The following is a 55,828-nucleotide window of genomic DNA, read 5'->3' on the forward strand; positions in this document are numbered from 1 at the left end:
CTCCATCTGTTTGTAGGTGTCCGGTTTCAGGTCTATTTCACTCCCCTCGTCGGGGTGCTTTTCACCTTTCCCTCACGGTACTGGTTCACTATCGGTCGCTGAGGAGTACTTAGGCTTGGAGGGTGGTCCCCCCGCGTTCAGACAGGATTTCACGTGTCCCGCCTTACTCGTGGATACATCATCGCATTACTCGTACGGGGCTATCACCCTCTAAGGCCCGGCTTTCCTGACCGGTTCCGATTGTCTTTGATGTATCACTGGCCTGGTCCGCGTTCGCTCGCCACTACTAACGGAGTCTCTGTTGATGTCCTTTCCTCCAGGTACTTAGATGTTTCAGTTCCCTGGGTTTGCTTGAAACCTCCTATGTATTCAGAAGTCTCATACCTTCTCTTGATAACCGGAAATCCAAAACCTCTTCGATCGAAATCTAAAGGCCTAGGCATCTCTCATTTCTGATCGAACCCCACACCAATGTCTTTCGACAAAGGTCTTGGAGTTCCGGCTATCGAAGGTGGGTTTCCCCATTCGGAAATCCATGGATCAAAGCTTCTTCGCAGCTCCCCACGGCTTATCGCAGCGTAGCACGTCCTTCATCGCCTCTCAGCGCCAAGGCATCCACCGAACACCCTTAAGGCACTTGATTGCTCTCATTATCAATGTCCACACACTCGGCAGAATGTTGTCTGCAGAATTACCTTGCGGCACGCGCCCTCGATGAACGCTATCTGCAGCCGGACAATGATTAGAAAGACCAGCTTGCTTCGTAAGATCGTTCCGATAGCGAGGCGGTCAAGCTTCGCTAAAAGGATCATTTACAACTCGCATTCCTCTCAGACGCAGCCTTGTGAGCTACATTGAAAGGCGCACGAGCGCCGAAATGATCCGGAGATAATGAAGTATCGCGCAACAATTGCTTGTTGCCCGATCCAACTCGGATCGATCTCCTCTTTACGATGTCAGAAATCACGCAGCTTACTGTCCATCCGGACTAGTAAGTGCGAAGTGATGTTTCGCGGACGATTTAGGTGCACGATCAGTCGATGATCAAACCATCTGGTGGAGCCAGACGGGATCGAACCGACGACCTCATGCTTGCAAAGCACGCGCTCTCCCAGCTGAGCTATGGCCCCGTAACCAGAAGACGAATGCTCACTCGATGAGTGTGGTGGGCCTGGGAAGACTTGAACTTCCGACCTCACGCTTATCAAGCGCGCGCTCTAACCAACTGAGCTACAAGCCCCTAACGCATATCCAGTCAAGGACCAGGGATTCTGCAAGCTTGCAGCCCCAGCGCGTGTTCGTCCGCGAAGAAAGAGAAACGAAGACGGCGAAATCCCGCCAATGCAGCTCAACAATCCTGACGATCGTTGGCCACTGATGTTTCTAAAACGGTTCGATAGAAGCAAGCTTCTGAAGAACCATCCTTAGAAAGGAGGTGATCCAGCCGCAGGTTCCCCTACGGCTACCTTGTTACGACTTCACCCCAGTCGCTGACCCTACCGTGGCCGGCTGCCTCCCTTGCGGGTTAGCGCACCGTCTTCAGGTAAAACCAACTCCCATGGTGTGACGGGCGGTGTGTACAAGGCCCGGGAACGTATTCACCGTGGCGTGCTGATCCACGATTACTAGCGATTCCAACTTCATGGGCTCGAGTTGCAGAGCCCAATCCGAACTGAGACGGCTTTTTGAGATTTGCGAAGGGTTGCCCCTTAGCGTCCCATTGTCACCGCCATTGTAGCACGTGTGTAGCCCAGCCCGTAAGGGCCATGAGGACTTGACGTCATCCCCACCTTCCTCGCGGCTTATCACCGGCAGTCTCCTTAGAGTGCTCAACTAAATGGTAGCAACTAAGGACGGGGGTTGCGCTCGTTGCGGGACTTAACCCAACATCTCACGACACGAGCTGACGACAGCCATGCAGCACCTGTGTTCCAGGCTCCGAAGAGAAGGTCACATCTCTGCGACCGGTCCTGGACATGTCAAGGGCTGGTAAGGTTCTGCGCGTTGCGTCGAATTAAACCACATGCTCCACCGCTTGTGCGGGCCCCCGTCAATTCCTTTGAGTTTTAATCTTGCGACCGTACTCCCCAGGCGGAATGCTTAAAGCGTTAGCTGCGCCACTAGTGAGTAAACCCACTAACGGCTGGCATTCATCGTTTACGGCGTGGACTACCAGGGTATCTAATCCTGTTTGCTCCCCACGCTTTCGTGCCTCAGCGTCAGTATCGGGCCAGTGAGCCGCCTTCGCCACTGGTGTTCTTGCGAATATCTACGAATTTCACCTCTACACTCGCAGTTCCACTCACCTCTCCCGAACTCAAGATCTTCAGTATCAAAGGCAGTTCTGGAGTTGAGCTCCAGGATTTCACCCCTGACTTAAAGACCCGCCTACGCACCCTTTACGCCCAGTGATTCCGAGCAACGCTAGCCCCCTTCGTATTACCGCGGCTGCTGGCACGAAGTTAGCCGGGGCTTATTCTTGCGGTACCGTCATTATCTTCCCGCACAAAAGAGCTTTACAACCCTAGGGCCTTCATCACTCACGCGGCATGGCTGGATCAGGGTTGCCCCCATTGTCCAATATTCCCCACTGCTGCCTCCCGTAGGAGTTTGGGCCGTGTCTCAGTCCCAATGTGGCTGATCATCCTCTCAGACCAGCTACTGATCGTCGCCTTGGTGAGCCATTACCTCACCAACTAGCTAATCAGACGCGGGCCGATCTTTCGGCGATAAATCTTTCCCCGTAAGGGCTTATCCGGTATTAGCACAAGTTTCCCTGTGTTGTTCCGAACCAAAAGGTACGTTCCCACGCGTTACTCACCCGTCTGCCGCTGACGTATTGCTACGCCCGCTCGACTTGCATGTGTTAAGCCTGCCGCCAGCGTTCGCTCTGAGCCAGGATCAAACTCTCAAGTTGGACTTGAACTTTGAACCGGCTGATCACAACGTTTGACGAGGTCCCACCATTATTTCGACAACCGAAGTCGTCGAGCTGCCCGCGATTCACATCGCTGGCAGCGATGGTGTTTCCTTTAAAACGTGTACCGCCGAAGTCTTTCGTCCCCTCTCAGAACTCAAAAGCCGAAGCTCTTCAGTGTCCGAGAGGCGCAAGGACTCCGCCGTCCACGTTTCTCTTTCTTCATCTTCACTTGTCAAACAGCCCGGGACCAGGTGGCCCCTACCTTCCAGAGTGGAAGGGTTCCCGACACCCTCACCGACGATGAATGAACTCCAATCGACTTACGTCGACTGTTGTGTCACTCAACAAGGTGAGGAGCATCAGTGGCGCGTTCGCTCGCCTTGGTCAGTGACCCGGCGGCGCCGCGCTCAGTGGTCGGGTTATAGGCCCCCCCGCCCGGGATTGTCAACGCCCATTGTCAACAAATCGTCGCACGGTGGATCATCGAAAAAAATCCAGCGATTCCAGCCAATTAGAAAGGCCGCTAACGGCCGGATCGAATTTGCACCGCAAAAGATCTCAAAAAAAATTTGCCCGCCGGCGGGCTCCGGAAGCCCTGGCAGGCGGAGGCCCATCCAGGCCGGACCGAGCCCTCGTTCACGGCAGACGAGCCCCATCCAAGGCCGGACCGAGCTCCAGCCAAGGCCAGACCTGGTCCCCCGGCGCCTGCCAGACGGGCTTCTTGCGCCCGGCCGTTCAGGAAACTTTTCCATATTAGGCGCCGTACTAGAGCCACAATCCCGCGGCGTTCTGGTACAGACAAGCTTGAATCGCGGGATGCCAGTGGGGGCTGCCGGCGATTTTCATTGGGTCAGAGGAAGGCGATCTTGCAGATGACGCAGCCTTCCTCCGACATTCGAGAGACATCGAGAGACCTTTACCCGTCCAGCTGTTCGTAATTTCGGCCGGCCCCATCGAGGGCTTTCTGAGCGCGGGCGCCTGTGCGGCTTGCCTTTTCCGGCGATCCCCCTTCAAGAGGGCGGCCAGGAGAGGTTCGAAATCAGGCATCTTGGGTCGTTGATTGGGGGACTTGGTTTGAACCACAGGACGTCGCGCGGCGCTTACGGGCGTGAGACCGGGATCATCGATCTCGGCCACGAACCGCCGCTGTCCGTCGATGGTTCCGAGGCCGCCGTCATCGATCGCCGACGCGTTTCCGTGCAATGGTTCAGCGGGACAATTCTGACCGGACTCTGCGGCGCAGCCCTGATCGGCGGCGCCGTTTTCGCTTCTCTCGACGGTGAGATGACCTTCGCCAAGGTGCCTGAGCGCGTCGAAGGCGCGCTGCGCGGCGCATTCGGCGCGGCCGATCGCGCCGCCACGCTGCACAAGAGCGACCGCCTGCCGCCGCCGAACGAATCCACGGCCTCGCGCAACATCGTCCGCGTCTCCACCGTCGCCCGCGTCGGCAACCGCGACGTGATGCGGGTGCGCCCGTTCGTCCGGATCGCCGGCAATCTGTCGATGACGACGAGCGATCTGTCGGCGAAAATCCCGCCGTTCAACGCCCAGCGCCTGCTCACCGATGTCGGCTCCGATCCGAAGACCGCGGCGGAAGATCCGAACAATCCCGAAGCCGTCGAGCCCGATGCCGAAGTCTCCTTCGTCACCAAGGACCTGTCGCCGGTGCTGCCGAAGGCCAAGATTTCCGCCGTGGTGGCGCTCGACGACATCCTGATGCGGGTGCGCGACGCCGCCAACTGGCGCGGCAATGGCGGGGTGCGCTACGCCTCGCTCGCCAATGCCACCGCCGACGTCTCCGGCGCGACCGGCCCCTCCGACATGAAGATGGCCTACGCCACCGAAGCGTCGGCGTCCGATCCCTATGCCGGCTTCGAGACGCGCGTGGTGCCGGAAAACGTCACGCTGCTGCCGAAGACCAAGGAGCAGATCACCGGCGGCAATCCCAATGGCGAGCGCGTCCACGTGGTCAAGAAGGGCGACAGCGTCGGCTCCGTCCTGCGCGATCTCGGCGCGACGGCCGAGGAGATCAAGGCGATCACCGCGACGCTCGGCCCGCGCGGCCGCGACGGCGGCCTGAAGGAAGGCGAAAAGCTCCGCATCCTGATGGCGCCCGCAAGCCCCGGCGCCCGCCTCCAACCCTATCGCGTCGTGGTTGCAAACGACACCATGGTCGAGGCGATCGCGGCGCTGTCCGATCTCGGCAAATACGTCGCGGTCGACGTCTCCAGCATGAACACCGTCGCCGATGCCGCGGCCAACGCCAACAGCGACGACGATGACGACGATGACGGCACCGGCGTGCGGCTCTACCAGAGCATCTACGAGACCGCGATGCGCAACAAAGTCCCGATGCCGGTCATCGAGGACATGATCAAGATCTACTCCTACGACGTCGATTTCCAGCGCAAGGTCGCGCCGGGCGATTCATTCGACGTGTTCTACGCCGGCGAAGAAGAGGGCACGACGTCGAACGAAAAGAACGACGTGCTGTTCGCCTCCCTCACGGTCGGCGGCGAGACCAAGAAATACTACCGCTACCAGAGCCCCGACGACGGCGTCGTCGACTACTATGACGAGACCGGCAAGAGCGCGAAAAAATTCCTGGTCAGGAAGCCCGTCAACAACGCGATCATGCGCTCCGGCTTCGGCGGCCGCCGCCACCCGATCCTGGGCTATGTGAAGATGCACACCGGCGTCGACTGGGCCACCTCCTACGGCACTCCGATCTTTGCTTCCGGCAACGGCGTGCTCGAGAAGGTCGGCCCCGAAGGCGGCTACGGCAAATATATCCGCATCAAGCACTCCAACGGCTACGAGACCGCCTACGGCCATATGTCGGCTTTCGCCAAGGGCATGGAGATCGGCAAGAAGGTGCGGCAGGGCCAGGTGATCGGCTTCGTCGGTTCAACCGGCCAGTCGACCGGCCCTCACGTCCACTACGAAATCCTGGTCAACGGCCGCTTCGTCGATCCGCTGCGCGTAAAATTGCCGCGCGGCCGTTCGCTGGAAGGCACGGTGCTGGCGGGCTTCGAGAAGGAACGCGACCGGCTCGACGCCATGATGAGCGGCCGCAACGGCGCCATCGCCCGCATTTCGGACGCAACCGGCGGCCCGTTGCAGGTCACCAACCGCTGATCCTTTAGACCGGCCGAAATCGACCGGACATCTCTGGAAAACATGATCAGGAGGCGACGTCGTCAAGCGACGTCGTTTCACTGCGCCACAACGTCAAGTTTTGTTTGCCAAAGCGGCATCAAGGCATCGCGCGCGGGAGCGACGGCAGACTGATCGTGGCGGAAGTGGGCGCCAGGCGACTGATCGAGATCGCGCCGGACGGCGGCAAGGTCACCGAGATCGCTGGCAATCTTCCGATCGGGCTGATGGGCGCACCCGGGAGCCTGCCCAGCAACATCCCGACCGGCGTCGCCATCGGCGCCTCCGGCGTCATCTACTTCTCCTCTGATATCGAGAACGCGATCTACAAGGTCACCAGGAAGTAGCGCGGAGGAAACCAGCCCGGTGGAACCGGCACGCGAGTTTGCCGGTTAAATGCTGACGGAAGCCGACCAACAGGAGGATCCCCATGCGGCGCCTCTCACGCGACGATGTCGTCAAGACAGTGGATCGGGCCGACGAATTCACCATCGCCCAGATCATCGGAACCGGCGCGACGGTCGAGGAACTCGCCGAAGCCCAGGCCTGGCTCGCCAATGACGAGCCGATGATCAATGATTTGCGCCCGCTGGCGCACGGACGCGTGCGCGAGCTTGTCGACATCCTGTCGGAGCTCGAAGAGGACAGCGACGAGCAAGGTCCAGCCGAACCCGGCTCAACATCCGCAGTCAGCTAGAGCGAACCTCGTCAAAGCAATTCGCCCCGGAGAGTTGGCCTCTCCGGGGCGATTTTTCGTTTTGCAGTGAGCGCGACGATCAGTTCAGCTTCCGCTTCGACACCGGCGCGTCGAACTGGGTGATTTCCGCGGTCTGCGGCGCCTTGCCGTTGAAGGTCAGGACGTTGCCTTCGGACGAGATCGCAACGTTGTCCCCGTCCTTGACGTCTCCAGCCAGGATCATCTCGGCAAGCGGATCCTGGAGGTAGCGCTGGACCACGCGCTTCAGCGGCCTTGCGCCGTAGGCGGGATCCCAGCCTTTCGCAGCAAGCCAGTCGCGGCCCGCGGCATCGAGCGTCAGCACGATCTTGCGATCGGTCAACAGCTTCTGCAGCCGGGCGAACTGGATCTCGACGATCCGGCCCATCTCGCTCCTCTGCAGGCGGTGGAACAGGATGATCTCGTCGACACGGTTCAGGAACTCGGGCCGGAAATGCCCACGCACCATTCCCATCACCTGTTCACGCACCGCTGAGGTGTCTTCGCCCTCCGGTTGATTCACCAAATACTCCGAACCGAGGTTCGAGGTCATGATGATCAGCGTGTTGCGGAAATCGACGGTGCGACCCTGGCCATCGGTCAGGCGGCCGTCGTCGAGCACCTGCAACAGGACGTTGAAGACGTCAGGATGCGCCTTCTCGATCTCGTCGAACAGCACCACCTGATAGGGCCGGCGCCGCACCGCTTCGGTGAGCGCGCCGCCCTCGTCATAGCCGACATAGCCGGGAGGCGCACCGATCAGCCGCGAGACCGAGTGCTTCTCCATGTACTCGGACATATCGAGGCGGACCATCGCGGTCTCGTCGTTGAACAGGTACTCCGCCAGCGCCTTGGTCAGCTCGGTCTTGCCGACGCCGGTGGGCCCCAGGAACATGAACGAGCCGGTCGGCCGGTTCGGATCCTGCAGGCCTGCGCGCGAACGGCGCACGGCGGTTGCGACCGCACGCACGGCCTCGGCCTGGCCGACGACGCGCTGTCCGAGCTGCTCCTCCATCTTCAGGAGCTTCTCCTTCTCGCCTTCCAGCATCTTGTCGACGGGCACGCCGGTCCAGCGCGAGACCACCTGCGCGATGTGGTTGGCGGTGACCGCCTCCTCCATCATATCGCCAGAGCCTTCACGCGCCTCGATATCGGCGAGCTGCTTCTCAAGCTGCGGGATCCGGCCATAGGCCAGCTCGCCGGCTTTCTGGAATTCGCCGCGCCGCTGTGCGTCGGCGAGATCGACGCGCAGCGCGTCCAGCTCTGACTTCAGCTTCTGGGCGTTGGAGAGCTTGTTCTTCTCTGCGCTCCAGCGCGACGTCAGGGCCGCGGATTTCTCTTCGAGTTCGATGAGCTCCTTCTGAAGCCCCTCGAGACGGGTCTTGGAGCCGAGATCGCTCTCCTTCTTGAGAGCTTCCTGCTCGATCTTGAGCCGGATGATCTCGCGGTCGAGCGAATCCAGCTCTTCCGGCTTGGAATCGACCTGCATCTTCAGCCGCGCAGCGGCCTCGTCCATGAGATCGATCGCCTTGTCCGGCAGGAAGCGGTCGGTGATGTAGCGGTTGGACAGCGTCGTCGCCGCCACGAGCGCGGAATCGGTGATCCGCACGCCGTGATGCTGCTCGTACTTGTCTTTCAACCCACGGAGGATCGAGATCGTGTCCTCGACGGAGGGCTCGCTCACGAAGATGGGCTGGAAGCGCCGCGCCAGTGCCGCATCTTTCTCGACGTGCTTCCGGTACTCGTCGAGCGTGGTGGCGCCGATGCAGTGCAGCTCGCCGCGCGCGAGCGCGGGCTTGAGCAGGTTGGACGCGTCCATCGCGCCGTCGCCCTTGCCGGCGCCGATCAGCGTATGCATCTCGTCGATGAACAGGATGAAATTGCCCTCGCTCGCGGTGACTTCCTGGAGCACGGCCTTCAGCCGCTCCTCGAACTCGCCGCGATATTTCGCACCCGCAATCAGCGCGCCGAGATCAAGCGAGAGCAGCTTCTTGTCCTGGAGGGTCTCGGGCACGTCGCCGTTGACGATGCGCAGCGCGAGGCCCTCGGCGATGGCGGTCTTGCCGACGCCGGGCTCACCGATCAGGACGGGATTGTTCTTGGTCCGGCGCGAGAGCACCTGGATGGTGCGGCGGATCTCCTCATCGCGGCCGATGACCGGATCGAGCTTGCCGTCGCGCGCAGCCTGGGTCAGGTCGCGGGCATATTTCTTCAACGCGTCATAGGCATTCTCGGCGGTCGCGGAGTCCGCCGTGCGGCCCTTGCGCAGCGCCTCGATCGCGGCATTGAGGTTTTGCGGGGTGACGCCGCCCTTGGCCAGGATCGCGCCGGCCTCGCTGGTCTTTTCCAGCGCGAGGCCGAGCAGCAGCCGCTCGACGGTGACAAAACTGTCGCCAGCCTTCTCGCCGGCCTTTTCGGCGGCGTCGAAAGTGCGGGCGAGCTCGGGCGCCAGATAGATCTGGCCGGCGCCGCCGCCGGAGACCTTCGGCACCTTGTTGAGGGCATCCTCGGTCGCCTTCAGGATGGCGCGGGAATTGCCGCCGGCGCGGTCGATCAGACCAGCAGCGAGGCCCTCATTGTCGTCCAGCAGAACTTTCAGGACGTGCAGCGTCGAAAACTGCTGATGCCCCTCGCGCACCGCAAGCGATTGCGCGGACTGAACGAAGCCCCTGGAGCGTTCGGTATATTTGTCGATGTTCATGTCTTTTCTTTCCCTCGGCCTGCCCCTGGAGCCCTCTAAGGCACTCCAAACGGCATCTTCATTGGGTTTCCGCTGGACGCGTTGACGTTCCTCAACCGGCAGCGGTCGTTAGCAGCCGGCGCTGGCGCCGGCCTGACCCAGATGTGGGAAGCTTGGCCTCGGATCGGAAGAGGCGCGTTCACAATTTCGTGCACGGGTCCGCCTGCTTGGCGCCAGCAGGTCGAATCCCTTAAGTAGCGACATGACAGCCAGCCAGACTGCCGAAATCACAGGCCTTTACCGTTACCCGATCAAGGGCCTGACGCCGGAATCCCTGCCCCGGGTCCCCTTGCGGATCGGCCAGACCCTGCCCGCCGACCGCCGCTACGCCATCGAGAACGGACCCAGCGGCTTCGATCCGGAGGCGCCGGCCTGGAAGCCGAAAATCCAGTTCCTGATGCTGGCGCGTAATGAGCGGCTGGCGTCCCTCGACAGCCGGTTCGAGGACGCGACCAACCGCCTGACCATCCGCAAGGACGGCCAGATCGTCGCCAGCGGGGACATCGAGACCACTGCCGGGCGCGCCGCCATCGAGGATTATTTCACGGAGAATTTTCAGCCGGAGCTGAAGGGCCCGCCAAAAGTTCTGTCCGGCCGCGACCACAGCTTTTCCGACGTCGCCCGCAAGGTCGTATCGATCATCAATCTCGACAGCGTCCGGGCGATCGAGACCATGCTCGGCGGCGCCGCAGTCAATCCACTGCGCTTCCGCGCCAATCTCTACGTGAAGGGCTGGCCGGCCTGGTCCGAGCTCGACCTCGTCGGCGAGACACTGGCGATCGGCGAGGCCCGGCTCAAGGTGGTCAAGCGCATCGTCCGCTGCCCGGCGGTCAACGTCGATCCCAAGACCGCGCAGCGCGATCTCGAGATACCGCCGACGCTCTCGCGCAATCTCGGCCACATGGATTGCGGCATCTATGCCGAGGTCATCGCCGACGGCGAGATCGGCGTCGGTGACGCGATCGCGGTGGAAGCGCCGAAGCTGGTGTGAGCCGTCCGACGCTGCCGTAGGGTGGGCAAAGCGAAAGCGTGCCCACCACTCCGGTCCATCGAACTCCGCTGCACCGCCGGTGGGCACGGCGCTTGCGCGCCTTTGCCCACCCTACGGCTCCGTCGTCAGTTCGGCATCACATACGCATAGATCCGGCCGCGAGAGACCGGCGCCTCGCGAACACGATTGCCGTTGTTGCCGGAGATCATGATCGGATTGCCCTGCGCGTCCACGCCGGTGATGATGCCGACATGGCCGCCCCGGCGACCGCGCGACATGACCGCGATGGCGCCGACCTGCGGACCGGAGACGCGCGTGCCGTAGCGCGCGAACGAGCTCGCCATGTCGGAGCCGGTGCCCTGATGGCCGGTATGCTGCAGCACCATGTTCATGAAGCGCGCGCACCACAGGCTGCCGCGCCCGGTCGGATTGCCGCCGATATAACGGCGCGCCTCGGACACGAGGCCCGATCCGCCGCCGAAGCCGCCACCGCTATTGGCCATTCCAGGATTGGTCATTCCGTTGTTGGCCATGCCGCCGACATTGGCGTTCGGATTGTAGCTCGCCTGGGTGTCGGCGAAGCCGCTCGCCTGCAACTGCGCCGCGCCGCGCTCGAAGCGCGAGCTGCGGGCATGGTGGCGATAATGACGGTAATGATGATGTCTGGCGTGGTGCACGTAAGCGTGCCGCTCTGCGCTATGACGATGATGCGGCCGCGCTGAGGCCGGAGAAACGAACGCGGCAACCGCCGCGAAGAAAATCGCCAGCGCGACAACACAACGCGACAGGCGAGACGCAAACAACTCCAACATACTTCATCCTTCTTGACACCCCACTTCCCCAATCGGCCCGTGCGATGGCCGGCATCCGTCTGGCCGTTAAGCCGCCGGATGTGGCGAGAAAAAGACGCCACGCCCGCGAATAGCTGCGATGATTTTGTGCCGGTGCTGGCTTGAGGCTGCCGCATTGCGGACAACAACGTTAACTGCAATTCTCCAAAGGCGGCTTGAAGAGAGGGAAACAGTTAATGCCCCACGCCACGACCAGGGACGACGTCCGCATCTATTTCGAAGAAGCGGGTCAGGGAACGCCGATTATTTTTCTGCATGAGTTCGCGGCCGACTACACCAATTGGGAGCCGCAGATGCGCTACTTCTCGCGCGGCCATCGCTGCATCACCTATTCCGCGCGCGGCTACACGCCGTCGGACGTACCTGATGGCGAGGTCTACACCTACAAGCATTTCTACACCGACGCGCTCGCGGTGCTCGATCATCTCAAGATCGAGCGCGCGCATCTCGTCGGCCTGTCGATGGGCGCCTATTCGTCACTCCAGATCGGGTTGAACTCGCCGCAGCGCGCGCTGTCGATGACGCTGGCCGGCGTGGGCTCAGGATCGGAGATCGAGAATCTAGACAACTGGCGCAAGCAGTGCCGCGCCAATGCCGAGCAGTTCGAGACGCTCGGCTCCGCCGAGGTCGCAAAGGTCACGCGCGAGGCGCCGAGCCGGATTCCGTTCCTGGTGAAGGACCCGCGCGGCCACGCCGATTTCTACGCCGCGCTGGCGCGCCACGATGCCAAGGGCTCCGCGAACACGATGCGCGGCTTCCAGGGCGGCAGGCCATCGATTTACACGATGCCGGATGCCATTCGAGGTGTGGCAACGCCCGCGCTGATCATCTGCGGCGACGAAGACGATCCCTGCGTCGAGGCAAGCCTGTTCTTGAAGAAGCACCTGCCCGCGGCGGGCCTCGCGATGTTTCCGAAATCAGGCCACGTGCTCAATCTCGAAGAACCCGCGCTGTTCAACGAGAGCGTGGAGCGGTTCGTGACGCTGGTGGAAGCCGGGCGCTGGCCGGTGCGCGATCCGCGGTCGCTGGCGGCGCATTAGACTGCCAGTCGCTGTCATTCCGGGATGCGCCGACAGGCACAGGCCCGGAATGACGGAAACTACTTCCCCTGCCCGCGCGTGAGCAAGAACACGCCCTGCTCGCCGAACATGTTCCACACCCACCACGGCAATCGCAGCCGCAACGGACGGCCGTAGAGATCCAGCGCCTCGGCGCGCTCCATCTTGACGTGGATCGCGTCGCAGAGCTCGACGAAATCCTTGATGGTGCAGAAATGGATGTTGGCGGTGTCGTACCAGGTCGCCGGCAGATTCTCGGTGCGCGGCATGTGGCCGCCGACCAGGAGCTGGAGTCGCATCTTCCAGAAGCCGAAATTCGGGAACGACACGATGGCGCGGCGGCCGATGCGCAGCAGATTCTCCAGCACGACCCGCGGCTGCCGCGTCGCCTGCAGCGTCTGCGACAGGATGACGTAATCGAAGGCGTCGTCGGGATAGTTGACGAGATCGGTGTCGGCATCGCCCTGCACCACCGCGAGGCCCTTGGCGACGCAGCGATTGACGCCCTCGCGCGACAGCTCGATGCCGCGCCCGTCGATGCCGCGGGTCTCCAGAAGCTGGAGCAAATCGCCCTCGCCGCAGCCGACGTCGAGCACTTTCGAGCCGGGCTTGACCATCTCGGCGACCAGCAGATGATCGGCGCGAAACTGGCCGGACTGCTCCGTCGCAACGCCGCCCAGCGGCAGCACTTCCTGCACAGACATCGCTAGCCGTCCTTGTCAGTCAATCCTGGCGGTGAGCCCGCGCGCCTTCCCTGCCGATTGCAGAAAGGCACGGGCGATATCGAAGAATTCGGGCACGTCGAGCAGGAAGGCGTCATGGCCGCGATCGGTCTCGATCTCGGCGAACGACACCCGCGCGCTCGACGCGTTCAGTGCATGCACCAGCGCGCGCGATTCCGAAGTCGGGAACAGCCAGTCGCTGGTGAAGGAGACCACGCAGAAGCGCGTCTCGATGCCCGCGAACGCTTTCGCCAGCACGCCGCCGTGGTCGCCGGCGATGTCGAAATAATCCATCGCACGGGTCAGATAGAGATAGGAGTTGGCGTCGAACCGCTCGACGAAGGACGAGCCCTGGTAGCGCAGATAGCTCTCGACCTGGAAATCGGCGTCGAACGAGAAGGTCGGCAGCTCGCGGTCCTGCATGCGGCGGCCGAACTTGCGATGCAGCGCGGCGTCGGAGAGATAGGTGATGTGCGCGGCCATCCGTGCCACCGCAAGTCCGCGATGCGGATGGATGCCCTGATCCGTGTAGCGGCCGTTGTGCCAGTCGGGATCGGCCATCACCGCCTGGCGACCGAGCTCGTGGAAAGCGATGTTCTGCGCCGAGTGCCGCGTCGCGCAGGCAATCGCCAGCGCGGAGTACACGCGCTTGGGATAGGCCGCGGTCCATTGCAGCACCTGCATGCCGCCCATCGAGCCGCCGACCACCGCGAACAACGTGTCGATGCCGAGCCGGTCGATCAGCATCGCCTGCGCGCGCACCATGTCGGGAATGGTGATGACAGGGAAATCCAGGCCCCACACCTTGCCGGTGGCGGGATTGATCGAGGCCGGCCCGGTCGAGCCCATGCAGCCGCCGATCACGTTGGCGCAAATGATGAAGTAGTGCTGAGGATCAAGAGGTCGGCCGGGACCGACCAGCGTCTCCCACCAGCCCGACTTGCCGGTGACGGGATGCACGTTGGCGACATGCTGATCTCCCGTCAGCGCATGGCAGATCAGCACCGCGTTGGAGCGATCGGCGTTGAGCTCGCCATAGGTCTGGTAGGCGATCTGGAACGGGGTGAGATCGATGCCGCAATCGAGCCGCAGCGGTTGCTCGGCGCCGAACTGCGCGACCTGCGAATTCGGATGATCCGCCTCATGCGACCGGTCGTCGGCACTGATCGCGGGACTCGGCACGGGCTTCACGCCAACCATCATCGACCTCGTTTGCGGCACCCGTCAGGCTGCCGCTGGAATCAGGCCATGAAAAACCCGGCCTGAACGATAGGTTCGGCCGGGATCGGAAGCGTCCCCGGCCTGTTTAGCGAGTTTTTTAACGTGGCTGCAAGCCGGCCGGCTCAAATGACCACGGAACGGGCAAAAGCTACTGTCTTGGGCGGTTTTCGTCAAGTCACGGTCCGGATTAGCCAAATTCATCCCTGAAAGGCCGGCCGAAAAGGCCCGGTTTCCCTTTGCATTTCTCTTTGCTTTCGCCGCGCCGACTGCCTAATCAGGACGTCGATCGCAGCGGATCCGGCCTTGCCGATGGGCCTTGGCCGACCCGCATTGGAACGCCTCTCACCAGCATCTCGCAGATATGTCCCAACGTCCGCCCGCGCCACCATCGCTCCAGGAATTGCGCAAGGAGATCGACGCGATCGACGAGGGCATGCATCGTCTCCTGATGCAGCGCGGCGACATCATCGACCGCCTGATCCAGGTGAAGCAGACCCAGGAGGTCGGCTCGGCGTTCCGCCCGGCGCGCGAGGCCGCCATGATGCGTGACATCGTCCAGCGTCATCGCGGCATCCTGCCGCTCGACACGGTCGAGAGCATCTGGCGCGTCATCATCTCGACGTTCACTTACGTCCAAGCGCCGTTCTCCGTGCATGCCGACATCTCGGTGAGCGAGCCGGCGATGCGCGATTCCGTGCGCTTCCATTTCGGCTTCACGGTACCTTACGTCGCGCATTTCAGCGCGCAGGCCGCGGTCGAAGCGGTGGCGAAGTCCAAAGGCGACCTGGCGCTGGTCTCGGCGACCTCGAGCCGCACGCCATGGTGGCTGGAGCTGGAAGCAGACGGCGCGCCGAAGATTATCGCGCGGATGCCCTTCGTCGAGCGCGCCGACCATCCGGCCGCGCTGCCGGTGTTCGCGATCTCCCGCGTCGCCGACAGCGCCGTGGTGACGGAGGTCGAGACCTTCAGCGTGCGCGTGTCCGGGTGGAACGCCGAGGTCGCGCGCGCCCTGTCGCCGCTCGCCGAGATCGTGGCAGTGCCCGATACCGCCTTCGACGGCGCAGCGCTGCTGGTCTCGGTCACGAGCGCGACCAGCATCGACAAGATCAAGGCTGCCCTGATCGAAGCGGGGGCCTCGGTGCGCTCCACGGCCCTCGTCGGCAGCCACGCAACGCGCTATACGGTGCCCTCGACCGGGTCGAAATCGTAGATCGCGAACCGCCTAAAGCTACTTCCGGAGTTGAAGATGTCCCGCCCCGTGCCGAATCCCGGCATTCTCGATATTGCGCCCTACACGCCCGGCAAGAGCCCGGTGGCTGAGCCGGGCCGCAAGGTGTTCAAGCTCTCGGCCAACGAGACGCCGTTCGGGCCCTCGCCCAAGGCGATCGAGGCGTTCAGGAACGTGGCGGCGCATCTGGAAGACTATCCGGAAGGAACCTCGCGCGTGCTGCGCGAAGCGATCGGGCGCTCTTTCGGGCTCGACCCCAACCGCATCATCTGCGGCGCCGGCTCGGACGAGATCCTCAATCTGCTCGCCCACACCTATCTCAGCCACGGCGACGAGGCGATCTCGACCACGCACGGCTTCCTGGTCTACCCGATCGCGACTATGGCGGTCGGCGCCAAGAACGTGGTCGCGCAGGAGACCAACCTCACCTGCAATGTCGACGCCATCCTCAAGGCGGTGACGCCGAAGACAAAGCTGGTCTGGCTCGCCAATCCCAACAATCCGACCGGCACCTATGTGCCGTTCGACGAGGTCAAGCGGCTGCGCGCCGGCCTGCCGTCGCACGTGCTGCTGGTGCTCGATGCCGCCTATTCCGATTACGTCTCGCGCAACGACTACGAGATGGGGATCGAGCTCGTCGCCACCACCGAGAACACCGTGGTGACGCACACCTTCTCCAAGATCCACGGCCTCGCCGCGCTGCGCGTCGGCTGGATGTTCGGTCCGGAGCACATCATCGACGCGGTCAACCGCATCCGCGGTCCCTTCAACGTGTCGACGCCGGCGATGTATGCCGCGGTCGCGGCGATCGAGGACACTGCGCACCAGGCGATGTCGAAGCAGTTCACCGAGACCTGGCGCAACTGGCTCTCCGAGGAGATCGGCAAGCTCGGACTGAAGGTGACGCCGGGCGTCGCCAATTTCGTACTGATCCACTTCCCGGAAAATGGCAAGACCGCGGACGAGGCCGACGCATATCTTACCAAGCGCGGGCTGGTGTTGCGCGCGCTGAAGAACTACCGCCTGCCGCATTCGCTGCGCATGACCATCGGCACCGAGGAGGCCAACCGCCTCGTCGTCGAGGGCCTGCGCGACTTCATGGCCGGCAAATGAGCACCACACCGCACTTCCAGCGCGTTGCGCTGATCGGCTTCGGCCTGATCGGCGGCTCGATCGCGCGCGCTGCGAAGCTCCAGGGCTTGGCCTCCGAGATCGTCACCACCGCGCGCTCGGAGAAGACGCGCGCGCGGGTGCTGGAGCTCGGCATCGTCGACCAGGTCGTGGCGACCAATGCGGAAGCGGTGAAGGATGCCGATCTCGTCATCCTCTGCATTCCCGTCGGTGCCTGCGGGCCGGTGGCGCAGGAGATCGCGGCGCATCTCAAGCCGGGCGCGATCGTCTCCGACGTCGGCTCGGTCAAGGGCGCGATCGTCAGGGACATGGCGCCGCATCTGCCGAAGACCATTCATTTCGTGCCGGCGCATCCCGTCGCGGGCACCGAGCATTCGGGTCCCGATTCCGGTTTCGCCGAGCTCTTCATCAACCGCTGGTGCATCCTGACGCCGCCGGAAGGCGTCGATGCGGCGGCCACCGATCGTCTGCGCGCGTTCTGGGCGGCGATGGGCGCCAAGGTCGAGATCATGACGCCGGATCATCATGATCTCGTGCTCGCGATCACCAGCCATCTGCCGCATCTGATCGCCTACACCATCGTCGGCACCGCCGACGAGCTGGCGCAGGTGACGGAGTCCGAGGTGATTAAGTTCTCGGCCGGCGGCTTCCGCGATTTCACCCGCATCGCCGCGTCCGACCCGACGATGTGGCGCGACGTCTTCCTCGCCAACAAGGAGGCCGTGCTGGAGATGCTCGGCACCTTCACCGAGGATCTCGCCAAGCTTACCCGCGCGATCCGCCGCGGCGACGGCGAGGCGCTGTTCGACCACTTCACCCGCACCCGCGCCATCCGCCGCGGCATCGTCGAGATCGGCCAGGATTCGGCAGCGCCGGATTTCGGCCGGCCGCATGCGCAGCTCGGCAAGAAGCCGTAACGTTCAAGTAGCCCGGATGGAGCGCAAGCGTAATCCGGGATCTCTTTCAGCGCGGCGCGACCTGCCCCGGATTGCGCTTCGCTCCATCCGGGCTACGGGAGACACCTAATAAAGCGGTGGAATCTGCCCGACCTTGACCGGGCCGAGCAGCACGGCGCCGTCGACGAACTTCAGCGGGAAGCTGCGGGCCTTCTTGCCTTCGAGCGTGCTCTCGGTGCCGATCGAATTGATGCCGGCCGCAACGCCGGCATTGGCGTTCTGCTTGATGACCTTGCCGAGGCCGGGAACGGCGCGGTCGAGGGCGCCGAACAGATTGTTGAGGTCCTGCGACTTCACGCCCGGCGCAACGCGGTCGAGGGTTGCCTGCGGCACCCCCTCCTCCAGCATCTTGTCGATGCCGAGCGCCGGGATCACGCGCTCGAGGCCGGTCACGGTCATCTGCAATTCGCCGTCGAGTCGGCCATTGGCCGAGAGGCCGAGCGTGCCGGCCGCAACCGCGATCATCTCGCCCTGCTGGACGCGCGACTGCACGATCTCGATGTGACCGCCGGCGGCCTGGATCTCGCGGAAGCGTTGCGGCCACGGCTTTGGGGTGAGGTCGGAGAGGCCCGTGATCTTCGCACGCGTGTCCGCCTCGAACGGCTCGGCGAGCAAGGGATGAACGCCCTGGATGCTGCCCTGCGCGACGTGCAGCACGGTCTCGATCACAGGATGATCCGACCGCGACCCGTCTGCGAGGCGACCGTGCAGCTCGACCTGCTTGGCGCGCGCGAGCGGCACCTGCACGCTGCCGTCGAGACGATTGATGACGGGATCGTCGAACACGATGGAGGCGCGATCCGGCACCGCCGGCAGGCCGAACACGCTGCTGCGGCCCTTGCTCCAATTCACCACGAAGGTGTTTTGCGTGACGCCGTCGGTGAGCGTCGCCGGCGCGGAGAATTCGGCGATGACGCGCTTGGGATCGTAGACTTGGGCGACGACCAGGATGTTGTCGAGCTTCGCCGTGAACGGCGTCTTGCTGGCGTTCTGCGACACCAGGGCGACGCTGGCGCCGGAGCACTGGACCTCGAAGCGGAACGGGAAGCCGGCGATCGAGCGCTTGGCGCAATCGTAGATGCGGCCGGACTTGGCCTCCTGCGCCCGCCAGGCGTCTGCGGCGATTTCGGCCTGCGAGGCCGCATAGAACCAGAAACAGCTCCACGCGACGGCGAGGATCAGGAGGATAATGGGGGCGATGAAAAGGCCCCAGCGGGGGCGGCGGCCTGTGGCAACGGTCATATCTGACATGCGGCGACCCTTTGACCCCAGATTTTGTCAAATGTAAGCGGGGTTCGGCCGCGCCGAAAGGCCGAGAATTCACTTCGCTTGGGGGCGTCGTTCTGGTAGCCGTGCCCGAAATGTCGGAAATCACCCTCCCCTCCGTCACCACAGCCAAGGGCGACCTCTGGGTGTTCGGCTATGGCTCGCTGATGTGGCGGCCGGGCTTCGAATTCAGGGAACGCGTCCCGGCGCGGCTGGTCGGCGAGCACCGCGCGCTCTGCGTCTACTCCTTCGTGCATCGCGGCACGCCGGAGCAGCCGGGCCTGGTGCTCGGGCTCGACCGCGGCGGCGCCTGCCGCGGCATTGCTTTTCGCGTCGCCGAGAAGGACCGCGCCGACGTCGTCGCCTATCTGCGGGCGCGCGAGCAGGTCACGTCCGTCTATCGCGAGGTGATGCGCTCGGTGTGGCTTGAGAACGATGCGCGACAGCGCGTCTCCGCGCTCGCCTATGTCGTCGACCGCGGCCACGTCCAATATGCCGGCCGACTCTCGTTCGCCGACCAGCATCGCCATGTCGTCCAGGGCCATGGCCAGTCCGGCGCCAACCGCGACTACGTGACGGCAACGGTGAAGGCGATCGAGGCCGAAGGTTTTCGCGACACGCAATTGCATAAGCTCGCGACCATGCTGCATGGTGATGCGCATTCCCTGCACGCGCCGGCTCCCGCCGAAGATCGAGAGAACCGCTAGCTCTGCGACGGAGCGTAGCTCGGCGACGAGCCGATCAACTGCTCCTGCTCTTTCCGGCCCGCTTCGACGAGGCGAGCGGTCGCGTCTTCGATGGCGGTTTGCACGCGCGAGAGAAACTCGTCTTTCGGCAGGCCTGATGGCAGCGGATCGAGGAACTCGACCACCAGCGTGCCGGGATAGCGCATGAAGGTGCGGCGCGGCCAGAACAGGCCGGAATTGAGCGCGATCGGCAGGCACCGCACGCCGCAGGACGAATAGATCTGCGCAAAGCCGGTCTTGTAATCGGGCGCGGCGCCGGGCGCCCGGCGTGTGCCTTCCGGAAAGATCACGAGCTGCCCGCCTGCGCGCACCGCGTCGCGCGCCCGCCGCGTCATGTCCAGCAGCGCCTTCACGCCGGCCTTGCGGTCGATCGCGATCATTCCGGTCTTGACCAGGAACTGGCCGAACACCGGGATCTGCATGAGCTGACGCTTGAGAATGAAGATCGGACGGTTGAAGAAGCCCGGCAGCACGAAGGTCTCCCAGAACGACTGATGCTTCGCCGCGATCACCAGCGGCCCTGCCGGGATCTTCTCCTGCCCGCGGAATTCGACCTTGATGTTGCAGATCACGCGCATCAGGAACAGCGTCGCCTTCGCCCACCATTGCGCGACCGTCAGCATGGCGCGCGGCGGCAATGCGAAGGTCGGCAGCGCCACGATCGCGAGGCATACGAGCACAGCATAGAACAGCACGTTGAAGAGGAGCGAGCGCAGGAAAATCAAAAACATCGATGGTCCGATCAATTGGCCTGTGCCGTGGCGGGCCGCTTCGGCGCCACGCCAGCAGGCTGCTCCGACATCTCGGGCGAAAGGTCAATCCCGAAATCCTCCAGCCGCACCCTCAGCTCGGCGGCGATGTATTTGACGTATTCGGACAGGAGCAGCCGCAAGGTGGAGGCCGAGGTCCACCACGGCTCCTCACGCCATTTTTCGCCGACCACTGCGAACGGGATCAGTGTGGTTTCCGGCATCGCATGCGAGAACTCCACCAGCGCGCGCGGCATGTGATAGTTCGAGGTGACGACGATCAGCGATCTGAAGCCGCGCCCCTCGGCCCAGCGCCGCGCTTCCGCCGCGTTGCCGCGGGTCGAGACCGCGGTGCGGTCGAGATCGACACAGCAATGCATGAAGGACTGGTTCTCCGGCAGCGTCCGGGAGATGTCGCTCGCCGTCGAGGTCGGGTGCACGCCAGAGATCAGGAGCCGCTTGCCGTAGCCGGCCGCCAGGAGCTCCATCGCATCCGACACCCGCGAGGAGCCGCCGGTCAGGACCACGATGCCGTCCGCCTTGCGGTCCGGCGCGATCTCAGCGCCGCGCAATTGCGCCAGGAAGGCGATGAAGCCCGCCGCCGCGCCGACGAAGACGAACGCGATCGTCGATACCAATGCCGCGCGCAGCCAGCCGCGCGGCAATTTCGGCGATCGATCGTCGGTCGGCGAGGTCATATGATGTCGGTGATCCCTTCCCCGGATGATTTTAGGACGTTTTGAGGCGAAGTGGAGTCCGGTTTATCGGGCTCAATCGACATCATTCAGCGTCGCGAACAGCGTCTGGCGCGAGGCAACCGCGGTGATGGCGCCGATCAGCACCGCCTGCACGGCGAGCACGATGTAGCCCGACGGCCGCAGCGAGAAGGTGCCGAGCAGGGCTGCGAACTGGTCGCCGACGGGGGTCCCGGAAAACCAGCCGGCGATCGACTCGGAGAAGCCGAACACCAGCATGGCGGCGCCGCCGCCGATCACGCCGCCCTCCAGGCCCAGCCTGAGGAAGTGACGCAGAAAGCGGTTGGCGATGTACCGGTCGCCGGCACCGACGAAATGCAGGACCTCGACGATCGGTTGGTTCGCCGCCATGGCGCCGCGGGTCGCGAACGAGACCGAGATGATGGTCGCGATGATGACGAGGGCGAGGATGCCGATGCCGGCGAGGACGGTGGCGTTGGTCATCGAGCGCATCCGCTCGATCCAGGCGCGGTGATCGTCGACGCTGGCGCTTGGTGCGGCCTGGGTCACGCGCGCGCGCAAGGCGCCGAGATCGAGCGGCGTGCCGGGCTGCACGCGCGCGATGATCATGCGCGGCACCGGCAAATCATCCATCGACAGGCCGGTGCCGAGCCAGGGCTCGAGCAGCTTGCCGCTCTCGTCCTTGGTGAACGGCTTGACCTCGATGATGCCGGCCTGCGCGCGGATGGCCTCTGTCACTGCCGCGGTGTCGCGATCGAGATCGCGGCCGGTCTGCGGGCGGACCTGGATGGTGATTTCGCTTGCAACGTCCGACTGCCATTCCGCGGCGGAGGCACTGACGAGCAGCACCGTGCCCGTGGTCATCGAGGCGAGGAAGGTCATGATGGCGACGACAGCAACCAGCGCGCGGCCGTGGATCGAGGCGCGCGGCACGATCGGCGACATGTTGCGCGCCTTGGGCGGAAGCTGCGGACGCTCCTGTCCGAGATCTACCAGCACGCCGCGGTCGTCGGGCCTACTCATAGACGTGCAGCCGCCCCTGGTGCAGCACGAAGCGTCGCGCCTCGTACTGGTCCATCAGGCCGATGTCGTGGGTGGCGATGATGACGGCGGTGCCCGATTTGTTGAGCTCGATGAACAGCCGCAGCAGCCGGCGGCCAAGCGTCGGATCGACGCTGCCGGTCGGCTCGTCGGCGAGCAGGAGCTGCGGCCGCGAGATCACGGCGCGCGCGATCGCCGCGCGCTGCTTCTCGCCGCCGGACAGGATCGGCGGCAGCGCGTCCATGCGGTCACCAAGGCCGACCCAGCGCAACAGGTCGATCACCTCCTTGCGATAGCTCGACTCGCTGCGGCCCATGACGCGGAATGGCAAGGCGACGTTCTCATAGGTCGTCATGTGGTCGAGCAGGCGGAAGTCCTGGAGCACGATGCCGATGCGCTTGCGCAGATCCGCGATCTCGTCCTTGCCGAGCTGCGAGATGTCGTGGCCGAACAGGTTGACGAGGCCGCGCGTCGGCCGGTGCGACAGGAACAACAGACGCAGCAGCGAGGTCTTGCCGGCGCCGGACGGGCCGGTGAGAAACTGGAAGGAATGCGCCGGAATCTCGAAACTGAGGTCGCGCAGAATCTCCGGCCCCAGTCCGTAACGCAATCCGACATTTTCGAACCGAACCAAGCTCAGCTCCGTTCGAGAGGGGGCGCGGGCCGCGCTGCTGCGCTCCGCCACACGCGATCAACGGGTTTTGCGACCGTTATGGTTTCCGGTTCGTTAACGGTCGCTCTGTAGCATCTGGGATGCCCGGTTCTCCGCGACCGAAGCATCGTCAAGACCAGTCCGTGCATCAAGGCTCGTGTCCATGCATATCGTCTGCCCCCATTGTACGACATCCTACGCCATCAAGCCCGCGAGCCTGGGGGCGAACGGACGAACGGTCCGCTGCTCCCGCTGCAAGGAGACCTGGGTCGCCTATGCCGAGGATGCCATCGAGGAGGCGTCCGTCCCGGCCATGGCGGCCGCCAGCCAGGCCGACGACCAGTCCGACCTCGCCGAGCAGTGGAACTCCTACGCCAGGGACGTCGGCGCCGCTGACACGCCTGTCGTCGACAGCCCCTCGATCGCCAGCGACTGGCCGGCCGAGGACGCCCAGGCGACCGAGGACGAATGGTCAGCGGCGGCCCGTGCCGCCGAGGATGACGTCGTCGGCGCGCAGCACCAGTCTTGGTTCCGCAGCCTGTTCAGCCGCCGCGGGGCGCGGGTGAGGCGCCAGGCCCCCACCGAGGCTCCGCGAAAATCCCATTTCGGTCTGCCGACCGCCTGCGCCGCCATGGGCGCGCTGGTGCTGGCGCTGGTCATCTGGCGCGGCGACATGGTCCGGCTGCTGCCGCAGACGGCGGCGTTCTACAAGATGGTCGGACTCGAAGTTAATTTGCGCGGGCTGGCGTTCAAGGACGTCAAGCTCTCCAGCGAGACCGTGGACGGTAAGCAGGTGCTGGTGATCGAGGGCGTGATCGTCGGTCAAAGCAAGAAGCCGCTCGATATCCCGCGGCTGCGCTTTGCGGTGCGCGACGCGCAGGGAGCGGAAATCTACGCCTGGAACACCGTGCTGGAGCAGACCGTGCTGCAGCCGGGTGAGCGCGCCTTCTTCCGCTCGCGCCTGGCCTCGCCGCCGCCGGAGGGCCGCAATATCGACGTCCGCTTCTTCAACCGGCGCGACATTGCCGGCGGCAGCGTATAATCGATTTTGCATATCCCGCACGGGAGGCTGGTCTCAAGGTTGGTCTCATGCCGAAAATCCTGATCGCCGACGACGAGGACTCGATGCGCCAATTGGTGGCGCGCGCCATCGCCATGGACGGCCACGAGACCGTCACTGCACAGGACGGCGCCGAGGCGCTGGAAATCCTGACCCGCGAGAACGGCGCGTTCGATCTCCTGCTCACCGACATCCAGATGCCGGTGATGGACGGCATCGCGCTGGCGCTCTCCGCCGCGCGCGATTTCCCCGACCTGACCATTTTGCTGATGACCGGCTTTGCCGACCAGCGCGAGCGCGCCTCGAATTTGAATGCGCTGGTGCATGACGTCGTGACCAAGCCGTTCTCGGTGGCCGACATCCGTACGGCGGTCGCGGACGCGCTGGCAGCGAAGAAAGCGTAGGGGCGCGGCGTATTCCGCTGTCAGGCCCCGGCCTTGACCGGGGCACCCAGTACGCCGCGGCCTCTCGGTTCAATCACAACCGTCTCTGGAATACTGGATCGCCCGCCTGCGCGGGCGATGACACCGAGTGTGACGTCAAAAATCCTTCAGCAGACGCTCGAGGTAATCGAGCTCGATCTGCGGACGCGCGGGATCGCTCAGGCGGCGGCGGAGCTCTTCGAGGATGCGGCGCGCGCGCTGGGCATCGATCTCGCCGGGAATCTTGACCGTGTAGTCGTCGCTGTATTCCTTGCCGCGCAGCGGCCGGCCCAGCGGGTCGGTCCGTTCGCCGCCGCTCTGCTGGCGGCCGACAGCCTGACCGGGGCCGTCACCGTCGCCCGGATCCTGGCCTTCGCCGTTCTGCTGCCCGCCGAGCGCGTCGGCGAGATCCTGCATGCCCTTGCGCAGGGCGTCGATGGCCTTGCCCTGCGATGTCGTCGCACCGTCGGCATCGCCCTCGCCGATCTGATTGCCGGCGTCTCCCATGGCGTTCTCGGCGGCGTCGAAGCCGTCATCGCCATCCTGGTCGCCGTCCTGACCCTGACCTTGGCCCTGCTGACCTTGTTGGCCCTGCTGCCCCGGCTGCTTCTGCCCGCGCTGGCCCTTCTGGCCATCCTGCTGCAAGCCCATCTCGGCGAGTTTCTTCTTGAGGGCCTCCAGCCGCTTCTTCAATTGCTCCTGCCGGCCCTGCGTATCCTGCGACCCTTCGCGCGACGCCGAGGGATCGTTCGGATCGGGATAGAGATATTTCTCCATGTCCCGGATCGCCCGGGACTGCTGGCCAATGCTCTCGTCCGAGTTCTTGTCCTTCAGGTTGTCGGCGGATTGCTTCATCGACCGCTCGGCGCTGTCGAGCAGTGCATCCAGACTCTTTTGGTCGGCGCGCGACGACTGGGCGAGACCAATCGAAGCCGTGGAACAGGACAGCATAAGCACGAGACAAGCCGTGGCGAGCCTTCCGCGCGTGACCTTGCCGTTCTGCCAGATTGAGGTGTGTTTCATGAGCTATCTCGCTCCCTGGGATTCACGCCAGGTCCTGAGCTCTTCGCGCAAGGCATCCTGCTGCCTTGCCAGGTCCTCCAGCTGATCGCTGGTCGCGCCGCGCGTCTTCTGCCGCAGCTCTCTCGATTTACGCAGGATCTCCGCGACCTTGGGCGGCAGAGGCTTGGTGCGTTGGCCGCGTTTGGAGTCCTTGCTCTGCCGGTCGGTTTCGTCGCGAAGCGCGTTCTGCTCCCGGAGCAGATCGTTCAGCTCGCGCGCAATCTCGTCCATCTCTTTTTGCTCGGCGCTGGGCGGCCCCGGAGGATTTTCCAGCGCGCGGGCCAGGCGGTCCAGCTCGCGCGCCGCCGCTTCGCGGTTGCCGCGCTGGATCAGCCGCTCGATGCGCTTCATCTGGTCGTCGAGGCCGATGGCCGGCCGCGCCAGCGGATTGCTGCGCATCTGCTGCGCGTACTGGCGCATATAATTGTCCAGCGCGGTCCGCAGATTGTCCATGAGCTTCTTGAGCTCTTCGTCGCTGGCGCCGCGCTGAAGCGCCTGCTTGAGCGCGTCCTGCGCCGCGCGCAACGCCTTGGCGACGTCGCTGATGTTGCCGTCCTCGATCGTCACCGCAAGCGCCCACAGGCTCGCCACGACCTCACGCAGGGAATCGTCGGTGCGCGCCGCCTCGAGCTGGCGTGCGACGCTATGCAGGCCGAGATACTGCCCGGCTTCCGGCGTGAACATCTCGGGCGCGATCATCAGCGCATCGAGCGCGGCGTAGACGTCGGAATTCTTGTTGGCGTCGAGCGCGAGGATGCGGCGCTGCTCGATCAGCGCGCGGGCGAGCGGCTTGGTGAACAGCCGGCCCGGCAAGCGCATGTTGAAGGGCTCGCTCTTCGCCTCGTTGCCGGCCTCGTCCTTGGCAGTGAGCGTCAGCGTCACGTCCGCGCCGGAATAGGGATCCTCGCTGAGGTCCTTCACCGTCTGGCCGACGCCGTTGCGGGTCCGCGCATTGGGCAGGGTCAGCGCGAATTGCGGCGGCTGGAACAGCGGCCGCGCGGCCTTGCCGTCCGCGTCCTTGGTTCCGTCCTTGTCTTCGGTTGCGCGCGGAACGAATTGCGCGGCGGCGCCCGTGACGCCGTAATCGTCCTCGATCTTGTAGGAGAGCTGCAACGCGCCGTAGGCCTGACGCTCGGGATCCTTGGCGAGCGCGATCGTCGGCGGGCGGTCGGGCGTCGCCGCGAACGCCCATTGCGGCTGGCCGGAGGGCGCGCGGACATGCGCGGTGCCGTCGCCGGTGATGGTAAAATGCTTCTCGTTGGTGCCCTTCGGCGCGGCCTCGGTGGGCGCGACCTCCTTGAGGCCACCGGAGATGACGACATCGAGGCTGCTGCCGGAGGAGCGCACGATCAGGGTCGAGCCGGCCGGAACTGCGAGCGGGCCGCTGGCAGGCAGCGCCGCGGCCTCCTTGTTGGCGGCCGACAGGATGACCGGCGGCTTGCCGGTGTAGAGCGGCGGCGTGATCCAGGCATCGACGCGGACGTTGGTCGGCGCCAGCACGCCGTTCCAGTCGAACGCGGCACCTAACCGCATCGCGCGCTCGTCGCCGGCGGCGAAGAAGGTCGCGACCAGCATCACCATGACCAGCGCGCGCAGCGCCCAGGGATCGTGCAGGGCGAGGCGCGGATGTGGCAAGCCGGCACGGATGCGCTTGAGCGAAGCCAGCGTGCGCTCGCGCTGCGCCTGCCACAACGCCAGCGCGACCGGGTCTTTCGAGCTCAGCGTGTCCGTCAGCGTCGTCGCCGGGCGGTGACGGATACCGGAGCCACGGTCGAGCCGGCTCAGAGCCTCGTCGCGGCCCGGCCAGCGGAAACGAATCAGGGGGACCAGAGCGGCGATTGCGATGCCGGCAAAAGCCACGAGACCGATGGCACGGACGACGGACGGCAGCACCAGCCAGAGGCCGGCCCACGACACCACCAGGAACAGGCCGACGACAGTCAGCACCCGCGCCAGATGTGGCCAGGCACGTTCCCACGCGATGGCATAAATGGCCCGATCGAGGGCCTGCGCCAGCTTCAGCCGCGACAGAGCGTCGCCATCGCGGATCGGGTCTGACGGGTCGGGGGTGACGCCGTTCAATCAATTCTCCAGGTTGCCCGGTAGAGAAGCGTATCACAACGGCAGCACTGAGGCATCCGTTCCGGTACGGGAGAGACCCCTTTTCCCGCATAACACGAGGACGTGACTGGCCGGGCGCAACACCGTAATTTCCACGCGCCATTCCGAGGAAAACGCAAGGAAATAGAGGGAACGCCATGGACAAGAAGATGCACGACAAGGGCCTGGAAGTCCGCAAAGCGGTGCTGGGCGAGGCCTATGTCAACAATGCCCTGAAGAACGTCGACGATTTCAACCGTCCGTTCCAGGAGATGCTCAACGAATATTGCTGGGGCACCGTGTGGGGCCGCGAGGAACTGCCGCGCAAGACCCGCAGCATGCTCAACATCGCCATGATCGCGATCCTCAACCGCCAGCACGAGTTTCGCGCGCATCTGAAGGGCGCGCTGACCAATGGCGTCTCCCGCGACGAGATCCGCGAGATCCTGATGCTGGTCGCGATCTATGGCGGCATGCCGGCCGCAGTCGACAGCTTTCGCATCGCGCGCGAGGTGTTCGCGGAGATCGACGGCAAGGCGTGAGGCCGCCTCTGTTCGCCGCCTCACATCCAACGAACAACGAAGAAGAAAGAAGGAAACACCATGCACATCGGATTCATCGGCCTCGGAAACATGGGTCTCCCGATGGCGCGGCGGCTGATCGAGGCCGGGCACAAGCTCGTCGTGTTCGACACCCGCAAGGAGGCCGTCGACAAGCTCGTGGCGCGCGGCGCCACCGCTGCAACCTCGCCGAAGGACGTCGCCGATCAGGTCGAGACGGTCATGGCGAGCCTGCCCTCGCTGCAGGCGTCGCTCGAGGTCGCGACGGGTGCGAACGGCGTGATCGAAGGGAGCCGCGCCAAGCGCTTCATCGATCTCTCCACCGTCGGCTCGACGATGGCGGCGAAGATCCACGGCCTGCTGGCAAAACGCGACATCGTGCAGATCGACTGCCCCGTCTCCGGCGGCGTCGGCGGCGCCGAGAAGGGCACCCTGGCGGTGATGGTCTCAGGGCCCAAAGCCGAGTTCGAGCTGCTCAAGCCCGCGCTCGACGTGATCGGAAAAGTGTTCTTCATCGGCGAGAAGCCGGGCGCGGCGCAGACCATGAAGCTCGCCAACAATTTCCTGTCGGCGACCGCGATCGTGGCGACCTCGGAAGCGGTGGTGATGGGCGTCAAGGCGGGGCTCGATCCCGCGGTGATGATCGACGTCATCAATGCCGGCTCCGGCATGAACACCGCGAGCCGCGACAAGTTTCCGCGCTCGGTGCTGCCGCGGACGTTCGACTTCGGCTTCGCCACGGGGCTGATGGTGAAGGACGTGCGGCTGGCGCTGGAGGAGATGAAGCAGCTCGGCCTGTCGATGGAGGTCGCCGACGCGGTCGGACGGCTATGGGAGACCGTGATCAGCGCGGAAGGCGCCGAGTCCGACTTCACCGCGGCGATCAAGCCGATCGAAAAGAAGGCGGGAGTTGTGGTCGGCGGAACGAAGGGTGGATTGGCGGGGAAGTAGCCGCCCCGCACGCTCGTCGTCCCGGGGCGTGCGAGGCGCGAGCCCGGGACCCATAACCACAGGCGGATGTGGTTACGGGGACTCGGAGTTACAGCTCAGCCAAACAACCACTTCTTGTGGTTATGGGTCCCCGCCCCTCGTGCGCAATTGCGCACTAGGCGGGGACGACAGCGAGGATGAGGCGCGGCCTTACCGCCCCTCAATCCCTCACAGCCACGGCGCCGGCGTGTCCATCGCGATCAGCTGCTCGACCTCGATGCGCGGGCGCACGACGGCGTATTGATCGCCCTTTACCAGCACTTCCGGAACCAGCGGCCGCGTGTTGTAGGTGCCGGCCTGCACCGCGCCATAGGCGCCCGCGGTCATGATGGCGATGAGATCGCCAGGCTTCGGCGTCGGCAGCGTGCGATCCAGTGCGAGATAGTCGCCGGTCTCGCAGACCGGGCCGACGACGTCGGCCATGATCGTGGCGGCGCCCGCGGCCGGCTGCGTCACCGGCAGAATGTCGTGATGCGCCTCGTACAGCGTCGGGCGGATCAAATCGTTCATGGCGGCGTCGATGATGACGAAATTCTTGCCGTCGCCGTGCTTCACGTAGATCACCCTGGCGACCAGGATGCCGGCATTGCCGACGATCATGCGGCCCGGCTCGAACATCAGCGTGCAGCCGAGATTGTGGCTGACGCGCTTGACCATGGCGGCATAGGCGTCGGGCGCCGGCGGCGCCTCGCGGTCCATGTAATAGGGAATGCCGAGGCCGCCGCCGAAATCGACGTGGCTGATGTTGTGACCGTCGCTGCGCAGCGTCTGCACGAATTCGGAGAGGATGCGGAACGCAGTCTCCATCTTGGAGAGATCGGTGATCTGGCTGCCGATATGCACGTCGGTGCCGGTGACCTGGATACCCGGCAGCTTTGCGGCGCGCGCATAGACCTCGCGGGCATAGGCGATCGGAATGCCGAACTTGTTCTCGGACTTGCCGGTCGAGATCTTGGCGTGCGTGCCAGCATCGACGTCCGGATTGACGCGCACGGAGATGCGCGCGGTCTTGCCCATCTCGGTCGCAAGCCGCGACAACAGCTCGAGCTCGGGCTCGGATTCGACGTTGAGGCAGAGGATGTCGGCGGCCAGCGCGGCACGTAATTCGGTTTCGGTCTTGCCGACGCCGGAGAACAGGATCTTGCTGGCGGGAATGCCGGCGGCCAGCGCACGCTTCAATTCGCCGCCGGAGACGACGTCGGCGCCGGCCCCGAGCTTGGCCAGCGTGCGCAGCACCGACTGGTTGGAATTCGCCTTCATGGCGTAGCAGACCAGCACCTTCTCGCCGGCGAAGGCGTCGGCGAAGACGCGGTAGTGCCGCTCGAGCGTCGCGGTCGAATAGCAATAGAACGGCGTACCGACGGTTGCGGCCAGCTCGGACAGGTTCACGGCCTCGGCGTGCAGCACGCCGTTGCGATAGTCGAAATGGTTCATGGCGTCAGCTCAGCTATCCCGGCTCATTTTTTGCCGGGAGGTTCGTCCAGGAGCGGGTCGAGGATAAACGATTTCTTCTTGCCCTTGGCGGCGGCAGGCGCCGCGTCCGCACCGTACCCGGGATTGAACACGCTCGGCGTCCTCTGGGCTTCCGTCTCGGTGTCGGTTGGAGCTGCGACATTGGCCGTGGATGCACTGGAGGCGGTCGGCGGCAGATCCAGCGGGCCCTTGCGGCCGCAGCCGGCAAGCGCGAGCGCCGTCAGGCTCAAGACAATGATGGCCCACCCCGAGCCGGCCGGGCGAAACTTTGACGTCACGACGAAATCCCCACTACGCGGGCCGCACCATACAGAGATTGGCACGCTCTGGCGAGAGCCGGATGACCATGAAACATAAGCGAAATTTTGCCCTCAGCCCAATTTTCGCTCTTTTTCCAGCCGCTTCGCCCAGGCCTTGGCCTGCGACGCCACGTTCTTCGGCGCGGTGCCGCCGAAGCTGGTCCGGCTCTTCACCGACGATTCGACCGAGAGCACGCCGAGCACGTCCTTGGTAATCTTGGGCTCGATCGCCTGCATCTCCTTCAGCGGCAGCTCGTGCAGCGCCACCCCGCCCTCGGCGGCTTTCGCCACGATACGGCCGGTGACGTGGTGGGCGTCGCGGAATGGCATCTTCAGCGTCCGCACCAGCCAGTCGGCAAGGTCGGTCGCGGTGGCATAGCCCTCGCCCGCCGCCGCCTTCATCTTCGCTTCGTCGGGCATGAGATCGCGGACCATGCCGGTCATGGCGCGGATCGCGAGCGACAGGGCGGCAAAGCCCTCCATCGCGCCCTGCTTGTCCTCCTGCATATCCTTTTGATAGGCGAGCGGCAGGCCCTTCATCACGATCAGGAGGCCGTTGAGCGCGCCGATGACGCGGCCGGTCTTGGCGCGCACGAGCTCGGCGGCATCCGGATTGCGCTTCTGCGGCATGATCGAGGATCCCGTGGTGAACTTGTCGCTGAGGCGGATGAGACCGACCAGCGGCGAGGTCCAGATCACGATCTCCTCGGCAAAGCGCGACATGTGCACGGCGCAGATCGAGGCCGCCGACAGCGTCTCCAGCACGAAGTCGCGATCGGAGACCGCATCGAGCGAGTTCGCCATCGGGCGGTCGAAACCGAGCGCTTTCGCGGTGGCGTGGCGGTCGATCGGGAACGAGGTGCCGGCGAGCGCGGCGGCGCCGAGCGGCGATTCATTGAGCCGCTTGCGGGCGTCCTGGAAACGGCCGCGGTCACGCGCCGCCATCTCGACATAGGCGAGCAGATGATGGCCGAAGGTCACGGGCTGCGCGGTCTGCAGATGCGTGAAGCCGGGCATCACAGTCGCGGCATGTTCGAGCGCGCGATTGACGAGCGCGGCCTGGAACGCGGCGAGCGCCGCATCGGTCTCGTCGAGAACGTCGCGGACATAGAGACGGAAATCGGTCGCAACCTGGTCGTTGCGCGAGCGCGCGGTGTGCAGCCGGCCGGCGGCGGGGCCGATCAGCTCGGACAGGCGGCTCTCGACGTTCATATGGATATCTTCGAGGGCACGCTTGAATGTGAAGCCGCCCTTGCCGATCTCTGACAAAATCGTGTCTAGACCCTTGCCGATATTTTTCGCATCAGAGCCCGTGATGATGCCCTGCGCGGCAAGCATCGCGGCGTGCGCCTTGGATGCGGCAATGTCCTGGGCAAAGAGGTGACGATCGACGTCGATGGAGACGTTGATCTCTTCCATGATCTCATCGGGGCGCTCCGAGAACCGGCCGCCCCACATCTTGTTGCTCATGATCCCCTGCTCACGCCTTGCTTGCCGCTGCTGCCGCACGTTTGCTGGCCGGAGCCAGCCGTATTAAGAGGCCCCTGATAGCCATATCTGCGACCGGATGACAAACGATATGCTCGACAAGACGCCCTCCGCCACGCGCCGGATCCCCCTCGTCATCGCCACTGTGGCGATCGGGGGGCTGGCCGGCTTCGCCGCGCTGTACGGGCTGGGCCTGAACCGGGCGCCCTCAGGCGATCCGGCCTGCCGGGCCGCGGTGGCAACGGCGCAAAAAATCGCTCCCCTCGCCCATGGCGAACTGGCCGCCCTGACCGTGGCGAGCGCGCCGCTAATACTGCCCGACCTGGTCTTCGAGGACGCTGACGGCAAGCCGAAGAAGCTGTCCGATTTCCGCGGCAAGACGCTGCTGGTCAACCTCTGGGCCACCTGGTGCGTGCCCTGCCGCAAGGAAATGCCGGCGCTGGACGAGCTCCAGGGCAAGCTTTCGGGCCCGAATTTCGAGGTGGTGGCGATCAACATCGACACCCGCGACGCCGAGAAGCCCAAGACGTTCCTGAAAGAGGCCAACCTGACCCGGCTCGGCTATTTTAGCGATCAGAAAGCCAAGGTTTTCCAGGACCTTAAAGCCATAGGCCGGGCCCTGGGCATGCCGACCTCGGTGCTGGTCGACCCACAGGGCTGCGAGATCGCGACGATCGCGGGGCCGGCGGAATGGGCGAGCGAGGACGCGCTCAAGCTGATCCGGGCTGCGACGGGCAAGGCCGCCGCGTCGCTCTAGGCGGTGTGTACTAAGCCGTGACGTTTAGGTTGCCGCCGACGCCGGCGCCGACATTGGCGAGCGAAGGCTGACCGGCGCCGAGCAGCGTCAGGACGGTGGATTTCTCCATATCCGCGTTCTGCTTCATCAGCGTCGCCGAGATATTCGACTGTAGCGCGCCTTGCTGAGCGGCCAGCATGGTGCTGACCATCGCCATCATGTCCATTACGCAAACCCTCTTACCGGGCGCAGCCTAGGGGCGATGGGTTAATGCGACATGAATTGTCACGGTGCGGATGCACGGCCGGAGGGCGATAGCGCCGTAGGGTGGGCAAAGCGGCTTGTCCGCCGTAGCTCGAAGAGCGAAGGCGGAAGCGTGCCCACCAATTTCCACCGCATCATTGGAGAGATGGTGGGCACGGCGCCTTGCGCCTTTGCCCACCCTACGGCACCGGAAATTGGATCAGCGCGTCGGAACCGGCTTGGCGCCCCGGTAGTCGTAGAAGCCACGCTGGGTCTTGCGGCCGAGCCAGCCGGCCTCGACGTATTTCACCAGCAGCGGGCACGGGCGATATTTGGAGTCGGCGAGGCCCTCGTGCAGCACCTGCATGATCGACAGGCAGGTATCGAGGCCGATGAAATCGGCGAGCTCGAGCGGGCCCATCGGATGATGCGCGCCAAGCTTCATCGCCGCGTCGATGGCCTCGACATTGCCGACGCCTTCATACAGCGTGTAGATCGCCTCGTTGATCATCGGCAGCAGGATACGATTGACGATGAAGGCCGGGAAATCCTCGGAGACCGCGACCTGCTTGCCGAGCTTGGAGACGAATTCCTTGGACGCCTCGAAGGTCTGGTCGTCGGTGGCGATGCCGCGGATCAGCTCGACCAGCTCCATCAGCGGTACCGGATTCATGAAGTGAATGCCGATGAAGCGCTCGGGCCGGTCGGTGGCGGCGGCTAGCCGCGTGATCGAGATCGAGGAGGTATCGGAGGCGACGATCGCCTCCGGCTTCAGCACCGCGCAGAGCTCGTGGAAGATCTTGCGCTTGACCTCTTCCTTCTCGACCGCGGTCTCGATCACGAGGTCGCAATCGGCGAGGTCGTCGAGCTTCTCGGCGAGCTTGATGCGCGCCATCGCCTTGGTCTTGTCGTCCTCGCTGACGGCCTTCTTGGAGACCTGGCGCGCCAGATTGCCATTGATGGTGGCCATGCCCGACTTGAGCCGGTCGGCCGAGACGTCGTTGAGCACCACGTCGAAACCGGCCAGCGCCGCGACATGCGCGATGCCATTGCCCATCTGACCCGCGCCGATCACGCCGACCTTCTTGATCACTGCCGCCATAATGTCATCCACCGGAACGGCGCGCAGATCGCGCCTGCCTCATCCCCCGAGCCGGGAGGTCCGATTTAATCAGAAACTCGATTAGATCAGAATCCTGGCTCGAAACCTAGATTGGATCGCTTCCCCGGCGTGCCCCACGCCAAAGAAAACGCCTTGAAAAAGAAAAACCGGCCGGAGTGTACCACTCCGGCCGGTGTTTTTAGCGCGTTTTTACTTGCCGAGCTTGGCGAGCGCTTCGGTGAGCTCAGGAACCGCCTGGTAGAGGTCGGCGACCAGGCCGTAATCGGCGACCTGGAAGATCGGCGCGTCCTCGTCCTTGTTGATCGCGACGATCACCTTGGAGTCCTTCATGCCGGCCAGATGCTGGATCGCGCCGGAAATGCCCACCGCGACATAGAGCTCGGGGGCCACCACCTTGCCGGTCTGGCCGACCTGCCAGTCGTTCGGCGCATAGCCGGCATCCACCGCCGCGCGCGAGGCACCGACGCCGGCACCGAGCTTGTCGGCGAGCGGTTCGATGTACTTGGCGAAGTTCTCGCGGCTCTGCATGGCACGGCCACCGGAGACGATGATCTTGGCCGAGGTCAGCTCGGGGCGGTCGCTCTTGGCGACTTCCTCGCCGACGAAGGACGACAGGCCCGGATCGGCCGCCGCAGCGACGTTCTCGACCGCGGCGCTGCCGCCTTCACCCGCCGCCGCAAAGGTCGAGGTGCGCACCGTGATGACCTTCTTGGCGTCCTTCGACTTCACCGTCTGGATGGCGTTGCCGGCATAGATCGGGCGCTCATAGGTGTCGGGGGCGACCACCTTGGTGATCTCGGAGACCTGCATGACGTCGAGCAGGGCTGCGACACGCGGCATCACGTTCTTGAAGCGCGAGGTCGCGGGCGCGACGATCGCGTCATAGCCGGAAGCCAGCGAGACGATCAGCGCGGCCAGCGGCTCGGCGAGATCGTGGGCGTAGGTCTCGCCCTCGGCAAGCAGCACCTTCTTCACGCCGGCAAGCTTGGCGGCGGCATCCGCCGCAGCCTTGGCGTTCTGGCCGGCCACCAGCACGTCGACATCCGCGCCGAGTGCGGCAGCCGCGGTCAGGGCCTTGTTGGTCGCGTCCTTCAGCGACGCATTGTCGTGTTCGGCAATCAGAAGCGTCGTCATCAGAGCACCCCGGCTTCGTTCTTGAGTTTCGACACCAGCTCGGCGACGTCCTTGACCTTGACGCCCGCCTTGCGGCCCGCCGGCTCCGTCGTCTTGAGAACCTCGAGACGCGCGGCGACGTCGACGCCGTAATCGGCGACGGTCTTCTCCGCGATCGGCTTCTTCTTGGCCTTCATGATGTTGGGCAGCGAGGCATAGCGCGGCTCGTTGAGACGGAGATCCGTGGTGACGATCGCCGGTCCCTTCAGCTTGACGGTCTGCAGACCGCCGTCGACTTCGCGGGTGACCTTGAAGTCAGAACCTTCGACCTCGAGCTTCGAAGCAAACGTCGCCTGCGACCAGCCGAGCAGCGCGGCCAGCATCTGACCGGTCTGGTTGCTGTCGTCGTCGATCGCCTGCTTGCCGAGGATAATCAGGCCGGGCTGCTCTTCGTCGGCGATCTTCTTCAGAATCTTCGCGACCGCGAGCGGCTCGACGGTGCCCTCGACCTTCACCAAGATGCCGCGGTCGGCGCCCATGGCGAGACCGGTGCGGATCGTCTCCGAGGCCTGCGCCGGTCCAATGGAAACCACGACGACCTCGGTGGCCTTGCCGCCTTCCTTCAGGCGCAACGCTTCCTCGACCGCGATTTCGTCGAACGGGTTCATCGACATCTTCACGTTGGCGAGTTCAACGCCCGATCCATCGCCCTTGACGCGGACCTTGACGTTGTAATCAACCACCCGCTTTACCGGCACCAAGACCTTCATCGATCCTCTTTCACTCAATTTGGGAGGGGGGTTATCAACTGGCGCGGAACCTAAAGGCCTGATCCGGCCCGGTCAACGCGCGACAGGGCCAAATTTTAGACCTTAGAAATATCGACCTCAATGGGTCAGCGATTCTGGCCCGGAACCCAGAGCACGTCGCCGGCGCCGTTATGGTTGGCGGCACGGCTGGCGACGAACAGGAAGTCGGACAGGCGGTTCATATACTGGATGCCAGCGGCGCCCACGGGCTCGCCGGGCCGGGCCGCCAGTTCCACCATCACGCGTTCCGCCCTGCGGCAAATCGTACGGGCAACGTGGAGGTAGGCGGCGGCCGGCGTGCCGCCCGGCAGCACGAAGGAGGTGAGCGGCGCCAGCTTGTCGTTGAGCGCGTCGATGTCGCGCTCGAGCCGCTCGACCTGGCTTGCCACCACCCGCAGCCGCTCGGCCTTGCCTTCACGCTCGGGCACCGCGAGGTCCGCGCCGAGGTCGAACAGATCGTTCTGGATGCGGCCGAGCATCGCGTCGAACTCGGACATGTCATGGGTGTGGAGCCTGACAACGCCGATCGCGGCATTGGTCTCGTCCACGGTGCCATAGGCTTCGATGCGCAGATCGTATTTCGGACGGCGCTCGCCCGTTCCGAGCGCCGTCGTGCCGTCGTCACCGGTCTTCGTATAGATGCGATTCAGCGTGACCATTTTTAACGCCCCATCGCCCAGACCGCGAGCATGGCAATCACGATCGCCACAAACTGAAGCAGCACGCGCCAGCGCATCAGCTTCTGCGAGGTGTTGGGCGAGCCGCCGCGCATCATGTTGACGAGACCGAGCAGCAGCACCACCGCCACGGCGCCGGCCGCTACCGGCAGGATGAAAGTACTCAGGAGAGATGCCATTTGGGGTAGATAACACCGTGCTTGCGGATGCGCCATGGTGCCGCGGCAGCCGCCGCCGTCATTCCGGGGCGATGCGAAGCATCGAGCCCGGAATGACGACGGGGGCGCTTCGCGATCTGGCTTTTAGGTCAATAATATCAGATGGTAGTGCGATGATTTCTGGTCTGCGCCAATTGCCCGGCTTTTTCGCCTCTCCCCGCGCACGGGGCGAGCGAGCGGCATCTGTCGTGTAGGTGGGCGCGTGAGGGCAATCCGCACCATCTACGTCGTCGTGGAAGATGCCTTCTACACCTTCCTCGCCGACGACGGCTGGGCGATCGCGAGCCATATCGCGCTGTCGACGCTGATGGCACTGTTCCCGTTCCTGATCGTGCTGACCTCGCTCGCCGGCTTCTTCGGCTCCAAGGAACTTGCCGATCAGGCCGCAAGCCTGATGCTTCAGGTCTGGCCCAAGCAGGTCGCCGATTCGATCTCGGGAGAAGTCCACGACGTTTTGACCACGACCCGCACCGGCGTGCTGACGATCGGCGCAGCGCTGTCGGTGTATTTCGCCTCCAACGGCGTCGAGGCGCTCCGCGTCGCGCTGAACCGCGCCTATGCGGTGGTGGAGATGCGGCGCTGGTACTGGCTGCGCCTTGAATCGATCGGCTACACGCTGGTCGCGGCCTTCACCGCGCTCGCGATGGCGTTCCTGATCGTGCTCGGGCCGCTCTTCATCGAGGCGGCGCGGCGCCATATCCCGCTGTTCGTCGAGTCCAACGAGAGCATCCTCACCTGGCTGCGCTACGGCATCACCGTGGGTGCGCTGGTGGTGGCGCTGATCATCCTGCATGCCTGGCTGCCGGCGGGACGGCGCGCCTTCCTCCAGATCCTGCCCGGCATCGTCTTCACCATCGTGGCGTCGCTGATCTCGGGCATCGTGTTCGGCCAATATCTGGCGCGCTTCGCCAACAACTACGTGACGATGTATGCGGGGCTCGCCTCGGTGATCATCGCGCTGGTGTTCCTGTATTTCATCGCCGCGATCTTCGTCTACGGCGGCGAGCTCAACGCCGCGATCATCAAGTCGCGGCTTCCTCACGGCGTTTCGCTTCAAGCAGCGCAGTCGCTAAAGCGCGCGGAGAAACAGGCTTGACCAGGAAGGCGTCGGCGCCGGCCTCGCGCGAGGCCGCCTCGTCCTCGCCACGGCCGGACACGCCGATGATGGGTATCTGAGCCAGCGGCGCCGGCATGGTCCGGATCCGCCTGATGGCCTCGACGCCGTCGATGCCAGGCAGCACCATGTCCATCAGCACCGCATCGAACGCGCCCTGCGCGAGCCGGTTCACCGCATCCTCGCCGCGCCCGATGAACTCGGCATGGTGGCCGAGCTCGGTCAGGATGGTGTTGAGCACGACGCGGCCGAACGGATTGTCCTCGACGCTGAGCACGCGCAGCGCGGCCATCGCATCCGCCTCGGCTTCGCCCTTCGACTTGCGGGACTTGCGCGATTCCGTCGCGTCGAGCGACATCGTCAACGTGAAGGTGGCGCCGCCGCCGCGCCGCGGGGCGACCGTGATGTCGCCGCCCATCGCGCGCGCCAGTTGCTTGACCGAGGAAAGGCCCAAGCCGGCGCCGCCGAAGCGCGAGGCGATGGTGACATTTGCCTGGGTGAAGGGGCGGAACAGCCGCTTGATCTCGGCCATGGTCAGGCCGATGCCGCTGTCGGACACCGCGAAGGCGACGCCGACCTTGCCCTTCGCCTTGTCTCTGGCCTTGCCTTTGGCGGGACGCCAAGGCGCGACCGCGAGCGCGACACCGCCCTGCTCGGTAAATTTGACGGCATTGTCGATCAGGTTCTCGAGCGCGGCGCGCAGGCGGACGGAATCGCCGACCACCAGCCCCGGCAGCTTCTCGGAGATATCGACCTGGGCCTGGAGGCCCTTGGCCGCGGCGCGTCCGGCGAGCGAATCGCCGGCGCTGCGGGCGAGCGCGCGCAGATCGAACAAATCCTGCCGCAAGGCACTTCCACCCTTGCCCGCCCCCTTGCCGGTCCTGGCGGCATCGACGAACAGGGTGGCAAGGCTCGCCAGATGCTCGGCACCGGCCTTGATGGTGTCGGCCCAGCGCCGCTCGCGCTCGCCGAGATCGGAAGTGGCGAGCAGGTCGCTGATCGCAAGAATCCCGGTCAGGGGGGTACGGACCTCATGGGCGAAGGCGGCGAGCGCGGCCTGGACCACGTCCGGCGCCACGGCCTTGGCGCTGCGCTTGCGCAACCGGCCGGTCGCCCCGGACCGCTTCCGAGGCGGTCGCCTGGACGTTCGCGTGGTGCGCGCTGAGCGCGTTTTCGCCGCCATGAATCCCTTCGAAGGGTCCCCTTCGATCCCCAGGCTCTCAAGCAAGCATCGCACGGCGGAACCCCTGGAGTCACGGCGGCGTTTTGCTAACCCCCAGAGAAACTTAACCTAATCCCACCAACCGGCGGATGCCGGCGGGCGTGGCGCCGTCAGCGCGCAGCTCGCGCAGGCCGGTCGAGCGGTCCGATTTCGACAACTTCCGGCCCGCCTCGTCCAGAATCAGGGCGTGGTGGCGATAGGCGGGTTCCGGCAGATCGAGCAGGACCTGGAGCAGGCGGTGAACCGAGGTGGCGTGAAACAGGTCCTGCCCCCGCACGACCTCGCTGATGCCCTGAAGCGCGTCGTCGACGACGACGGACAAATGGTAGCTGGTCGGCGTCTCCTTGCGGGCCAGGATGACGTCGCCCCAGGCCTCGGGCCGCGCGGGGACGGTACCATGCTCGCCGTCGGGGCCCACGCCCAGCTCAGTCCACCTCAGGCCGGCAACGCGTCGGCAGGCGGCCGCCATGTCGAGCCGGAGCGCGTAAGGCACGCCAGATGCAATGAGCCGGTCGCGCTCGCCGGCCGACAGCGATCTGGCGTCACCCGGATAAAGCGGCGCGCCATCGGGATCGCGCGGCCATGGCCCGGCGGCCTCGCGCGCGGTCACGAGCCTGGCGATCTCCGCGCGGCTTTCGAACGCGGGATAGACGAGACCAAGTGCAGAGAGTTTTTCGAGCGCGGCGCGATAAACCGCGAGATGCTCCGACTGCCGCCGCACCGGCGTTTCCCAGGCGATGCCGAGCCAGGCGAGGTCGTCGTAGATCGCCGTCTCATATTCCGGCCGGCAGCGCGTCGCGTCGATGTCCTCGATCCGCAGCAACAGCCGCCCGCCGGTCTCGCGCGCGCGGTCGAAATTGAGCAGCGCCGAATAGGCGTGGCCGAGATGCAAGAGGCCATTCGGACTGGGGGCAAAACGGAAAACGGGTGGCGCCATGCGGTGAAACTCGTCATGGCCGGGCATAGCCGTCCGAAGGGACGGCGTCGCTTCCGCTCGCCTATGTCCCGGCCATCCACGTTCTTCGGTGCGATACAGCGATCGTGTCAAGTCGTGGACAGATACGAACACTGTCACCCATGCTAGACATGTCGTGTGGTTAGAGAGACGTGGATGGCCGGGTCAAACCCGGCCATGACGCCGGAGAGAGTTTGCCGACCCAAATGACCATCCACCTCGAAACCCAGTCCGATCTCGAAGACGCCGTCCACGCGCTGATCAAGCGCGACCCGCGCCTCAAGCCCGTGCTCGAGATCGCCGGCATGCCCGCCTTGCGGCGGCGTGAGCCGGGTTTTACGGGGCTCGCCCACATCGTTTGCGGGCAGCAGCTTTCGACCGCGAGCGCCGCAGCGATCTGGGGGCGGCTGTCGGCCGCGTTCGATCCGTTCGACCATGAGGCCGTGAGCCGCGCCCGCACCGACCGGCTGGGACGGCTCGGCCTGTCCGCCGCCAAGATCAAGACGCTGAAACATCTCGCGCGCGAGATCAATGCGCAGCGGCTGAACCTCGATGTGCTTGCCGAGGAAGACGCCGAGGCCGCGCACCATACGCTGATCGCGCTGCCCGGCATCGGGCCATGGACGGCCGACGTCTATCTGCTGTTCTGCCTCGGGCACGGCGATGCCTGGCCGGCCGGCGACATCGCCGTGCAGGAGGGGATCAAAGTTGGCCTGGGCCTTCAGGCGCGGCCGACGGAGAAGCAGATGGCGCCGCTTGCCGAACCCTGGCGTCCCCTGCGCGGAGCAGCCGCGCATCTGTGGTGGAGCTATTATCGCGTGATCAAGAAGCGCGAAGGTGTCATCAGCAACCAGCCCTAGCCTCGCAGCCGTTCGCGATCGGCACGGGCGCATTCGGCCACGAAGTCGACGACGGCGCGCACCGCAGACAACTCGACCAGATCGGGATGGGCGAGCAGCCAGAGATCGGCGACGCTGACCAGTTTTTGCGGCGCGACGCGCACCAAGTCTGGATAGCTCTCCGCGACGAAGCAGGACAGCGCGGAGATTCCGATTCCAGCACGCACCGCCGCCAGCATGTCGCCCTGCGACGAGCAACGCATCACCATGGTGCCTTGCCGGGTGATCGCATCGCTCCAGCGCGCCAGCTGTGCGTTCGAATCCTGGTCGGCGAAGCCGATGACGCTGTGCCCCTTCCACTCGCCGCTCCGCTCCGGCAAGGACCGGCCCGTGGCATAGTCGCGCGAGGCATAGAAGCCGGTGCCGAGACGGCCGATCTTGCGGCCGACCAGATTTTCCTCGCCGCTGTCGACCGGTCGCAGCACGACGTCGGCCTCCCGCCGCCGCACGCTGGCCGGAAACGGATGGGTGATGATCTCGAGCCGAATGTGATCATGTGCGCCGAGAAACGATCGCAGCCGCGGCATCAGCCAGTGCGAGGCCAGCGTCGCGCCGATCGACAGCTTGACCGTGCCACGCGCCTTGCGACCGCCGGCGCCAACGGCGGCTTCGGCGCGGAGCGCGGCAGCGGCCATCGCCTCGGCATGCTCACGCAGCGTACGGCCGTCGGCGGTGAGCACGAAGCCGTCAGCGGCGCGCGCCAGCAGCTTGGTGCCGAGCTGCGCCTCCAGCGCCGCGATCTTGCGGCTGACGGTCGGATGGCTGGCGTGCAGACGCTTTGCCGCCGCAGTGAAGCTGCCGGTGTCGGCGACCGCAACGAAGGTCTTGCAGAGATCCCAATCCACGTCGGCTCCGTACAAATCTGAATATCCGCTTGTTCAATATTGAACGATCCCCGCCCGCCGTCCAACCCTATAGTGGGGTCAAACACGCCAGCGGCGGACACCCCGCCGACGCGACAATCGACATGGAAGCGCTCACCCCGGCCGGCAGGCTGGCGAAGTGCTTTGTCAGGAGGATCGGATGGCACTGCCCGCTCTGCTCAAGAACAATCTGGAGCTGCCCGTCGTCGGCTCGCCCCTCTTCATCGTCTCCGGGCCGGAGCTGGTGATCGCCCAATGCAAGGCCGGTGTCGTCGGCTCGTTTCCGGCGCTCAACGCCCGTCCGGTGGAAAAGCTCGACGAATGGCTGAGCCGCATCGAGGACGAGCTCGGCGAATACAAATCGCGCAATCCCGGCAAGAAGGTCGCGCCCTACGCCGTCAACCAGATCTGCCATGCCTCCAACGACCGCTTGATGAAGGACATGGAAACCTGTGTGAAGCACAGGGCGCCCATCATCATCACCTCACTGCGGCCGCCCGCCGAGATCGTCGAGGCCGCGCACTCCTATGGCGGGCTGGTGTTCCACGACGTCATCAACGTCAAGCATGCGCGCAAGGCCGCGGAGCAAGGCGTCGACGGACTGATCCTGGTGTGCGCCGGCGCCGGCGGACATGCCGGCATGCTGTCGCCGTTCGCGCTGGTGCGCGAGGTCAAGCAATGGTTCGACGGCGCGATCCTGCTGTCGGGCGCGATCAGTGACGGTTTTGGCATCGCCTCCGCGCTGACGCTGGGCGCCGACCTCGCCTATATGGGCACGCGCTTCATCGCGACGAAGGAAGCCAATGCCGACGAAGCCTACAAGTCCGCGCTGACGCAGCACGCCGCGCACGACATCGTCTACACCAACCTATTCACCGGCGTGCACGGCAACTATCTCGGCCCCTCGATCGCCGCCGCCGGGCTCGATCCGGACAATCTCCCGGTTGCCGACAAGACGAAGATGAATTTCGGCTCCGGCGGCAACATGAAATCCAAGGCGTGGCGCGACATCTGGGGCTCGGGCCAGGGCATCGGCCAGATCCTGGATGCGCCTCCGGTCGCCGAGCTGGTCGACCGGATGAAGGGCGAATTCGATCAGGCCCGGCAGGATTTCCTGATGCGCGCCAGCGCCTGACGGCTTGGTCCGACAGGAAAATTGGACTGACAAGACAAACGGGAGGACATCATGAAGCTGACAGCCGCGCTGACAGGCCTGTCGTTGCTGACGCTTGCCGCCGGCAGCGCCGGTGCGGACGAGATCCGGATCGGGCAGACCCTGCCCTATAGTGGCCCTGCCTCCGGCTTCGGCGCGATCGGACGGACGCAGGAGGCGTTCTTCGAGAAGGTCAACGCGGAGGGCGGCATCAACGGCCGCAAGGTCAAGTTCATCACGCTGGACGACGCCTACTCGCCGCCGAAGACGGTCGAGCAGACGAGAAAGCTGGTGGAGCAGGACGAGGTGCTGATGATGTTCGGCTCGCTCGGCACCGCCACCAACAGCGCCGTGCAGCGTTACCTCAACGCCAAGAAGGTGCCGCAGCTGTTCGTGCTCTCGGGCGCCACCAAATGGGCCGATCCGCAGAAGAATCCCTGGACGATGCCGGGCATGGCGGCCTACGAATCCGAGGGCGTCGTCTATGCCAAGTATATCTTGCAGTCCAAGCCCGACGCGAAGATCGCGATCCTGTCCCAGAACGACGATTTCGGCCGCGACTATGTCGCGGGCTTCAAGCGCGCGCTCGGGCCCAAGGCCGCAAGCATGATCATCGCGGAGGCGAGCTACGAGACCAGCGCGCCGACGATCAGCTCGCAGCTCTCGACGCTGAAGGCGTCAGGCGCCAACGTGCTGTTCGGCGTCGTGCTCGGCAAGTTCACCTCGCAGATGGTCAAGGGCGTAGCCGAGATCGGCTGGAAGCCGGAGCTGTTCTTCGTGCCGACCTCGGCCTCCTCGATCTCGTTCCTGGAGCCGGCGGGGCTGGACAATGCGGTCGGGCTGATCTCGTCGAGCAACCAGAAGGACACGATGGACCCGCAATGGGCCGACGATCCCGGCGTGAAGTCCTATTTCGCCTTCATGAAGCAATACATGCCGACCGCGGATCTCTCGAACTCCAACTACGCCGCGGGCTATCACTATGCCACGCTGCTGATGACGGTGCTGAGCGCCTGCAAGGACGATGTCAGCCGCGACAACATCTTGAAGCAGGCCGCGTCGCTGAAAGAGGTGAAGCTGCCGCTGCTGTTGCCCGGAATGAGCGTGTCGACTGGTCCGGACGACTATCTGCCGTTCCAGCAGCTTCAGCTCCGCCGCTTCAGCGGCAAGAGCTGGGTGCCGTTCGGCGGCATTCTCGATGACCGGTAGAGAACATCCCATGATCATCAGCGGCGAGCGCCGGATCGATTATCCAGACCTCCATGCGCGGATCAGACGGGCCGCAGGCGGGATCAGCACGCTCGGCGGGCGCGAGGGCACGCCGGTCGCCATGATGCTGCGCAATGACTTCGCCCTGTTCGAGGTCGTCGCGGCTTCCGCCGCGCTCGGCCGACCGGTGGTGCCGATCAACTGGCACCTGAAGGCCGCCGAAGTCCGCTATATCCTGGCCGACAGCGGCGCCAACATTTTGATCTGCCATGCCGACCTGCTGCCGCAGATTCGCGACGGCCTGCCGGAGGAACTGGCGCTCATGGTCGTGCCGACGCCGCCGGAGATTGCCGGCGCGTTCGACATCCCCGCCGCGCTCACAAAGGTGCCGGACGGATTGACCGATTGGGACAAATGGCGCGACAGCCAGGCGGAACTCACCCAGCCGCCTCGTCGCAGCGCGCCGATGTTCTACACGTCGGGCACCACCGGCATGCCGAAAGGCGTGCGGCGCATGCCGATGCGCCCCGAGCAGATCGCGGCGTCCGAGCGCGTCGGGGCGATCGCCTATGGCGTCAAGCCGAACGAGGATCAGGTCGTGCTGATGAACGGCCCGATGTACCATTCCGCTCCGCACTCCTACGGCATGCTGGCCTATCGCAGCGGCTGCACCATCGTGCTGGAACCGCGCTTCGATCCCGAAGACCTGCTGCAACTGATTGAGCGCCATCGCGTCACGCACATGCACATGGTTCCGACGATGTTCGTGCGCCTGCTGCGGCTGCCCGACGACATGAAGCGGCGTTACGACTTGTCCTCGCTGCGCTTTGTCGTTCATGGCGCGGCGCCCTGCCCGCCCGACGTGAAGAAGGCGATGATCGATTGGTGGGGAGGCGTCATCAACGAATATTTCGGCTCGACCGAGACCGGGATTCCGGTGTGGCACTCCGCGGCGGAGGCGCTGAAGAAGCCCGGCACCGTCGGCCGCGCCATCGAGGGCGGCGTCGTCAAGATCTTCCGCGCCGACGGCAGCCTGTGCGACGTCAACGAACCCGGCGAAATCTACATGCGGCAGGCCTCGGTGCCGGATTTCGACTATCACGGCAAGGCCGAAGCGCGCGCCGAGGCCGGCCGCGACGGGCTCGTCAGCGTCGGCGACGTCGGCTATCTCGACGAGGACGGCTATCTGTTCCTGTGCGACCGCAAGCGCGACATGGTGATCTCCGGCGGCGTCAACATCTATCCCGCCGAGATCGAGAATGCGCTGATCGGAATGCCCGGCGTGCGCGATTGCGCGGTGTTCGGCATTCCCGACGCCGAATTTGGCGAGCGGCTCTGCGCCTATGTCGAGCCGGAGCCGGGCGCAGCGCTCTCGTCCGCCGCGGTCCAGTCGTTCCTGCGCGAGCGGCTCGCCAATTTCAAGGTGCCGAAGGACGTCGAATTCCGCGACGCGCTGCCGCGCGAGGCGACGGGAAAGATCTTCAAGCGCAAGCTGCGGGAGCCCTATTGGGCGGGCCACGCGCGCGCCGGCGCGTAACGAACGGCTGCGAACGGCGTTTTAAACTATGTTGCTGTTGCAAAAGGATCATGGGTGAACGATGAAATGCCGGCGCGGACAAAGCCGGGATCAAAGCCATGACATCGATCGACTTCGTCGTTGCGAAAAATGACCTCGACCAGTGCAAGGTGGTCACGACCGAGCTTCCCGGCGCGGATGCGCTGCCGCCTGACGCCCTGCTCGTGAGGGTCGACCGCTTCGCCTTCACCGCCAACAACATCACCTATGCGGTGATGGGCGACGAGTTGAAATACTGGCAGCTCTTTCCCGCGCCGAACGGTTTTGGCAACATTCCGGTATGGGGCTTTGGCGAGGTGGTCGCGTCCAGTCATCCGAACATCGCCGTGGGCGAGCGCCTGTTCGGCTATTTCCCGATGGCGACGCATCTCGTCATCGAGGCGACGGACGTCAGCAAGCGCGGCCTTCGCGACGGTGCCGCACACCGGCAGGGCGTGGCGCCGGTCTACAACGCCTATGCCCGCGTCAGCGGCGATCCCGCTTACGCCGGCCGGAAGGGCGACTACCAGGCGCTGCTGCGGCCGCTGTTCATGCTGTCGTTCCTGGTCGACGACTTTCTGGCCGAGAACAACGACTTCGGCGCACGCACCGTGCTGCTCTCCAGCGCCTCGAGCAAGACCGCGTTCGGCCTCGCCCATATGCTGCATGTGCGCGGCCGCAAGGTGATCGGGCTGACGTCCGCCGGCAACAGCGGCTTTGTCTCGTCGCTCGGTTGCTATGACGAGGTCGTCACCTATGACCGCATTGCGTCGCTGCCATCGGATGCGCCAGTCGCCTTCGTTGACATGGCCGGCAACAGCGCGCTGCGCGCCGGATTGCATCAGCACTTCGGCGACCGGATGAAATGCTCCGTACGCGTCGGATTGACGCATCGCGCCACCGAGCCCGACGAAGGCGAGCTGCCCGGTGCAAAGCCGCGCTGGTTCTTCGCGCCCGACCAGATCCGCAAGCGCGCCAAGGAATGGGGCCCGGGCGGCATCGAGCAGCGCTTTGGCGCGGCATGGTCCGGCTTTGTGCCGCTACTGGAGAGAAGCCTGACCGTGGTCGAGAGCCGCGGCCCAGACGCGGTGCGGCAGGTGTTTCTCGATACGCTGAAAGGGCGTATTCCGCCTGAGCAGGGCCACATGCTCTCGCTGCTCGGGTAAACCGCTTTCGAGGCCCGTCGAACCGGTATAGCGTCAACCTCAGAGGAAACGCCGCGAAGACGGCCACGAGGTCGCGCATGCTGGACAAGACGAAGGATATTTCCGTCTCGGCGCAAGCCTGGCTCGATGAGTTCGAGCGCACGCTCGGCAAGCCCGATCCGGCCGCACTCGACCATCTCTTCCTCGCCGACAGTTTTTGGCGCGATGTGCTGGCGCTGAGCTGGAACCTGCAGACGATCGCGGGCCACGACCGGATTGCTCAAGCGCTGAGGGCGCTCGCGCCACAGGCGGCGCCGACCAACTTCACGATCGCGCCCGACCGCGCGGCGCCGCGCTGGGTCACGCGCGCCGGCACCAGCAATATCGAGGTCATCTTCAATTTCGAGACCGTGATCGGTCGCGGCAGCGGCATCGTTCGGCTCGTGCCCGATACCGCCGATGGCGACCGGCTGAAGGCGTGGACACTGCTCACCGCGCTCGACGAGCTCAAAGGGTTCGAGGAACAGCTCGGCACGTCGCGGCCGCGAGGGCAGGCCTATTCACGCGATTTCCGCGGGCCGAACTGGCTCGATTTGCGTAACGCAGCCCGCGACTACGCCGATCGCGATCCTGCCGTGCTGGTGGTCGGCGGCGGCCAGGCCGGCCTTGCGATTGCAGCACGGCTGAAGCAATTGAAGATCGACACACTGATCGTCGATCGCGAGACGCGGATCGGCGACAATTGGCGCAAGCGCTATCACGCGCTCACCCTGCACAACCAGGTGCAGGTCAATCACATGCCCTACATGCCGTTCCCGCCCAGCTGGCCGACCTACATCCCGAAGGACAAGCTCGCCAACTGGTTCGAAGCCTATGTCGACGCGATGGAGCTGGATTTCTGGACCGGCACCGAGTTCGAGGGCGGTAGCTACGACGACGCGAAGGGCTGCTGGACCGTCACGCTGCGGCGCACCGACGGCAGCAAGCGCACCATGCAGCCGCGCCATGTTGTGATGGCAACCGGCGTCAGCGGCATCGCGAACGTGCCTGATATTCCGACCCTCGCCAATTTCAAAGGCACGCTGCTGCATTCGAGCCGCTACGAGGACGGCGAGAACTGGACCGGCAAGCGCGCCATCGTGATCGGCACCGGCAACAGCGGCCACGACATCGCGCAGGATCTCTGCTCCAGCGGCGCCGAGGTGATTCTGGTGCAGCGCTCGCCGACGCTCGTCACCAATATCGAGCCGTCGGCGCAGCTCGCCTATGCGACCTACAACGAAGGCACCCTCGAGGACAACGACCTGATCGCGACCTCGATGCCGACGCCGCTCGCGAAGAAAACCCATGTGATGCTGACCGAGCAGTCGAAGGAGCTCGACAAGGAGCTGCTCGACGGCCTGCGCAACGTCGGATTCAAGCTCGACTTCGGCGAGGCCGGCACCGGCTGGCAGTTCAAATACCTCACCCGCGGCGGTGGCTATTATTTCAATGTCGGCTGCTCCAACCTGATCGTCGAGGGCGCGATCGGGCTCAGGCAGTTTGGGGACATCGAGAGCTTCACGGCCGAAGGCGCTCGGATGAAGGACGGCTCGATGATCGCGGCCGACCTCATCGTGCTCTCCACCGGTTACAAGCCGCAGGAATATCTGGTGCGAAAACTGTTCGGCGACGGCGTCGCCGACCGCGTCGGCCCGGTCTGGGGCTTTGGCGACGGCCTCGAGCTGCGCAACATGTATGCCCGCACCGGGCAGTCCGGCCTCTGGTTCATCGCCGGCAGCCTCGCGCAATGCCGGATCAACTCGAAATATCTCGCGCTCCAGATCAAGGCGGTCGAGGAAGGGATTTTGGGGCGTGAGGCGGGCGCCGCTTAAGCCTCGTCATTGCGAGCGCAGCGAAGCAATCCAGGATCTTTCCGCGAAGACAGTCTGGACTGCTTCGCTGCGCTCGCAATGACAGTGTAGAGACGATCGCGCCGCTGAAACGAAGAAGAGGAAAAACAAATGCCAGCCATTCTCGGCACCGGCGAGCACCGCTACCGCGTCGTCGAAAATTTCGCAAAGCTGCCCGACGGCTGGACACTGACCGACGTCGCCTCGGTCGCCGTCGACAGCAAGGACCGCGTCTACGTCTTCAACCGCGGAGCCCATCCGATGGTGGTGCTGGATCGCGAGGGCAATTTCCTCCGGAGCTGGGGTGAAGGCCTGTTCTCCCGCGCGCACGGCCTGCACATCGATGCCGACGACCATCTTTATTGCACCGATGACGGCGACCACACCGTGCGCAAATGCACCACCGACGGCAAGGTGCTGCTGACGATCGGCATCCCCGAGAAGCCGTCGCCGTTCATGAGCGGCGAGCCGTTCCATCGCTGCACCCACACCGCGCTGTCGCCGAAGGGCGATATCTACGTCTCCGACGGCTATGGCAATGCGCGCGTGCACAAGTTCACGCCGGACGGCAAGCTGCTCAAGAGCTGGGGCGAGCCCGGCACCGACCCCGGCCAGTTCAACATCGTGCACAACATCGCCGCCGACGCCGACGGTTTTGTCTATGTCGCCGACCGCGAGAACCACCGCGTGCAGGTGTTCGATGGCGAGGGCAAGTACGAGACGCAGTGGAACAACCTTCACCGGCCCTGCGCGCTGTGCTGCTGCGGTGGCGGCAAGAGCCCGACATTCGTGATCGGCGAGCTCGGCCCGGGCCTCGCCGTCAACCGCAAGGTGCCCAATCTCGGCCCGCGGCTGTCGATCGTGGACGCGCAAGGCAAACGCATCGCGCGGCTCGGCGGCGAGGAAGGGCCGGGTGTCGCCAGCGGAAAATTCCTGGCTCCGCACGGCATCGCGCTGGATTCGAAGGGCGACATCTATGTCGGCGAGGTCGGCGTCACCGACTGGAAGACGAGTTTTCCGGACCAGGAGATGCCGGCCGTGGTGCGCGCCACGCGATGCTTGCAGAAGCTGGAGCGGGTGCGGGAATAGCTGGGCGGGCGAGGCCGCGATGCGCTGTCGGGTCGACCCTGCCTCCCCCCGGCGTCGTCCTCGCCCCCCAAATCACGGCGGTTTTGAGCGCTTTGCCACCCCGCCGCCGCATTGCTTGCATCTGAATAAGTCGCTCAGCGGGCTTCACAATCCCGTCACGCTGCATGTAGTATGTCAGTACATGCTGCTTCGCAGCGTATATTGGAGGCCAGGAGCGTTACTTGAACGCACATGTCTCGCAAGGCAGTTGGCCGGTGTTGGTGCTGAATGCGGACTTCCGGCCGCTGAGTTACTACCCGCTGTCTCTCTGGTCGTGGCAGGACGCGATCAAGGCGGTGTTCCTCGACCGCGTCAACATCGTCGCGCATTACGATCAGGCGGTCCACAGTCCCACGCTGCAAATGCAGCTGCCGAGCGTCGTCTCGCTCAAATCCTTCGTCAAGCCGACCACGCATCCCGCGTTCACCCGGTTCAACGTCTTCCTGCGCGATCGTTTTGCCTGCCAATATTGCGGCTCGCCCGAAGACCTCACCTTCGACCACATCGTCCCGCGCAGCAAAGGCGGCCAGACCACCTGGGAGAACGTGGTCGCGGCATGCTCGCCCTGTAATCTGCGCAAGGGCAATCTCACGCCGGCGCAGGCAAAGATGTTTCCGCGCCAGAGCGCGTTCGCGCCGACCGTGCACCAGCTCCACCGCAACGGCCGCCTGTTCCCGCCGAATTATCTGCACGATAGCTGGCTGGACTATCTCTACTGGGATACGGAGCTGGATCCGTAGGGCGACGCTGTTCGCGCTCGGCCGTTCGTGCGACCTGCTGAAATCGAAAGATCGAGGACCCGTCGGGTCCTCGGTTCGTTTCATCGAACGTCACGCATTCTGCGCCAGCGAATGAGCCTCGATTCGTTGGCGGATATCGGGCGAATTGATCAGGTCGAACGGCTCGACGAGTTGCACGACATCAGAGAACGCGCGCTGAACCACCGGATCGGCCACGACGGCCCGGAATAGAGCCGCCTCGAACTGCCGGCTTTCCTCGTACCGCTCCGGGCGCTGGCCCCGTGTGGTTGGATAGGCGAAGTCAGCGTTCACGCCCATGTTCCAGGGTGCCTGAAGCAGCGCGCCCACTTCGGACATGAACCCAGCCTGGAGGGCCTCGATCGGGTCCGCCTCCCCGGCGACGCGATCCAGGATCTCGCGCAGCAACTTTGCCTCTCGCGCGGCGACCGTCATGCCCTGCCCGTAGACCGGATTGAACCGGCACAGCGAGTCCGCCACGGGGAGAATCCCGCGCGGCAGCCGCTTGAGCCGTTCAAAATGCCGCCAGCGGCTCGCGTCAAACACGAAATGCCGGAGGCCTCCGGGTGGCAAGAGCTTGTAGACTGCGTTGTAAATCGCCGGCGTCTTCAATTGGCGCGCAGCCGCAAGATAGTCCTCCCACGTGCCGGGGCGATTCGTCGCGCCGTGATGGGAGATCGATGTAAACCAGCGCCCGCCTTCGAGAGGGATGATCAACCCGGCCGTCGCCGACGTGGCGGGATCGGGCAACGTGACCAGATTGAGCCAGTCGAACGAGGTGCGCCCCGGACGGAGAACCGCGGTGGTGTAGCTGATGTCGACGCCCACGGCGGTCTCCTGCGGCCGTTCCCAGCCGAGGGCATCGAACAGGCCGAGCGTCGGCGCACCGCGGCCGGATGCATCTACCACGAGATCCGCCTCGATCGCCGCACCAACGCCTGCGTCGTTCTCGAACTTCACCATCGGCCGGGTTGCAGCCGGCACAATCTCCGTCACGCGGCTCTGCGATTGCACTTTGACATTGGCGATCGCAGTCACCTTTCGGCGCAGCGTATGCTCGATCAGCGGCCGCGAGCCACACAGCAGCGACGTCCCGCAGTCGCGCCTTGGCAGCGCGCCGACATCTGGCCGCTCGTACTGGACGTCCTTGAAGACATTCACGGGAACTGCACCGGCGGCGGCAAGATCCTGCGCGAAACCCGGGAAAAGGGAGTCGAGGGCCTGCAGCCCACCGGCCAGAAGAAGATGCGGATGCCGATCCTGGGGAACGCCGGCGCGGGACATGATCGAAGCCGGCAGGACATCGCGTTCGAGAATGACGACTTCCTGGAAGGCGGAAGAAAGCGCACCGGCGGCAGACAATCCTCCAATCCCCGCTCCGATGACAACCGCGCGTTGCCCAAAATGACGGCTCATACTTATTCCTTTGGTTCGATTCACCACCTTTCTGTGCGTGGACCGCACTACGGGAATGTTTCCAATCGCGAGATCTTTGTTTCGATTGCAACGGAGCGGCCGCGATGCGCGCTTCAAGGAGAAACGAACGGCGCCGTGGCGCGGGTCTATTGTGGGCCAGGAGAGTAGCGGGGGCTAGGCGTCCAGCTCACACCCCGATCGCATTCCGCATCACCACGTCCCGATAGAACGCCGCGCTCAGCTTCGGCAGGCGCGCTTGGGTCTCGAAGTCGACCCGGTAGAGGCCGAAGCGCTTGCCGTAGCCGTAGATCCACTCGAAATTGTCCATCAGGCTCCACAGGAAATAGCCGCGAATCGGCACGCCCTCGGCGATCGCACGCTGCATCTGGGTCAGGTAATTGCGCAGGAACATGATGCGGTCGAGATCGTAGACCTGGCCGTCAGTAGCGATCTTGTCCTCGGACGAGGTGCCGTTCTCGCTGATATAGATGGTCTCGATGTTCCAGATTTTTGCGGCGAGACGCGGGGCCCAGTAGATCACCTCAGGGCCGACCCGCAGCCATTCCGAGTTCATGTGCGGGAACGAGGCTGGGAACGGCAGCACGCGGAAGCCCGACGCGCGCTCGGAGGCCGTGACGTAGTATTGCGGCGCGTAGATGTTGAGCCCGACGAAATCGTTCGGCGTGCCGATGATCTTCAACTCGTCAGGGGTGAATTTCGGCGCATCCGCCCCGGCATAGGCGAGGAAGCCGTCGGTGTACTTGCCCTCCAGCACCACGCCAAGAAAGCCGGCGTTGAGCTCACGCGTTGCGATCTCGGCAGCGCGGATATTTTCCGGCGTCGCGATGGCCGGCACGCAGGCCGCGATGTTTTCGGCGGCACCGACGCGGGTGCCGGCGCGGCCCGACGCGCGGATCGCCTGCACGGCAAGCCCATGCGCCAGCGCGACGTGATGGCGCGCCTGGTTGAGCTGCGCGGTCGGCAGCTTGAGGCCGGGCGCGTCGATGCCCCAGCCATAGCCGAAGTTCACGAAGCGCCCGACCTCGTTCACGGTGAAGATGGTTTTGACCCGATCGGTCAGGCGCGCGGCGACATAGGCGGAGTAATCTGCAAAAGCCTTCGACGTGTCGCTCGACTGCCAGCCGCCGACGCGATCCTGGAGCGCCTGCGGCAGGTCCCAATGATAGAGCGTCGCATAGGGCTCGATGCCGTTCGCGAGCAGCTCGTCGACGAGCCGGTTGTAGAAATCGAGCCCCTTCGGATTGGGCTGGCCCGATCCATCCGGAAACACCCGCGGCCACGCAATCGAGAAGCGGTAGGCCTTGACGCCGAGCGCCTTAATCAGCGCGACGTCGTCCTTGTAGCGGTGATAGTGCTCGTTGGCGCGGTCGCCGGTCGAGCCGTCCTCGATCTTGCCGGGCGTGTGGCTGAAAATGTCCCAGATCGATTGGCCGCGGCCGTCCTCGTCGACGGCGCCCTCGATCTGGTAGGACGAGGTCGCCGTGCCCCACAAAAAATCCTTGGGAAAGGGCGCGTGGCGATCGGCCGATGCGGGCGCCTCATTATCTGCAGCCTTGTTATCTGCAACCTTGTTATCCGCAGCCCTGGCACCCGCCGCTGCACCAAGCGCGGCGAGCCCCGCGAGCTTCGCAAGATCGCGCCGCGAGACATCAGCTGACATCGCTATCTCCGAGCTTGCTCCATGTCGATCTGATAGGCGGAGATCCGGTCGATCTCGAATGCGACCGTGGGCGGCGATTCCGCATCAACCGGACCGACGCCGAGAAAGAATTTCGATCCGATCGCAAGATTGACGATCATGTACATGGGATCATCGAAGCCGATCGGCACCTTGATGTCGGAGACCGGCTTGCGGTCGATGAAATAGACCAGGCGATCCTCCTCCCACAGCACACCGTAATTGTGGAACATGCTGGAGGCATCGCCGACCGCATAGTCGAAGCCGCAGGACTGGATCTTCTGGGTCGACGGAATCCGCCAATGCGTCGTCATCACGAGATCGCCGGGCCGCTCGCCGCGGCCTTCCAGCACGTCGACCTCCGGCGGCCAGCCGCCGTCGTCCGCCAGCATCCAGAACGCCGGCCAGACCGCATGGCCGACCGGCACCTTGGCGCGGATTTCGAAATAGCCGTGCTTCTGCGCGAACGTGCCCTGCGTGGTCAGGATTCCCGAGATGTACTCGTTGTTGAACAGAACGGACTTCAGTTCCGGCGGCGTGCGGCTGGCGACGATCGAGAGCACGCCGTCCTTCACCTTGAACGGATCTAACCCAAGCGGCGTCCCCGCACGCCCCGAATAGCGCGGATCGACATAGATCTGCTGCTCGCCATTGGCGCTGGTCTTGCGCTTGAAGTCGGAGCCGTCACCGCCCCAATAGCGCGCTTCCGGCCACGCCGCACCGCCGGCGTAATGCGGCACCCAGCGACCGGTCGCAAGCGGATGCTCGTCAAAGTCATCGTTGAAAGTCCGGCGCAGCGGCAGGAAGGCGCGCAAGGCGGGATTGGCCGTCTCAAGCTTGCGGCACTCGATCATGGAGGGATCGGTGGTCACTTGCAGCGTCATCGTGCCGGGCGCAGCATCGAGATCGTCCTGCGCGACGCCCGGCGCGGGCACGGCAGACAGGCCGATCGCAACCAGAGCGCCCTTCGTCCAACTGTCGATCATCACCGCACATCGAACTTGGCAGAAAATTTGGCAGGATATGCGCAGGTTAGCTCGCCTGTCTTCGAGCGGGCAAGCACGGCCATCTGTGCGGGCGGGCGATTTCGAAAAGGTCATCTCGACATCGCATCCAGGTTCGCCCGGAAATCGCGTCATCCCGGGCGCAAGATCGGCGGTTAACCGGGCCAGTTCCGCGCGCCCCGGCTCCGCCAGAGAGGCGCCGGCGCCAAATCCTTCCGCATTCGTTACCGTCCCTTAAGCCTCCGATGGCAGTTTGGCCGGGATCCGCGGCCCTGCCCGTCCAACCGCCGATCCATCAGGTCCAAGGTCGTCGCTCATGTTTGCCGAGACGCTGGAAGCGGTTCAGTCCTCGCCATCGAAGCGGACTACCTATGTCCGCTTCGTGCTGGCGGCGCTAGCGTCGATCGCCGTCTTCAAGGCCTTCTGGTTCGCACGCTTCGGCGGCTGGACGGATCGCGAGCTCTCCGACTTCGATGCCTTCCACATCGTAGCGCAGCATGTCTGGCGCGGCGATCTCGACCAGGTCTATCATTTCGATGCCCTGCTGAAGATGCAGATGGAGGCAGCCGGCGGCGCCACCGGCT

49 protein-coding genes, 2 tRNA genes, 2 rRNA genes, 1 pseudogene and 1 riboswitch (2 of these 55 only partly in view) are annotated in these 55,828 nt (G+C 64.6%); of the genes and pseudogenes, 24 read left to right on the forward strand and 30 right to left on the reverse strand.

All coding sequences use genetic code 11. From position 1 onward, the window contains the following. From AB7Z56_RS39265 to AB7Z56_RS39280, 4 genes are all read right to left on the reverse strand, one after another. Nucleotides 1-643, reverse strand: a 23S ribosomal RNA gene (locus AB7Z56_RS39265); it reaches 2,230 nt to the left of the window's first position. A gap of 411 nt (nucleotides 644-1,054) precedes the next feature. Beyond that, a tRNA-Ala gene (locus AB7Z56_RS39270) sits at nucleotides 1,055-1,130 on the reverse strand. A gap of 33 nt (nucleotides 1,131-1,163) precedes the next feature. Then, a tRNA-Ile gene (locus tag AB7Z56_RS39275) sits at nucleotides 1,164-1,240 on the reverse strand. A 188-nt stretch (nucleotides 1,241-1,428) separates the two neighbouring features. Then, nucleotides 1,429-2,917 (reverse strand): 16S ribosomal RNA (locus AB7Z56_RS39280). Together the 16S and 23S rRNA genes with 2 tRNA genes alongside form the textbook arrangement of a ribosomal RNA operon. Before the next feature lie 1,077 nt (nucleotides 2,918-3,994). On the opposite strand from AB7Z56_RS39280, the gene AB7Z56_RS39285 reads away from it, so the two are divergent. From AB7Z56_RS39285 to AB7Z56_RS39295, 3 genes and pseudogenes are all read left to right on the forward strand, one after another. Further along, complete coding sequence (locus tag AB7Z56_RS39285) at nucleotides 3,995-6,058, forward strand: M23 family metallopeptidase (protein ID WP_063985769.1); 2,064 nt, start codon at nucleotides 3,995-3,997, stop codon at nucleotides 6,056-6,058. 110 nt (nucleotides 6,059-6,168) lie between these two features. Then, nucleotides 6,169-6,423, forward strand: a pseudogene (locus tag AB7Z56_RS39290) (hypothetical protein); the annotation flags it as partial. Between the two features lie 83 nt (nucleotides 6,424-6,506). Further along, nucleotides 6,507-6,773 carry a hypothetical protein gene (locus tag AB7Z56_RS39295; RefSeq protein ID WP_063985771.1) on the forward strand — a complete coding sequence of 89 codons (267 nt, stop codon included), beginning with the start codon at nucleotides 6,507-6,509 and terminating at the stop codon, nucleotides 6,771-6,773. Nucleotides 6,774-6,852: 79 nt separating this feature from the next. Here the strand turns inward: AB7Z56_RS39295 and clpB are convergent, their stop codons facing one another. Continuing rightward, a complete protein-coding gene (gene clpB / locus AB7Z56_RS39300) occupies nucleotides 6,853-9,492 on the reverse strand; it encodes an ATP-dependent chaperone ClpB (RefSeq protein WP_063985772.1) in 2,640 nt (879 codons plus the stop codon). Nucleotides 9,493-9,733: 241 nt separating this feature from the next. Here clpB and AB7Z56_RS39305 point away from each other — a divergent pair, with 241 nt between their 5' ends. Beyond that, nucleotides 9,734-10,522, forward strand: coding sequence for an MOSC domain-containing protein (locus AB7Z56_RS39305; protein WP_063985773.1), 789 nt, complete (start codon nucleotides 9,734-9,736; stop codon nucleotides 10,520-10,522). A gap of 125 nt (nucleotides 10,523-10,647) precedes the next feature. On the opposite strand, the gene AB7Z56_RS39310 is transcribed toward AB7Z56_RS39305, so the two are convergent. Then, nucleotides 10,648-11,334 (reverse strand): NlpC/P60 family protein, encoded by a 687-nt coding sequence (locus AB7Z56_RS39310; RefSeq protein WP_063985774.1) that lies wholly within the window; start codon nucleotides 11,332-11,334, stop codon nucleotides 10,648-10,650. Nucleotides 11,335-11,549: 215 nt separating this feature from the next. On the opposite strand from AB7Z56_RS39310, the gene AB7Z56_RS39315 reads away from it, so the two are divergent. Then, entirely contained in the window at nucleotides 11,550-12,413 is an 864-nt protein-coding gene (locus tag AB7Z56_RS39315) for an alpha/beta fold hydrolase (RefSeq protein WP_063985775.1), read from the forward strand. A gap of 59 nt (nucleotides 12,414-12,472) precedes the next feature. Here the strand turns inward: AB7Z56_RS39315 and metW are convergent, their stop codons facing one another. Together metW and metX are read right to left on the reverse strand one after the other, a co-directional pair. Further along, complete coding sequence (gene metW / locus AB7Z56_RS39320; RefSeq protein WP_063985776.1) at nucleotides 12,473-13,135, reverse strand: methionine biosynthesis protein MetW; 663 nt, start codon at nucleotides 13,133-13,135, stop codon at nucleotides 12,473-12,475. Nucleotides 13,136-13,150: 15 nt separating this feature from the next. Further along, entirely contained in the window at nucleotides 13,151-14,353 is a 1,203-nt protein-coding gene (metX, locus tag AB7Z56_RS39325) for a homoserine O-acetyltransferase MetX (RefSeq protein ID WP_063986729.1), read from the reverse strand. 85 nt (nucleotides 14,354-14,438) lie between these two features. Beyond that, nucleotides 14,439-14,518: riboswitch (SAM riboswitch) on the reverse strand. 217 nt (nucleotides 14,519-14,735) lie between these two features. On the opposite strand from metX, the gene AB7Z56_RS39330 reads away from it, so the two are divergent. Genes AB7Z56_RS39330 through AB7Z56_RS39340 form a run of 3 tightly spaced genes read left to right on the forward strand, consistent with a single transcriptional unit; the run spans nucleotide 14,736 to nucleotide 17,650 of the window. Then, nucleotides 14,736-15,584: a chorismate mutase gene (locus AB7Z56_RS39330; protein ID WP_063985777.1), complete on the forward strand. Its 849-nt coding sequence runs from the start codon at nucleotides 14,736-14,738 to the stop codon at nucleotides 15,582-15,584. 36 nt (nucleotides 15,585-15,620) lie between these two features. After that, a complete protein-coding gene (locus tag AB7Z56_RS39335; RefSeq protein WP_063986730.1) occupies nucleotides 15,621-16,715 on the forward strand; it encodes a pyridoxal phosphate-dependent aminotransferase in 1,095 nt (364 codons plus the stop codon). Continuing rightward, nucleotides 16,712-17,650, forward strand: coding sequence for a prephenate/arogenate dehydrogenase family protein (locus AB7Z56_RS39340; protein ID WP_014491665.1), 939 nt, complete (start codon nucleotides 16,712-16,714; stop codon nucleotides 17,648-17,650). Before AB7Z56_RS39335 ends, AB7Z56_RS39340 begins: the two co-directional genes overlap by 4 nt. Before the next feature lie 105 nt (nucleotides 17,651-17,755). Here AB7Z56_RS39340 and AB7Z56_RS39345 read toward each other — a convergent pair whose 3' ends face one another. After that, nucleotides 17,756-18,940 (reverse strand): DUF2125 domain-containing protein, encoded by a 1,185-nt coding sequence (locus AB7Z56_RS39345; protein WP_063985778.1) that lies wholly within the window; start codon nucleotides 18,938-18,940, stop codon nucleotides 17,756-17,758. 110 nt (nucleotides 18,941-19,050) lie between these two features. Between AB7Z56_RS39345 and AB7Z56_RS39350 the strand changes: the two genes are divergently transcribed. Then, the gene (locus AB7Z56_RS39350; RefSeq protein WP_063985779.1) at nucleotides 19,051-19,662 is read left to right on the forward strand and encodes a gamma-glutamylcyclotransferase; all 612 of its coding nucleotides are present in this window, start codon (nucleotides 19,051-19,053) and stop codon (nucleotides 19,660-19,662) included. On the opposite strand, the gene AB7Z56_RS39355 is transcribed toward AB7Z56_RS39350, so the two are convergent. The 4 genes from AB7Z56_RS39355 to ftsE form a co-directional block, all read right to left on the reverse strand. Further along, nucleotides 19,659-20,432 carry a lysophospholipid acyltransferase family protein gene (locus tag AB7Z56_RS39355; RefSeq protein ID WP_063985780.1) on the reverse strand — a complete coding sequence of 258 codons (774 nt, stop codon included), beginning with the start codon at nucleotides 20,430-20,432 and terminating at the stop codon, nucleotides 19,659-19,661. The two genes, AB7Z56_RS39350 and AB7Z56_RS39355, sit on opposite strands and share 4 nt — an antisense overlap. Nucleotides 20,433-20,443: 11 nt before the next feature. Continuing rightward, complete coding sequence (locus tag AB7Z56_RS39360) at nucleotides 20,444-21,148, reverse strand: YdcF family protein (protein ID WP_063985781.1); 705 nt, start codon at nucleotides 21,146-21,148, stop codon at nucleotides 20,444-20,446. Nucleotides 21,149-21,220: 72 nt separating this feature from the next. Beyond that, nucleotides 21,221-22,189 (reverse strand): cell division protein FtsX, encoded by a 969-nt coding sequence (locus AB7Z56_RS39365; RefSeq protein ID WP_063985782.1) that lies wholly within the window; start codon nucleotides 22,187-22,189, stop codon nucleotides 21,221-21,223. Beyond that, on the reverse strand, nucleotides 22,182-22,841 hold the full coding sequence (ftsE, locus tag AB7Z56_RS39370; protein ID WP_014491659.1) for a cell division ATP-binding protein FtsE: 660 nt from the start codon (nucleotides 22,839-22,841) through the stop codon (nucleotides 22,182-22,184). Before ftsE ends, AB7Z56_RS39365 begins: the two co-directional genes overlap by 8 nt. A 181-nt stretch (nucleotides 22,842-23,022) precedes the next feature. Between ftsE and AB7Z56_RS39375 the strand changes: the two genes are divergently transcribed. Both AB7Z56_RS39375 and AB7Z56_RS39380 read left to right on the forward strand, forming a co-directional pair. Next, entirely contained in the window at nucleotides 23,023-23,901 is an 879-nt protein-coding gene (locus tag AB7Z56_RS39375; protein WP_231143665.1) for an MJ0042-type zinc finger domain-containing protein, read from the forward strand. 47 nt (nucleotides 23,902-23,948) lie between these two features. Then, complete coding sequence (locus tag AB7Z56_RS39380) at nucleotides 23,949-24,323, forward strand: response regulator (RefSeq protein ID WP_028147294.1); 375 nt, start codon at nucleotides 23,949-23,951, stop codon at nucleotides 24,321-24,323. A gap of 135 nt (nucleotides 24,324-24,458) precedes the next feature. Here the strand turns inward: AB7Z56_RS39380 and AB7Z56_RS39385 are convergent, their stop codons facing one another. Beyond that, on the reverse strand, nucleotides 24,459-25,364 hold the full coding sequence (locus AB7Z56_RS39385; RefSeq protein ID WP_063985784.1) for a DUF4175 family protein: 906 nt from the start codon (nucleotides 25,362-25,364) through the stop codon (nucleotides 24,459-24,461). Between the two features lie 3 nt (nucleotides 25,365-25,367). Further along, nucleotides 25,368-27,485, reverse strand: a complete 2,118-nt coding sequence (locus AB7Z56_RS39390; protein WP_063985785.1) for a TIGR02302 family protein — start codon at nucleotides 27,483-27,485, stop codon at nucleotides 25,368-25,370. Between the two features lie 176 nt (nucleotides 27,486-27,661). Here AB7Z56_RS39390 and AB7Z56_RS39395 point away from each other — a divergent pair, with 176 nt between their 5' ends. Next, on the forward strand, nucleotides 27,662-28,045 hold the full coding sequence (locus AB7Z56_RS39395; RefSeq protein WP_063985786.1) for a carboxymuconolactone decarboxylase family protein: 384 nt from the start codon (nucleotides 27,662-27,664) through the stop codon (nucleotides 28,043-28,045). A gap of 60 nt (nucleotides 28,046-28,105) precedes the next feature. Next, nucleotides 28,106-29,014, forward strand: a complete 909-nt coding sequence (locus AB7Z56_RS39400; protein ID WP_063985787.1) for an NAD(P)-dependent oxidoreductase — start codon at nucleotides 28,106-28,108, stop codon at nucleotides 29,012-29,014. Nucleotides 29,015-29,221: 207 nt separating this feature from the next. Here the strand turns inward: AB7Z56_RS39400 and lysA are convergent, their stop codons facing one another. From lysA to argH, 3 genes are all read right to left on the reverse strand, one after another. Continuing rightward, on the reverse strand, nucleotides 29,222-30,487 hold the full coding sequence (gene lysA / locus AB7Z56_RS39405; RefSeq protein WP_063985788.1) for a diaminopimelate decarboxylase: 1,266 nt from the start codon (nucleotides 30,485-30,487) through the stop codon (nucleotides 29,222-29,224). Nucleotides 30,488-30,510: 23 nt separating this feature from the next. Further along, a complete protein-coding gene (gene lptM, locus AB7Z56_RS39410; RefSeq protein ID WP_063985789.1) occupies nucleotides 30,511-30,804 on the reverse strand; it encodes an LPS translocon maturation chaperone LptM in 294 nt (97 codons plus the stop codon). A gap of 93 nt (nucleotides 30,805-30,897) precedes the next feature. Further along, entirely contained in the window at nucleotides 30,898-32,295 is a 1,398-nt protein-coding gene (gene argH, locus AB7Z56_RS39415; protein ID WP_063985790.1) for an argininosuccinate lyase, read from the reverse strand. A gap of 109 nt (nucleotides 32,296-32,404) precedes the next feature. Between argH and tlpA the strand changes: the two genes are divergently transcribed. Continuing rightward, entirely contained in the window at nucleotides 32,405-33,070 is a 666-nt protein-coding gene (gene tlpA / locus AB7Z56_RS39420; RefSeq protein WP_283017751.1) for a thiol:disulfide interchange protein TlpA, read from the forward strand. Between the two features lie 10 nt (nucleotides 33,071-33,080). Here the strand turns inward: tlpA and AB7Z56_RS39425 are convergent, their stop codons facing one another. The 6 genes from AB7Z56_RS39425 to AB7Z56_RS39450 form a co-directional block, all read right to left on the reverse strand. Beyond that, nucleotides 33,081-33,275 (reverse strand): hypothetical protein, encoded by a 195-nt coding sequence (locus tag AB7Z56_RS39425; RefSeq protein WP_015688853.1) that lies wholly within the window; start codon nucleotides 33,273-33,275, stop codon nucleotides 33,081-33,083. 237 nt (nucleotides 33,276-33,512) lie between these two features. Continuing rightward, on the reverse strand, nucleotides 33,513-34,394 hold the full coding sequence (locus tag AB7Z56_RS39430) for a 3-hydroxybutyryl-CoA dehydrogenase (RefSeq protein WP_063985792.1): 882 nt from the start codon (nucleotides 34,392-34,394) through the stop codon (nucleotides 33,513-33,515). Between the two features lie 210 nt (nucleotides 34,395-34,604). Further along, entirely contained in the window at nucleotides 34,605-35,549 is a 945-nt protein-coding gene (locus tag AB7Z56_RS39435; RefSeq protein WP_063985793.1) for an electron transfer flavoprotein subunit alpha/FixB family protein, read from the reverse strand. Further along, a complete protein-coding gene (locus AB7Z56_RS39440; RefSeq protein WP_038942669.1) occupies nucleotides 35,549-36,298 on the reverse strand; it encodes an electron transfer flavoprotein subunit beta/FixA family protein in 750 nt (249 codons plus the stop codon). The genes AB7Z56_RS39435 and AB7Z56_RS39440 overlap by 1 nt, the downstream gene beginning before the upstream one ends. 125 nt (nucleotides 36,299-36,423) lie before the next feature. Further along, a complete protein-coding gene (locus AB7Z56_RS39445; protein WP_063985794.1) occupies nucleotides 36,424-36,996 on the reverse strand; it encodes a cob(I)yrinic acid a,c-diamide adenosyltransferase in 573 nt (190 codons plus the stop codon). Nucleotides 36,997-36,998: 2 nt separating this feature from the next. Next, entirely contained in the window at nucleotides 36,999-37,193 is a 195-nt protein-coding gene (locus AB7Z56_RS39450; protein ID WP_028147306.1) for a twin transmembrane helix small protein, read from the reverse strand. Nucleotides 37,194-37,434: 241 nt separating this feature from the next. Between AB7Z56_RS39450 and AB7Z56_RS39455 the strand changes: the two genes are divergently transcribed. Beyond that, on the forward strand, nucleotides 37,435-38,328 hold the full coding sequence (locus AB7Z56_RS39455; RefSeq protein WP_063985795.1) for a YihY/virulence factor BrkB family protein: 894 nt from the start codon (nucleotides 37,435-37,437) through the stop codon (nucleotides 38,326-38,328). Here AB7Z56_RS39455 and AB7Z56_RS39460 read toward each other — a convergent pair. Both AB7Z56_RS39460 and gluQRS read right to left on the reverse strand, forming a co-directional pair. Next, nucleotides 38,255-39,529: an ATP-binding protein gene (locus AB7Z56_RS39460; RefSeq protein ID WP_063985796.1), complete on the reverse strand. Its 1,275-nt coding sequence runs from the start codon at nucleotides 39,527-39,529 to the stop codon at nucleotides 38,255-38,257. The two genes, AB7Z56_RS39455 and AB7Z56_RS39460, sit on opposite strands and share 74 nt — an antisense overlap. Nucleotides 39,530-39,632: 103 nt before the next feature. Next, complete coding sequence (gene gluQRS, locus AB7Z56_RS39465; RefSeq protein ID WP_063986731.1) at nucleotides 39,633-40,505, reverse strand: tRNA glutamyl-Q(34) synthetase GluQRS; 873 nt, start codon at nucleotides 40,503-40,505, stop codon at nucleotides 39,633-39,635. Nucleotides 40,506-40,729: 224 nt separating this feature from the next. Between gluQRS and AB7Z56_RS39470 the strand changes: the two genes are divergently transcribed. Further along, nucleotides 40,730-41,383, forward strand: coding sequence for a DNA-3-methyladenine glycosylase family protein (locus AB7Z56_RS39470; RefSeq protein ID WP_063985797.1), 654 nt, complete (start codon nucleotides 40,730-40,732; stop codon nucleotides 41,381-41,383). On the opposite strand, the gene AB7Z56_RS39475 is transcribed toward AB7Z56_RS39470, so the two are convergent. Continuing rightward, a complete protein-coding gene (locus AB7Z56_RS39475) occupies nucleotides 41,380-42,267 on the reverse strand; it encodes a LysR family transcriptional regulator (protein ID WP_063985798.1) in 888 nt (295 codons plus the stop codon). The genes AB7Z56_RS39470 and AB7Z56_RS39475 overlap by 4 nt on opposite strands. 178 nt (nucleotides 42,268-42,445) lie before the next feature. On the opposite strand from AB7Z56_RS39475, the gene AB7Z56_RS39480 reads away from it, so the two are divergent. The 7 genes from AB7Z56_RS39480 to AB7Z56_RS39510 all read left to right on the forward strand — a co-directional run bounded on the left by AB7Z56_RS39480 (nucleotide 42,446) and on the right by AB7Z56_RS39510 (nucleotide 51,107). After that, nucleotides 42,446-43,420, forward strand: a complete 975-nt coding sequence (locus AB7Z56_RS39480; RefSeq protein ID WP_063985799.1) for an NAD(P)H-dependent flavin oxidoreductase — start codon at nucleotides 42,446-42,448, stop codon at nucleotides 43,418-43,420. Nucleotides 43,421-43,471: 51 nt separating this feature from the next. After that, nucleotides 43,472-44,647, forward strand: coding sequence for an ABC transporter substrate-binding protein (locus AB7Z56_RS39485; RefSeq protein ID WP_231143667.1), 1,176 nt, complete (start codon nucleotides 43,472-43,474; stop codon nucleotides 44,645-44,647). Nucleotides 44,648-44,657: 10 nt separating this feature from the next. Next, nucleotides 44,658-46,184: an acyl-CoA synthetase gene (locus AB7Z56_RS39490; protein WP_063985801.1), complete on the forward strand. Its 1,527-nt coding sequence runs from the start codon at nucleotides 44,658-44,660 to the stop codon at nucleotides 46,182-46,184. A gap of 98 nt (nucleotides 46,185-46,282) precedes the next feature. Then, nucleotides 46,283-47,368, forward strand: a complete 1,086-nt coding sequence (locus tag AB7Z56_RS39495; protein ID WP_441256777.1) for a DUF2855 family protein — start codon at nucleotides 46,283-46,285, stop codon at nucleotides 47,366-47,368. 77 nt (nucleotides 47,369-47,445) lie between these two features. Then, entirely contained in the window at nucleotides 47,446-49,221 is a 1,776-nt protein-coding gene (locus AB7Z56_RS39500; RefSeq protein ID WP_063985803.1) for a flavin-containing monooxygenase, read from the forward strand. A 129-nt stretch (nucleotides 49,222-49,350) separates the two neighbouring features. After that, on the forward strand, nucleotides 49,351-50,328 hold the full coding sequence (locus AB7Z56_RS39505) for a peptidyl-alpha-hydroxyglycine alpha-amidating lyase family protein (protein ID WP_063985804.1): 978 nt from the start codon (nucleotides 49,351-49,353) through the stop codon (nucleotides 50,326-50,328). A gap of 221 nt (nucleotides 50,329-50,549) precedes the next feature. Then, entirely contained in the window at nucleotides 50,550-51,107 is a 558-nt protein-coding gene (locus tag AB7Z56_RS39510; RefSeq protein ID WP_063985805.1) for an HNH endonuclease, read from the forward strand. A 90-nt stretch (nucleotides 51,108-51,197) separates the two neighbouring features. Here AB7Z56_RS39510 and AB7Z56_RS39515 read toward each other — a convergent pair whose 3' ends face one another. From AB7Z56_RS39515 to AB7Z56_RS39525, 3 genes are all read right to left on the reverse strand, one after another. Next, a complete protein-coding gene (locus AB7Z56_RS39515) occupies nucleotides 51,198-52,541 on the reverse strand; it encodes an FAD-dependent oxidoreductase (protein ID WP_084795311.1) in 1,344 nt (447 codons plus the stop codon). 187 nt (nucleotides 52,542-52,728) lie between these two features. Continuing rightward, nucleotides 52,729-54,222: a GH1 family beta-glucosidase gene (locus AB7Z56_RS39520; RefSeq protein ID WP_063985807.1), complete on the reverse strand. Its 1,494-nt coding sequence runs from the start codon at nucleotides 54,220-54,222 to the stop codon at nucleotides 52,729-52,731. 2 nt (nucleotides 54,223-54,224) lie between these two features. Further along, the gene (locus AB7Z56_RS39525) at nucleotides 54,225-55,226 is read right to left on the reverse strand and encodes a glycoside hydrolase family 16 protein (protein WP_063985808.1); all 1,002 of its coding nucleotides are present in this window, start codon (nucleotides 55,224-55,226) and stop codon (nucleotides 54,225-54,227) included. Between the two features lie 334 nt (nucleotides 55,227-55,560). On the opposite strand from AB7Z56_RS39525, the gene AB7Z56_RS39530 reads away from it, so the two are divergent. Continuing rightward, nucleotides 55,561-55,828, forward strand: the 5' portion of a protein-coding gene (locus AB7Z56_RS39530; RefSeq protein WP_063985809.1) for a glycosyltransferase family 87 protein. 980 nt of this gene lie beyond the right edge of the window; 268 of the gene's 1,248 nt are visible here — the first part of the coding sequence; the start codon lies at nucleotides 55,561-55,563; the stop codon falls past the right edge of the window.

It is taken from the genome of Bradyrhizobium sp. 482_C4_N1_8, assembly GCF_052075965.1.
GTDB lineage: Bacteria > Pseudomonadota > Alphaproteobacteria > Rhizobiales > Xanthobacteraceae > Bradyrhizobium > Bradyrhizobium barranii.

Bases quoted from the DNA above. Each gene is read 5' to 3' on its own strand.
- AB7Z56_RS39515 (WP_084795311.1), bottom strand. From the start codon at position 52,541: ATGAGCCGTCATTTTGGGCAACGCGCGGTTGTCATCGGAGCGGGGATT.
- AB7Z56_RS39490 (WP_063985801.1), top strand. From the start codon at position 44,658: ATGATCATCAGCGGCGAGCGCCGGATCGATTATCCAGACCTCCATGCG.
- AB7Z56_RS39445 (WP_063985794.1), bottom strand. From the start codon at position 36,996: ATGGTCACGCTGAATCGCATCTATACGAAGACCGGTGACGACGGCACG.
- AB7Z56_RS39330 (WP_063985777.1), top strand. From the start codon at position 14,736: ATGTCCCAACGTCCGCCCGCGCCACCATCGCTCCAGGAATTGCGCAAG.
- AB7Z56_RS39480 (WP_063985799.1), top strand. From the start codon at position 42,446: ATGGCACTGCCCGCTCTGCTCAAGAACAATCTGGAGCTGCCCGTCGTC.
- AB7Z56_RS39380 (WP_028147294.1), top strand. From the start codon at position 23,949: ATGCCGAAAATCCTGATCGCCGACGACGAGGACTCGATGCGCCAATTG.
- AB7Z56_RS39295 (WP_063985771.1), top strand. From the start codon at position 6,507: ATGCGGCGCCTCTCACGCGACGATGTCGTCAAGACAGTGGATCGGGCC.
- AB7Z56_RS39310 (WP_063985774.1), bottom strand. From the start codon at position 11,334: ATGTTGGAGTTGTTTGCGTCTCGCCTGTCGCGTTGTGTTGTCGCGCTG.
- AB7Z56_RS39430 (WP_063985792.1), bottom strand. From the start codon at position 34,394: ATGGCGGCAGTGATCAAGAAGGTCGGCGTGATCGGCGCGGGTCAGATG.
- clpB (WP_063985772.1), bottom strand. From the start codon at position 9,492: ATGAACATCGACAAATATACCGAACGCTCCAGGGGCTTCGTTCAGTCC.
- metX (WP_063986729.1), bottom strand. From the start codon at position 14,353: ATGGTTGGCGTGAAGCCCGTGCCGAGTCCCGCGATCAGTGCCGACGAC.
- AB7Z56_RS39470 (WP_063985797.1), top strand. From the start codon at position 40,730: ATGACCATCCACCTCGAAACCCAGTCCGATCTCGAAGACGCCGTCCAC.
- AB7Z56_RS39440 (WP_038942669.1), bottom strand. From the start codon at position 36,298: ATGAAGGTCTTGGTGCCGGTAAAGCGGGTGGTTGATTACAACGTCAAG.
- AB7Z56_RS39340 (WP_014491665.1), top strand. From the start codon at position 16,712: ATGAGCACCACACCGCACTTCCAGCGCGTTGCGCTGATCGGCTTCGGC.
- lysA (WP_063985788.1), bottom strand. From the start codon at position 30,487: ATGAACCATTTCGACTATCGCAACGGCGTGCTGCACGCCGAGGCCGTG.
- AB7Z56_RS39425 (WP_015688853.1), bottom strand. From the start codon at position 33,275: ATGGACATGATGGCGATGGTCAGCACCATGCTGGCCGCTCAGCAAGGC.
- AB7Z56_RS39400 (WP_063985787.1), top strand. From the start codon at position 28,106: ATGCACATCGGATTCATCGGCCTCGGAAACATGGGTCTCCCGATGGCG.
- AB7Z56_RS39385 (WP_063985784.1), bottom strand. From the start codon at position 25,364: ATGAAACACACCTCAATCTGGCAGAACGGCAAGGTCACGCGCGGAAGG.
- AB7Z56_RS39495 (WP_441256777.1), top strand. From the start codon at position 46,283: ATGACATCGATCGACTTCGTCGTTGCGAAAAATGACCTCGACCAGTGC.
- AB7Z56_RS39450 (WP_028147306.1), bottom strand. From the start codon at position 37,193: ATGGCATCTCTCCTGAGTACTTTCATCCTGCCGGTAGCGGCCGGCGCC.
- argH (WP_063985790.1), bottom strand. From the start codon at position 32,295: ATGAGCAACAAGATGTGGGGCGGCCGGTTCTCGGAGCGCCCCGATGAG.
- AB7Z56_RS39365 (WP_063985782.1), bottom strand. From the start codon at position 22,189: ATGAGTAGGCCCGACGACCGCGGCGTGCTGGTAGATCTCGGACAGGAG.
- AB7Z56_RS39500 (WP_063985803.1), top strand. From the start codon at position 47,446: ATGCTGGACAAGACGAAGGATATTTCCGTCTCGGCGCAAGCCTGGCTC.
- AB7Z56_RS39345 (WP_063985778.1), bottom strand. From the start codon at position 18,940: ATGTCAGATATGACCGTTGCCACAGGCCGCCGCCCCCGCTGGGGCCTT.
- AB7Z56_RS39435 (WP_063985793.1), bottom strand. From the start codon at position 35,549: ATGACGACGCTTCTGATTGCCGAACACGACAATGCGTCGCTGAAGGAC.
- AB7Z56_RS39395 (WP_063985786.1), top strand. From the start codon at position 27,662: ATGGACAAGAAGATGCACGACAAGGGCCTGGAAGTCCGCAAAGCGGTG.
- AB7Z56_RS39360 (WP_063985781.1), bottom strand. From the start codon at position 21,148: ATGACCTCGCCGACCGACGATCGATCGCCGAAATTGCCGCGCGGCTGG.
- AB7Z56_RS39335 (WP_063986730.1), top strand. From the start codon at position 15,621: ATGTCCCGCCCCGTGCCGAATCCCGGCATTCTCGATATTGCGCCCTAC.
- AB7Z56_RS39460 (WP_063985796.1), bottom strand. From the start codon at position 39,529: ATGGCGGCGAAAACGCGCTCAGCGCGCACCACGCGAACGTCCAGGCGA.
- AB7Z56_RS39375 (WP_231143665.1), top strand. From the start codon at position 23,023: ATGCATATCGTCTGCCCCCATTGTACGACATCCTACGCCATCAAGCCC.
- AB7Z56_RS39355 (WP_063985780.1), bottom strand. From the start codon at position 20,432: ATGTTTTTGATTTTCCTGCGCTCGCTCCTCTTCAACGTGCTGTTCTAT.
- AB7Z56_RS39505 (WP_063985804.1), top strand. From the start codon at position 49,351: ATGCCAGCCATTCTCGGCACCGGCGAGCACCGCTACCGCGTCGTCGAA.
- AB7Z56_RS39350 (WP_063985779.1), top strand. From the start codon at position 19,051: ATGTCGGAAATCACCCTCCCCTCCGTCACCACAGCCAAGGGCGACCTC.
- AB7Z56_RS39305 (WP_063985773.1), top strand. From the start codon at position 9,734: ATGACAGCCAGCCAGACTGCCGAAATCACAGGCCTTTACCGTTACCCG.
- AB7Z56_RS39485 (WP_231143667.1), top strand. From the start codon at position 43,472: ATGAAGCTGACAGCCGCGCTGACAGGCCTGTCGTTGCTGACGCTTGCC.
- tlpA (WP_283017751.1), top strand. From the start codon at position 32,405: ATGCTCGACAAGACGCCCTCCGCCACGCGCCGGATCCCCCTCGTCATC.
- AB7Z56_RS39315 (WP_063985775.1), top strand. From the start codon at position 11,550: ATGCCCCACGCCACGACCAGGGACGACGTCCGCATCTATTTCGAAGAA.
- AB7Z56_RS39525 (WP_063985808.1), bottom strand. From the start codon at position 55,226: ATGATCGACAGTTGGACGAAGGGCGCTCTGGTTGCGATCGGCCTGTCT.
- AB7Z56_RS39520 (WP_063985807.1), bottom strand. From the start codon at position 54,222: ATGTCAGCTGATGTCTCGCGGCGCGATCTTGCGAAGCTCGCGGGGCTC.
- metW (WP_063985776.1), bottom strand. From the start codon at position 13,135: ATGTCTGTGCAGGAAGTGCTGCCGCTGGGCGGCGTTGCGACGGAGCAG.
- gluQRS (WP_063986731.1), bottom strand. From the start codon at position 40,505: ATGGCGCCACCCGTTTTCCGTTTTGCCCCCAGTCCGAATGGCCTCTTG.